This window comes from Plantibacter sp. (assembly GCF_059073635.1).
Genome location: NZ_JCACOF010000009.1, coordinates 228,344 through 286,014 on the forward strand (window position 1 = coordinate 228,344; position 57,671 = coordinate 286,014).

Genomic DNA, 57,671 nt, shown 5'->3' on the forward strand with positions numbered 1-57,671 from the left:
ACCGGCATGGTGGCGACGGATCGCTGCACCGTGAACTCGGTGAACTCGATGCCCATCTTGGCGGCGAGTGCGCCACTGCCCCTCGTCCGCAGGAACTCGAGTGCGTCGTCGGTCTCGTTCGTCATGTCCACCTTCGGATCGGGCCTGAGCCGTGTCGGCACCGGCTTGTAGGCTGGGCGCGTGTCGGAATCAGAAAAGCCTACCCTCCTCGTCGTCGACGGCCACTCGCTCGCATTCCGGGCGTTCTACGCCCTGCCGGTCGACAGCTTCCAAACCCGCGACGGTCAGCACACGAACGCCATCCACGGCTTCATCTCCATGCTGATCAGCCTGCTCAAGAACGAGAATCCGAGCCACATCGCCGTGGCGTTCGACATCTCGCGCCGTTCCTTCCGCACCCGCGAGTACCCCGAGTACAAGGGCACACGCGGCGAGACCCCGCCGGAGTTCAAGGGGCAGGTGCCGCTGCTCGAAGAGGCGCTCAAGGCGATGAACATCACGACGATCAGCAAAGAGGACTACGAGGCCGACGACATCCTCGCCACCCTCGCCAAGCAGGGCGCTGAGGACGGCTTCCGCGTGCTCGTCGTCTCCGGCGACCGCGACACCATCCAGCTCGTCACCGACGACGTCACCCTGCTGTACCCGTCGAGCCAGGGCGTCTCCGCGCTCACCCGGTACGACGGCGCCAAGGTCTTCGAGCGCTACGGCATCCGGCCGGAGCAGTACCCGGAGATCGCGGCGCTCGTCGGCGAGACGAGCGACAACCTCCCGGGCATCCCGAAGGTCGGCGAGAAGACCGCCGTGAAGTGGCTCAACCAGTTCGGCTCCCTCGAGCAGATCCTCGAGCGCGCCGACGAGATCACCGGCAAGGTGGGGGAGAGCCTCCGCGAGCACAAGGAGAACGCGGTCCGCAACCGCCGCCTCAACCGGCTCCTCACCGACGTCGAACTGCCTGTCGGACCGAAGGACCTCGAACGCCGACCGATCGACGCGGACGCGGTGGCGGCCGTCTTCGGGCGGCTCGAGTTCCGCACGCTGCTCGATCGGGTCCTCAAACTCGACGGACTCGAGGCCAACACGGATGTGTCCGCACCGCAGGCGGGCGGCGTGGTCATGCCACCGCAGAAGGAGCTGCTCGACGAAGAGCTCGAGGCGTGGATCACCCGTGCCGTCGCCGCACATCCCGCCGGGATCGGTCTCCACCTCGACCTCGACGGAGGCCTGCCGGTCGCAGCCGGCCTCGCGACGCCCACGGAGATCGTCTCGCTCGCCTGGCGTCCCGGTGAAGCCGACTACGCCCCGCTCGAGGCGTGGTTGGCGAGCGACGCCCCGAAGATCATGCACGACGCCAAGCCGCAGCTCCAGGCGGTCACGCGCGCCGGCCTGACGGTCGGCGGACTCGGCTACGACACCGCGGTCGCCGGTTGGCTCCTGCGTCCGAGCGGCGGCGACAAGACCATCGCCGACCTCATCACGCGCTATCTCGACGAGACGATGCCCGTCGCCGACCCGAACCAGCTCGTCCCCGAGACCGACCCCGTGGGTGCCGGCGGCACCGCCTGGTACGCCCTCCGCGTCGCCGAGGCGACCCGCACGGCGCTCGACGCCGGGTCACTCGGCGTCCTGCTCGACATGGAGCTGCCGGTCCTCCAGGTGCTGGCCCACATGGAGCTGACCGGCGTGACGGTCGACCACGACATCCTGAGCGGCCTGTCCGAGCAGCTCGGCAACCGGGCCGCGGAGCTCGCGAGCAACGCGTATGCGGAGATCGGCCGCGAGGTCAACCTCGGATCACCGAAGCAGCTGCAGGAGGTCCTCTTCGACCAGCTCGCCATGCCGAAGACACGCGCCAACAAGACGGGCTTCTCGACGGACGCCGGCGCCCTGGCCGATCTCCAGGAGAAGAGCCCGCACCCGTTCCTCGGGCTCCTCCTCGAGCACCGCGATGCGACGAAGCTCCGCCAGATCGTGGAGACGCTCGACAAGGCGATCACGCCCGACGGCCGCATCCACACGACGTACGTGCAGATCGGGACCAGCACCGGTCGGATCTCCTCGACCGACCCGAACCTGCAGAACATCCCCGTGCGCACCGAGGAGGGACGCCGCATCCGTGCCGCCTTCCAAGCCGGCTCCGGGTACGAGACCCTGCTGACCGCCGACTACTCGCAGATCGAGATGCGGATCATGGCGCACCTCTCCGGCGACGCCGGCCTCATCGAGGCGTTCAAATCCGGCGAGGACCTCCACCGCTTCGTCGGCGCGCGCATCTTCGGCGTCGCCGCCGAGGACGTGACCCCCGCGATGCGCAACAAGGTGAAGGCGATGTCGTACGGACTCGCCTACGGTCTGAGCGCGTTCGGGCTCTCGAAGCAGCTGCGGATCTCGAGCGCTGAGGCGAAGCAGCTCATGGTCGACTACTTCGAGCGCTTCGGTGCGGTCCGCGACTACCTGCGCAACGTCGTCGAGCAGGCGAAGCTCGACGGCTACACCGAGACGATCTTCGGTCGTCGGAGGCTCTTCCCCGAGCTCTCGAGCCCCAACCGACTGGTCAGGGAGAACGCCGAACGCCAGGCGCTGAACGCCCCGATCCAGGGTTCGGCCGCCGACATCATGAAGCGCGCCATGATCGGCATCGAGTCCGAGCTGCGCTCCGAATCCCTCAGCTCGCAGATGATGCTGCAGGTGCACGACGAACTGATCTTCGAGGTCGCCGAGGGGGAGTGGGACGCCCTGGAGCGCATCGTCCGAGCACAGATGGCGGGTGCCGCCGAGCTGTCGGTGCCGCTGGAGGTCCAGATCGGCCGCGGGCACGATTGGGACGCCGCAGCCCACTGAGCGCCCCGCAGGTCCGCACCCGGGCGCCGGACGGGTGCGGACTAGGCTCGACGTCATGTCCCACGAAGAACCTCGTCAGAGCACACCGATCGACGCCATCGCCGAGAGCTGGGTGGAGACCCTCGTCCAGCTGAAGCCGGAGGTCGGTACCTACATCGGCCGCACGGACGTCGGCGGACGGTACGGCGACTACTCGCCGGCCGGGCACGAGGCGTACATCGAAGCCGCGTCGCGCACGCTTCGCGAGCTGCGGTCGGCCGCACCGGTCGACGCCGTCGACCGCGTCACCCAGACCGACCTCTCGGCGGAGCTGGAGCTCGACCTCGCCTCGTCGGAGGCCGGTCTCCAGTACCGCGACCTCAACGTGATCGCGTCGCCGTCGCAGGAGCTGCGCGACGTCTTCGACCTGATGCCGACCGCGACGGTCGAGGACTGGAGCACCATCCGGACCCGCCTCGGCGCGTTGCCGGACGCGGTCGACGGGTACATCGAGACCCTGCGCGAGGGCATCGCCCGGGGGATCACCCCGGCACGCCGCCAGGTGGCCGAGGTGTACGAGCAGGTCCTCCGCACCGGCGCCGACGACGGGTTCTTCATCGGCTTCGCCGCCAACGCCGGTCCGGCGGACGGCCAGCTCCCGGCGTCCCTCGCCGCCGAACTCTCGACGGGTGCCGGTGCCGCAGCCGTCGCCTACAACCGTCTGGCGGACTTCCTCGCGCACGAACTGCTGCCTGCTGCAACCCAGGAGGACGCCATCGGCCGCGAGCTCTACGCGCTGCAGTCCCGCCGTTTCCTCGGCGCGACGGTCGACCTCGACGAGAGCTACGAGTGGGGCATCGAGGAACTGGCGCGCATGGTGTCGGAGCAGGAGGCGATCGCGAACGAGATCCTCCCCGGCGCGTCCGTCGAGGAGGCGGTCGCCTTCCTCGAACAGGATCCGGCGCGCAAGCTGCACGGCACCGACGCGCTCCAGCGGTGGATGCAGGAGACGAGTGACCGTGCGGTCGAGGAGCTGGGGCGGACGCACTTCGACATCCCGCAGGAGATCCGCGCGCTCGAGTGCATGATCGCGCCGACGCAGGAGGGTGGGATCTACTACACCGGCCCGACGGACGACTTCTCTCGCCCTGGCCGCATGTGGTGGTCCGTCCCCGCCGGCGTCACCGAGTTCGACACGTGGCGCGAGCTCACGACCGTCTACCACGAGGGTGTGCCAGGACATCACCTGCAGATCGGGCAGGCCGTCGTCAACCGGAAGACGCTCAACCTCTGGCGTCGACAGCTCGCCGGCACCTCCGGCCACGCCGAGGGCTGGGCGCTCTACGCCGAGCGCCTGATGGAGCAGCTCGGATACCTCGACGACCCGGCGGACCGCCTGGGCATGCTCGACGGTCAGCGGATGCGCGCGGCCCGCGTCGTCCTCGACATCGGCGTGCACCTCGGCAAGCCGCTCCCGGACGGCAGCGGGACCTGGACCGCCGAGTACGCCTTCGACTTCATGGGTCGCAACGTCAACATGTCGCCGGAGTTCGTCCGGTTCGAGGTCAACCGGTACCTCGGTTGGCCCGGCCAGGCGCCGTCGTACAAGATCGGCCAGCGCATCTGGGAACAGCTCCGCGACGACGCGGCCCGCCGCGCCGGGGACGCCTTCGACATCAAGGACTTCCACCGTCGGGCACTGGACCTCGGTGGCGTCGGGCTCGACACGCTGCGGTCGGCGATGCTCGGATGACGACCGAACGGATCGTCGTCGCCGGCGCGTCCGGGTTCATCGGGCGTCGTCTGGTCGAGTCGTTCCGGGCCGACGGCGCCACCGTCTCCGTCATCGGGCGCGGTGCCGCCGACGCGCGGTGGGGTGACCACACGGGCATCGCCCGGCTGGTCGACGGCGCGGACCTCCTGGTCAACCTCGCCGGGAAGAGCGTGAACTGTCGCTACACCCCGTCGAACCGCGCCGAGATCCTCCGGTCCCGCGTGGACACGACGACGGAGCTGGCGCGGGCGGTGCGTGCAGCCGCCTCGCCTCCGCCGCTCTGGATCAACTCGTCGACCGCCACGATCTACCGCCATGCCGACGACCGCCCGATGACGGAGGCCGACGGCGAGATCGGTTCCGGGTTCTCCGTCGACGTCGCGACCGCCTGGGAGCAGGCGTTCTTCGCGGACGAGCTGCCCGGGACACGACGGGTCGCCCTCCGCATCGCGATCGTCCTGGGCGACGGCGGAGCGCTCACCCCGCTCCGGTGGTTGGCGCGTCTCGGCCTCGGCGGACCCCAACTGGACGGTCACTGGCCCAGTTCCCGATCGCGTCGTGCCGCCGGGACGGATCACCGGTTCGGGACGCCGGGCGGGCGGCAGCGGTTCAGCTGGATCCATCTGGACGACGTCGTCGGCATCGTCCGGTTCCTCCGTGGCCGTCCCGAACTCGACGGCGTCGTCAACGTGACGTCCCCGAACCCCACCGACAACCGCGGATTCATGCGGACCGTGCGGTACGCGCTCGGGATGCCGGTCGGCCTCCCCGCACCCCGCTGGTTGCTGGAGATCGGGATGTCCGTCCTGCGGACCGAGAGCGAGCTGGTCCTGAAGAGTCGCTGGGCGATGCCGGAGCGGTTGCTGCAGGCGGGCTACCGGTTCGAGCACCCGACGCTCGATCCAGCGCTGCGGGACATCCTCTCCGACCGCGGCTTGCCTGCACACCCGGAAAATCGCTAGACTGGACTGTCACAATTGTGACGTCCTATCCGCCTGCCCGTCTCGCAGAGCGACACCGATCCCCGGATCGGTTCACACAACAGCATCGCTTCGATCAACGTCCGTGGTCATCCACGGGTCCGGAGCCGTGCGCGAGGCCGGCCTGAATCATTGTCCACCTGGAGCAATTACTACATGACAAGCGCAACGACCGCCCCCAAGCAGGTCGCAATCAACGACATCGGATCTGCTGAGGACTTCCTCGCAGCGGTCGAAAAGACTCTGAAGTTCTTCAACGACGGCGACCTCATCGAGGGCACCGTCGTGAAGATCGACCGCGACGAGGTCCTCCTCGACGTCGGCTACAAGACCGAGGGTGTCATCCCCTCGCGTGAACTCTCCATCAAGCACGACGTCGACCCCTCCGAGGTCGTCAACGTCGGCGACACGATCGAGGCTCTCGTTCTCCAGAAGGAGGACAAGGAAGGCCGTCTGATCCTGTCGAAGAAGCGCGCACAGTACGAGCGTGCTTGGGGCGACGTGGAGAAGATCAAGGAATCCGACGGCGTCGTCACCGGTTCGGTCATCGAGGTCGTCAAGGGCGGCCTCATCGTCGACATCGGCCTCCGTGGCTTCCTCCCGGCCTCGCTCATCGAGCTGCGCCGCGTCCGCGACCTCACGCCGTACCTCGGCCAGGAGATCGAGGCGAAGATCCTCGAGCTCGACAAGAACCGCAACAACGTGGTCCTGTCGCGCCGTGCGCTCCTCGAGCAGACGCAGTCCGAGAGCCGCACCACCTTCCTCAACAACCTCCAGAAGGGACAGGTCCGCAAGGGCGTCGTCTCCTCGATCGTCAACTTCGGCGCGTTCGTCGACCTCGGCGGCGTCGACGGTCTCGTCCACGTCTCCGAGCTCAGCTGGAAGCACATCGAGCACGCCAGCGAGGTCGTCGAGGTCGGTCAGGAAGTCACCGTCGAGATCCTCGAGGTCGACCTGGACCGCGAGCGCGTCTCGCTGTCGCTCAAGGCGACCCAGGAGGACCCGTGGCAGGTCTTCGCCCGCACCCACGCCATCGGCCAGGTTGCACCGGGTAAGGTCACCAAGCTCGTCCCGTTCGGTGCGTTCGTCCGCGTCGCAGACGGCATCGAGGGCCTCGTGCACATCTCGGAGCTCTCCGGCAAGCACGTCGAGCTCGCCGAGCAGGTCGTTTCGGTCGGCGAAGAGGTCTTCGTCAAGGTCATCGACATCGACCTCGAGCGTCGCCGCATCTCGCTGAGCCTCAAGCAGGCCAACGAGGGTGTCGACCCCGAGGGCACCGAGTTCGACCCGGCCCTCTACGGCATGCTCACGGAGTACGACGAGCTCGGGAACTACAAGTACCCCGAGGGCTTCGACGCCGAGACGCAGGAGTGGAAGGAAGGCTTCGACGCCGAGCGCGAGAAGTGGGAGCAGGACTACGCTGCCGCCCAGGCTCGTTGGGAAGCGCACAAGAAGCAGGTCGCTGCCGCAGCCGTCGAAGAGGCCAACCAGGCTTCCTCGTCGACCGCGTCCTCGTCGGCCGGTTCCTCGTTCTCGAGCGACTCCGCCGGCGGCGGCACGCTCGCTGACGACGAGTCCCTCGCGGCCCTCCGCGAGAAGCTCTCGAGCAACTAGTCCCACCAGCACCGACCAGCGTCGGTGTCCAGCAGGGGGTCGCCTTCGGGCGGCCCCCTGCTGCGTTGTGCGAGGGGCGCTCGTCGAAGGCGCTGCACGCTCCGCGGGTACGCTGGCTGACATGTACCTCATCGGCCTCACCGGCGGGATCGCCTCCGGCAAATCGACCATCGCGGCCCGGCTCGCTGAACACGGCGCCGTCGTCATCGACGCGGACGTCCTCTCACGAGAGGCCGTCGAGCCGGGGACCCCGGGACTGGCCGCCATCGCGGAGCGCTTCGGTGCCGACGTGATCGGGCCCGACGGAGCACTCGACCGCGCTGCGCTCGGCTCCATCGTCTTCGCCGACGACCAGGCGCGGGCCGACCTCAACGCCATCGTGCACCCGGAGGTCAAGCGGCGTTCACAGGCCCGGATCGCCGAAGCCTCGAGCGACCCCGGTGCCGTCGTCGTCTACGACGTCCCGCTGCTCGTCGAGACCGGCCGCGCCGACGAGTTCGACCTCGTGGTCGTCGCCGCGGCTCCGGAGGGGGAGCGCGCCCGTCGGCTCGTCGACCTCCGCGGGCTCGACCGGGTCGAGGCGGAACGACGGATCGCGGCCCAGGCGACCGAGGAGCAGCGCACCGCCGTCGCCGACGTGGTGATCGACACCGCCGGCTCGCTCGAGCACACCCTCAGCCAGGTCGACGCGGTCTGGCACCGCGCCGCCGCGGCCGCTGTACGGGCGCCCGACCGTCAGGACGGCGTCTGAGCGCGTCGCCCGCTCCGCTGTGGGCGAAGCGGGGCAGTGGTGTCGGTGGTCCTCCGTAGACTCGGAGCATGGAACCAACACGCGCCGTCCGCCCCTTCGAGGTGATCAGCGAGTACGAGCCGAGCGGCGATCAGCCCGCCGCCATCGAGCAGCTGTCCGGGCGCATCAACGCCGGCGAGACCGACGTCGTCCTGTTGGGCGCCACGGGTACCGGCAAGTCCGCGACGACCGCCTGGCTCATCGAAGCCGTCCAGCGCCCGACGCTCGTCCTGGCGCACAACAAGACGCTCGCGGCCCAGCTGGCGAACGAGTTCCGCGAGCTCATGCCGAACAACGCGGTCGAGTACTTCGTCTCCTACTACGACTACTACCAGCCCGAGGCCTACGTCCCACAGACCGACACCTTCATCGAGAAGGACTCGTCGATCAACGCCGAGGTCGAGCGGCTGCGGCACTCGACCACCAACTCGCTGCTGAGCCGTCGCGACGTCATCGTCGTGTCGACCGTGTCGTGCATCTACGGCCTCGGTGCGGCGGAGGAGTACCTGGAGGCGATGGCGGCGCTGCAGGTCGGGCAGAACATCGGGCGCGACCGACTCATCCGCAAGTTCGTCGGTATGCAGTACAACCGCAACGACGTCGACTTCTCGCGCGGCAACTTCCGTGTGCGCGGCGACACCATCGAGATCATCCCGGTCTACGAGGAGCTCGCGATCCGCATCGAGTTCTTCGGCGACGAGATCGAGGCCCTCTACGCCCTGCACCCGCTCACCGGCGACGTCGTGAAGAAGCTCGACGCGGTGTCGGTGTTCCCGGCCTCCCACTACGCCGCCAGCCCGCAGACGATCCAGCGCGCCATCGGCACCATCCAGGAGGAGCTGGCGGAGCGGCTCCAGTCGCTCGAACGCGAGGGCAAGCTCCTCGAGGCCCAGCGGCTCCGCATGCGCACCACCTTCGACCTCGAGATGATGCAGCAGATCGGCTTCTGCTCCGGCATCGAGAACTACTCGCGCCACATCGACGGCCGCTCGGCCGGCGAGGCACCGAACTGCCTCCTCGACTACTTCCCCGACGACTTCCTCACCGTCATCGACGAGTCGCATGTCACCGTCCCGCAGATCGGCGCGATGTTCGAGGGCGACGCCTCCCGCAAGCGCACCCTCGTCGAGCACGGGTTCCGACTCCCGAGTGCGATGGACAACCGCCCGCTCCGGTGGGACGAGTTCAAGAACCGCGTCGGCCAGACGGTGTACCTCTCGGCGACGCCGGGCAAGTACGAGATGGGCATCGCGGACGGCATCGTCGAGCAGATCATCCGCCCGACCGGCCTCGTCGACCCGGCGATCATCGTGAAGCCCTCCAACGGCCAGATCGACGACCTCCTCGAGGAGATCCGGGTCCGCGCCGAGCGCGACGAACGCGTCCTCGTCACCACCCTCACCAAGAAGATGGCGGAGGAGCTCACCGACTTCCTGACCGAGGCCGGCGTGCGCGTCCGCTACCTGCACTCCGACGTCGACACCCTGCGGCGGGTCGAGCTGTTGAGCGAACTCCGGCAGGGCGTCTACGACGTCCTCATCGGCATCAACCTGCTGCGCGAGGGGCTCGACCTCCCGGAGGTCTCGCTCGTGGCGATCCTCGACGCCGACAAGGAGGGCTTCCTCCGCTCGTCGACCTCGCTCATCCAGACCATCGGTCGTGCCGCCCGCAACGTGTCCGGCGAGGTCCACATGTACGCCGACGTCCTGACCGACTCGATGAAGCGCGCGATCGAGGAGACGGACCGTCGCCGCGAGAAGCAGGTCGCCTACAACGAGGAGCGCGGGATCGATCCGCAGCCGCTGCGCAAGCGGATCGCAGACATCACCGAGGCGCTCGCCCGGGAAGGCGCGGACACCGCGGCACTGCTCGCCGGACGCGACAACGGCAAGAAGAAGAGCCCGACGCCGAACCTGCGGCGGGAGGGCATCGCCGCCGAGGGCGCGAACGACCTCGAGTCGATCATCGCGGACCTCAACGCGCAGATGCTGGCCGCCGCGGCGGAGCTCAAGTTCGAACTCGCCGGCCGTCTCCGCGACGAGGTCTCCGAACTCAAGCAGGAACTTCGACAGATGGCCAAGGCCGGGCACATCTAGTCCGCCGCTTCGCTGAGAGCGCAGTACCACAGACACCGCTCGGGAGTCCGGTGTCGGTGGTGCTGCGTAGACTCGAAGGGTGTCAATTGCCAAGGTAGATCACCACTCCACGCTCAGCGTCCGCGGTGCCCGCGTCCACAATCTTCAGAACGTCGACCTCGAGATCCCTCGCGACTCGCTCGTCGTCTTCACGGGTCTCTCGGGCTCGGGGAAGTCCTCACTCGCCTTCGACACGATCTTCGCCGAGGGCCAGCGACGCTACGTCGAGTCGCTCTCGGCGTACGCCCGCCAGTTCCTCGGTCAGGTGGACCGCCCGGACGTCGACTTCATCGAGGGCCTGAGCCCCGCGGTCTCGATCGACCAGAAGTCCACGAACCGCAACCCCCGGTCGACCGTCGGGACGATCACCGAGGTCTACGACTACATGCGGCTGCTCTGGGCGCGCATCGGCGTCCCGCACTGCCCGGTCTGCGGCGAGGTCATCCAGCGTCAGACGGTGCAGCAGATCGCCGACCAGCTGATGGAGCTCGAGGAGCGACGCCGCTACCAGATCGTCGCCCCCGTCGTGAGCCAGAAGAAGGGCGAGTTCGTCGACCTCTTCAAGGAGCTCTCGGCCAAGGGCTTCGCGCGCGCCATCGTCGACGGCGAGGCGATCCAGCTCGCGGAACCGCCGACCCTCAAGAAGCAGGTCAAGCACGACATCGCGGTCGTCGTCGACCGCCTCGTCGCCGGGCCCGAGATCCTCGGTCGCCTGACCGACTCCCTCGAGACGGCACTGCAGCTCACCGACGGCCTCGTGACGATCAACTTCGTCGACGAGGAGGGCGACGACGCCTGGCGCACCTTCTCCGAGAAGCTCTCCTGCCCGAACAACCACCCGTTGCAGCTGACCGAGATCGAGCCGCGGACGTTCTCGTTCAACGCCCCGTTCGGCGCCTGCCCGGAGTGCTCGGGCCTCGGCACGCGCATGTCGGTCGACGCGGAGCTGCTCCTCGGCGACGAGGAGCTCAGCATCAACGAGGGCGTCATCGTCCCGTGGACCACCCAGGGCAAGGGGCTCTACCAGTACTACGAGAAGCTGCTCGACGGGCTGGCCCGCGACCTCGACTTCTCGCTCGACACCCCCTGGCGCGACCTGCCGGCGTCGGTCCAGGAGGCGGTGCTCCGCGGCGACAACTTCAAGGTCAAGGTCAAGTGGAAGAACCGCTTCGGCCGCGAGATGAGCTACTCCTCGGGCTTCGAGGGCGTCATCCCGTACATCGAGCGTCAGTACCTCCAGGCCGACACCGACAGCCAGCGCGTGCGCTGGTCCGAGTACCTGCGCGAAGTCCCGTGCCAGGTCTGCGGCGGTCGTCGCCTCAAGCCCGAGGTCCTCTCCGTCCTGATCCACGAGCACAACATCGCCGAGGTCGCCGAACTGAGCCTCTCCGACGCCCGCGCGTTCATGGACCGCCTCGAGCTGAGCGACCGCGAGGCCCACATCGCCGCGCAGGTGTTGCGCGAGATCAAGGTCCGACTCGACTTCCTGATCCAGGTCGGACTCAACTACCTCGACCTGGCCCGGACCGCCGGCTCCCTCTCGGGCGGTGAGGCGCAGCGCATCCGCCTCGCGACGCAGATCGGCTCGGGACTCACCGGCGTGCTCTACGTCCTCGACGAACCGAGCATCGGCCTGCACCAGCGCGACAACCGCCGTCTCATCGAGACCCTCGTGGCCCTGCGCGACCTCGGCAACACGCTGATCGTCGTCGAACACGACGAGGACACCATCCGCACCGCCGACTGGATCGTCGACATCGGTCCCGGCGCGGGCGTCAACGGCGGCCGTGTCGTGCACTCCGGGTCGTACGAGGCGCTCGAGGCCAACACCGAGTCCCTCACCGGTGACTACCTCTCCGGCCGCAAGGCCATCGAGATCCCGGCGAAGCGTCGTCCGATCGACACGAAGCGTCAGATCCAGGTGATCGGAGCGCAGGCCAACAACCTGAAGAAGGTCAGCGCGGACTTCCCGCTCGGGGTCCTCACCGCCGTCACCGGCGTGAGCGGCTCCGGGAAGTCCTCGCTCGTCAACGACGTCCTGTACCGGGTCCTGGCGAACAAGCTGAACGGCGCGCGCAAGCTGCCCGGCAAGCACACCAGGGTCACGGGTCTGGAGCACCTCGACAAGGTCGTCCACGTCGACCAGGCGCCCATCGGCCGCACCCCGCGCTCGAACCCCGCCACGTACACGGGCGTCTTCGACAAGATCCGCAACCTCTTCGCGGAGACGCAGGAGGCCAAGGTCCGCGGCTACCTCGCCGGCAGGTTCAGCTTCAACGTCAAGGGCGGCCGCTGTGAGGCCTGCTCGGGCGACGGCACGATCAAGATCGAGATGAACTTCCTGCCCGACGTCTACGTCGCCTGCGAGGTGTGCGGGGGAGCGCGGTACAACCGCGACACCCTGACCATCCACTACAAGGGCAAGAACATCGCCGAGGTCCTCGACATGCCGATCGCCGAGGCTGCCGACTTCTTCGAGCCGATCTCCTCGATCCACCGGTTCCTGAAGACGCTCGTCGAGGTCGGCCTGGGCTACGTCCGTCTCGGCCAGAGCGCCACGACGCTGTCCGGCGGCGAGGCCCAGCGCGTGAAGCTCGCGACGGAGCTGCAGCGGCGGAGCAACGGACGCAGTGTCTACGTCCTCGACGAGCCGACCACGGGTCTGCACTTCGAAGACGTCCGGAAACTGCTGCTCGTCCTCGGCGGGCTCGTCGACAAGGGCAACACGGTCATCGTGATCGAGCACAACCTCGACGTCATCAAGTCCGCAGACTGGCTCATCGACATGGGCCCCGAGGGTGGAGCCGGTGGTGGGACGGTCCTCGCCACCGGGACACCGGAGCACCTCGCGACGGTCCCCGGCAGCCACACGGGCTTCTTCCTGAACGAACTGTTCGAGGCAGAGGCCGGCGGCAGCCGCAAGGCGGGCTGACGTGGCGGCCGTCCGCGGCGGAAGTGGTCTGGCGTACCGGCCGAAGGCGGGGGAGATCCCCACCATGCCCGGCGTGTACCGCTTCAGCGACGACTCGGGCCGGGTGCTCTACGTCGGCAAGGCGATGAACCTCCGGGCGAGGCTCAGCAACTACTTCGCGCCCCTGCACACCCTCCACGAGCGCACGCGCCGCATGGTGACGACCGCGACCGGGGTCACCTGGACGACGGTCGGCAGCGACGTCGAGGCGCTGCAGCTCGAGTACACGTGGATCAAGGAGTACGACCCGCCGTTCAACGTCAAGTTCCGCGACGACAAGTCGTACCCGTACCTCGCGGTCACCCTCGGTGACGAGGCGCCGCGCGTCATGGTCACCCGGAACACCCGGATCCCGGGGGCCAAGTACTTCGGTCCGTACCCGAAGATCTGGGCCGTCCACGACACGGTCGACCTCATGATCAAGGTCTTCCCGATCCGCACCTGCTCCGACTCGGCGTACAAGCGGGCCATGGCCTCGGGGAAGCCCTGCTTCCCCGGGCAGATCGGGCGATGCGGCGGCCCGTGCTCCGGCAAGGTCACCATCGAGGAACACCGCGCGATCGTCGACGACTTCGTCTCGTTCATGGTCGGCAACGACCGCCGGTTCACGACGCGCATCACCGCCGACATGAAGGCCGCAGCGGCCCGCCAGGACTACGAGTCCGCGGCCGTCTACCGGGATCAGCTCCAAGCGCTCGACCAGGTGCTCGCGAAGAGCGCGGTCGTCCTGCGCGACGCAGTGGACGCCGACCTGTTCGGCATCGACCACGACGAGCTCGCCGCGTCGGTGCAGCAGTTCATCGTCCGTGGCGGCCGCATCCGCGGAGTGCGGTCGTGGACCGTCGACAAGGAGCTCGACATGTCGACCGCCGAGCTCGTCGACAGCGTCGTCCAACGGGTGTACGCCGCCGCGAGCGGGACCGAGGTCCCGCGAGAGGTGCTCGTCCCGGAACTGCCGGACGACGCCGAGAGCCTCGAGGACTGGCTGGCCGAACGCCGCGGCTCGAAGGTCGCCCTCCGCGTCGCCCAACGCGGCGAGAAGGCGACGCTCATGGAGACCGCGGTCGTCAACGCCAAGCAGGCCCTCATGCTCTACAAGACCCGGCGCAGCTCCGACTTCGTCGCCCGGACACAGGCACTCGAGGACATCCGCGATGCGCTCGGGATGCCCGAGGCGCCCCTGCGGATCGAGTGCTTCGACGTGTCGCACCTGAGCGGTACCAACATCGTGGCGTCGATGGTGGTCTTCGAGGACGGGCTGTCCCGCAAGGACGAGTACCGCCGCTTCGGCGTCGCCGAGTCCACCGACGACACCGACTCGATCTACCAGGTCGTCTCCCGGCGACTCGCGCACCTGACGTCGTCCGAGCCCGTCGAGACGGTCGACGAGACCACGGGGGAGCGCAAGCGCCGGAAGTTCACCTATCCGCCGCAGCTCCTCATCGTCGACGGCGGGCAACCACAGGTCGCCGCCGCCGCACGTGCGCTGGAGGAGTCCGGCCTGACCGGGATCACCCTGTGCGGACTGGCGAAGCGACTGGAGGAGATCTGGTTGCCCGACGACCCGTATCCGGTGATCCTGCCGCGGGGGAGCGAAGCGCTGTTCCTCCTCCAGCGGGTCCGCGACGAGGCGCACCGGTTCGCCATCAGTTTCCAGCGACAGAAGCGGAAGCGCGACATCTCGACCGTCCTCGGCGAGATCCCGGGGCTCGGTCCGGCGAAGGTCCGCGAGCTGCTCAAGCACTTCGGATCCGTCGCCCGCCTGAAGACCGCGACGCCGGCCGAGATCACCGAGGTCAAGGGCATCGGCGACAAACTGGCGGCCACGGTGCACGAGGCGTTGACCTCCGGCTCCGCACAGCCCTCGCAGGCCTCGCGGAATGGGTAGGCTGGGACTTCAGACCTTCGAGGAAAGCGTGTCGATGACCCCGGGCCAGCCGCAGCACCAGCAGGAAGTCCTCATCGTCACGGGGATGTCCGGCGCCGGACGCTCCACCGTCGCGAACGCGCTCGAGGATCTCGGCTGGTACGTCGTCGACAACCTGCCCCCGCAGATGCTCCGTCCCCTCGTCGACCTCGCCGAGCGCGCCGGATCACGTCTGCCGCGGATCGCCGCGGTGGTCGACGTCCGCGGCCGCGACTTCTTCAGCGAGCTGCAGGAGATCGTGCCGGCGCTCCGGGGCGGGACGCACCTCCGCATGATCTTCCTGGAGGCGACCGACGCGGCGCTCGTCCGCCGGTTCGAAGCCGTCCGCAGGCCGCACCCGCTGCAGGGCGAGGGCACGATCCTCGACGGCATCGTGGCGGAGCGTCACCGACTGAGCGAGATCCGTGAGTCGAGCGACGTCATCATCGACACGAGCGACCTCAACATCCACCAGCTCGCCACGACCACGCGTGAGCTCTTCGCCGGCGCGGAGACACCGGGTGTCCAGGTCACCGTGCTGAGCTTCGGGTTCAAGTACGGCCTGCCGCCTGATGCGGACCTCGTCGCCGACATGCGGTTCCTCCCGAACCCGTTCTGGGTTCCGGAGCTGCGTGCGTTGAGCGGTCAGGACCCCGAGGTCAGTGAGTACGTGCTCTCGCAGACCGGAGCCGCCGAGTTCCTCGAGAGCTACGCCCACGCCCTCGAACCCGTCCTCGCCGGGTACCAGCGCGAGAACAAGCGTCACGTCACCATCGCCGTCGGCTGCACGGGGGGCAAGCACCGCTCGGTCGCGGTCGCCCTCGAACTCGCCGACCGGCTGCGGAACCAGTCCGGCGTCGCCGTGCACGTCCGGCACCGAGACCTCGGGCGCGAATGACGCCCACGGGCCCGACGCAGCCGCGGCGGAGCCCGAACGGTCCGAGGCACCACGCCTCCGGATCGCGAACATGCAGGATCGACGCCGCACTCCGACGGCGCGATCACGACAGATAGGAACCACCGTGGCCCTCACCGCCGACGTCAAGAACGAACTGGCGCTCGTCCGCGAGACCCGCAACTCGGTCCGAGCGGCCGAACTCGCGTCCCTGCTCCGCTTCTCCGGCGGACTCCACACGATCTCCGGGCGCGTGGCGATCGAAGCCGAACTCGACAGTCCGACCCTCGCGCAGCGGGTGCGTCGTGACATCGGCGAGCTCTACGGGATCCGCAGCGAGATCCTCGTGCAGAACCCCGGCAGCTCGGGCAAACCGAGCCTGTTCGTGGTGCGCGTCATCGAGGGCGGCGAGACCCTCGCCCGGCAGACCGGACTCCTCGACGCCCGACGGCGTGCGGTCCGCGGGCTGCCGAACCGGCTGACCACCGGGTCGCGCGACGAACTCGCCGCCGTCTGGCGGGGGGCGTTCCTCGCCACCGGGTCCCTCACCGACCCCGGCCGATCGGCGTCGCTCGACGTCGTGTGCCCCGGCAACGAGTCCGCGATGGCGCTCGTCGGTGCCGCCGGCCGCATCGGTGTCTCCGCGAAGGCGCGTGAGGTCCGCGGCATCCACCGTGTCGTCATCCGCGAGGGTGACGCGATCAGCGGCATGCTGTCGCTCATGGGTGCCACCGGCACCGTCACCTCCTGGGAGGAGATGCGGCAGCGCAAGGAGGTCCGGGCGACCGCGAACCGCCTCGTCAACTTCGACGACGCCAACCTGCGCCGCTCCGCCCAGGCGGCCGTGGCGGCCTGCGCGCGCGTCGAGCGCGCCCTCGAGATCCTGGGCGACGAGGTCCCCGACCACCTGCAGTACGCCGGTGCCCTGCGCCTCGACCACCGTGAGGCCAGCCTCGACGAACTGGGCCACTTCGCCGACCCTCCGATGACGAAGGACGCCATCGCCGGCCGCATCCGGCGCCTGCTCGCCATGGCGGACAAGCACGCGAGCGATCTCGGCATCCCGGGCACGGACGCCAACCTCCCGGCGGATTACGAGGACTGAAACAGCTCGTGAATCCTCGCCGACCCGCCATCGTCGCGGTTCGTCATGCTGGGAACAAGCCCCGACTCCCGACGGTTGCCGCTCACTAGACTGGGTGATGACGCTCAGAGCCGTGTGCAGACAGCGCACGGGACAACACGAGGAGATCACGAAGAATGGCTGTTTACTCACTGCCCGAATTGCCGTACGACTACAGTGCGCTCGAGCCGCACATCAGTGCGACCATCACCGAGCTCCACCACGACAAGCACCACGCCACCTACGTGGCCGGTGCGAACACGGCCCTCGAGAAGCTCGCTGAGGCCCGCGACGCCAACGACTTCACGAACGTCAACAAGCTCGAGAAGGACCTCGCGTTCAACCTCGGCGGTCACGTCAACCACACCATCTGGTGGAACAACCTCTCCCCGGACGGCGGCGACAAGCCGACCGGCGAGCTCGAGTCGGCCGTCGACGAGTACTTCGGCAGCTTCGACAAGTTCCAGGCGCACTTCACCGCCGCGGCGCTCGGCGTGCAGGGTTCCGGATGGGCCGCGCTCACCTGGGACACCCTCGGTCAGCGCATCAACATCCAGCAGTTCTTCGACCAGCAGGGCAACTTCCCGGCCGGCACCGTCCCGCTGCTGCTGCTCGACGTCTGGGAGCACGCCTACTACCTCGACTACAAGAACGTCCGCGCCGACTACGTCAAGGCGTTCTGGAACATCGTCAACTGGGCCGACGTCCAGGCACGCTTCGAGGTCGCGCGCAAGCAGACCAACGGCCTGCTGGTACTGTCGTAGTTGACCGGTCCGTCCCGGTCCCACGGGCCGGGACGGACCACCTTCCTCCTCACTCGGGGAGGGCGCTCACTCCGAGCAGACCGTACAATCGCGCCGTCTGGCGCCTCAGTATCAGGAGTCATCTGTGTCCGTCAAGATCGGCATCAACGGCTTCGGCCGCATCGGCCGCAACTTCTTCCGCGCCGCCCTCGCCAAGGGCAGCGACCTCGAGATCGTCGCTGTCAACGACCTCACCGACAACAAGGCGCTCGCCCACCTCCTGAAGTACGACTCCATCACGGGTCGTCTGGACGCGACGGTCGAGCTCGACGGCGACAAGATCATCGTCAACGGCAAGCCCATCATCGTGCTCGCGGAGCGCGACCCCGCCGACCTCCCCTGGGGCGAGCTCGGCGTCGACATCGTCATCGAGTCGACCGGTCGCTTCACGAAGTCCGACGACGCCCGCAAGCACATCACCGCCGGCGCCAAGAAGGTCCTCGTCTCGGCTCCCGCCACGGGCAGCGACGTCGCCACGATCGTCCTCGGCGTCAACGAGGGCACCTACGACGCCGCGACGCACGACATCATCTCGAACGCGTCCTGCACGACGAACTGCCTCGCGCCGCTCGCCAAGGTCCTGCTCGACAACTTCGGCATCGAGCGTGGCCTCATGACCACGGTCCACGCCTACACCGCCGACCAGAACCTGCAGGACGGCCCGCACAGCGACCTCCGTCGTGCGCGCGCCGCCGCCGTCAACATCATCCCGACCTCCACCGGTGCAGCCAAGGCACTCGGCCTGGTCATCCCGGAGCTCGTCGGCAAGCTCGACGGCTACGCCCTGCGCGTCCCGGTCCCGACCGGTTCGATCACCGACCTCACGGTCGAGCTGACCAACCCGGCCACGGTCGAGGAGATCAACGCCGCGTACAAGGCTGCCGCCGAGGGCCCCCTCAAGGGCATCCTGAAGTACACCGAGGACCCGATCGTCTCGAGCGACATCGTGACCGACCCGCACTCCTCGATCTTCGACGCCGGCCTCACCAAGGTCATCGGCTCGCAGGTCAAGGTCGCCTCGTGGTACGACAACGAGTGGGGCTACTCGAACCGCCTCGTCGACCTCACCGAGTACGTCGCGGACCGCCTCTAACCAACCGGCTGTCTGCCGCACTCCTCACCCGAGCAGCCAGACACCGCATGGTCCGAACGGGCGTCCTGAATCATCTTCAGGGCGCCCGTTCGGCTTCGTCGGTGGTCGTGGCTCAGCGCAGAGAAAGACCCTCCTCATGACCCTCCGCACCCTCGACTCGCTGGGCGACCTCAGCGGTCGCCGAGCCGTCGTCCGCCTCGACCTCAACGTTCCGCTCAAGGACGGCGTCATCACCGACGACGGCCGCATCCGCGCGGCACTCCCCACCCTCAACGCGCTCATCAACCAGGGTGCGCGTGTCGTCATCGTCTCGCACCTCGGCCGCCCCGACGGCACACCCGACGCGAAGTACAGCCTTGCGCCCGTCGCGCAGCGACTGTCCGAACTCCTCGGCAAGCCCGTGACCTTCGCCGCCGACACCGTCGGCAGTGCCGCGACCGACGCCGTCGCCGCGCAGACCGACGGCGACGTCGTCCTGCTCGAGAACCTGCGCTTCAACTCCGCCGAGACCAGCAAGGACGCCGGCGAACGTGAGGCGTTCGCCGCCAAGCTCGCCGCCTTCGGCGACGTCGTCGTCTCCGACGGCTTCGGTGTCGTCCACCGGAAGCAGGCGAGCGTGTACGAGCTCGCCAAGCTGCTCCCGAGCGCTGCCGGGCTGCTCATCGCCGCCGAGCTCGAGGTCCTCGACCGTCTCACCGAGACCCCGGAGCGCCCCTACACGGTCGTCCTCGGCGGCTCGAAGGTCTCCGACAAGCTGGGCGTCATCGGCCACCTGCTGCCGCGCGTCGACTCGCTGCTCATCGGCGGTGGCATGCTGTTCACCTTCCTCGCCGCCCAGGGGCACGCCGTCGGTTCGAGCCTGCTCGAAGCGGACCAGATCGAGACCGTCCGCGGGTACCTCGCGAAGGCCGACGAGCTCGGCGTGACGATCGTCCTGCCGACCGACGTCGTCGTCGCCTCGGCGTTCGGTGCCGACGCCGAGCACGTCGTTCGCCCGGCCGACGCCATCGAGGACACCCCGTTCGGTGCCTCAGGACTCGGACTCGACATCGGACCGGACACGGCTGCAGCGTTCGCCGAGATCGTCGCCGCGTCCAAGACGGTGTTCTGGAACGGCCCGATGGGTGTGTTCGAACTCGCGCCCTTCGCCGCCGGTACGCGCGCGGTCGCTGAAGCACTCACCCGCACGGACGGCCTGAGCGTCGTCGGTGGCGGTGACTCGGCCGCAGCGGTTCGTGCGCTCGGCTTCGATGATGACCAGTTCGGTCACATCTCAACTGGTGGCGGCGCCAGCCTCGAGTTCCTCGAGGGCAAGCGTCTGCCTGGACTGGAGGTCCTCGGATGGCAGCAGTAACCCCCGGGCGCACGCGTGTGCCCCTGATCGCCGGCAACTGGAAGCTCAACCTGGACCACCTCCAGGCGATCGCCCTCGTCCAGAAGCTCGATTGGACGCTCAAGGACGGCAAGCACGACTACGCCGACGCCGAGGTGGCCATCTTCCCGCCGTTCACGGACCTCCGCTCGGTCCAGACGATCGTCGCCGCCGACAAGCTCAAGCTGGCCTACGGCGCGCAGGACCTGTCGCAGCACGACTCCGGCGCCTACACCGGTGAGATCTCCGGGGCGTTCCTCGCGAAGCTCGACTGCCGCTACGTACTCGTCGGACACTCCGAGCGCCGCACCCTGCACAACGAGACCGACGAGGTCGTCCAGGCGAAGACGGCCGCAGCCGTGCGACACGACCTCGTCCCCGTCATCTGCATCGGTGAGACCGCCGAAGACCTCGAGGAACACGGCCCGTCGGCCGTCCCCGTGGCGCAGCTCAAGGCGGCCATCGACGGACTCGCACCGGACGCGGACATCGTCGTGGCCTACGAGCCGGTGTGGGCCATCGGTTCCGGTCAGGCGGCGACGCCCGACCAGGCGCAGCAGGTCGCAGCCGCTCTCCGCAGCACGCTCGCCGAGGTCCTCGGCGACGAGGCGGCGCAGCGCACGCGGATCCTCTACGGCGGTTCGGTGAAGGCCTCGAACATCGCCGGCTTCATGCGCGAACCCGACGTCGACGGCGCCCTCGTCGGTGGTGCGAGCCTGCTCGCCGACGAGTTCGCCGGGATCGCCCGCTTCTCGCAGCACGTCGGACTCTGACCGACCTGCTGCACCAGCAGCACCGACACGGCTCGGCCCGCGGCACCAGCCGCGGGCCGAGCCGTGTCCGCTGAACCGTCGAGGTATACTGGACGGCGGTTCAGCCCCTCTGAACGCGAATGCGAAAGGTCTCACGTGGAGATTCTCCAGGTCATCCTGCAGGTGCTGCTCGGCATCACCAGCCTCCTGCTCACCTTCCTGATCCTGCTGCACAAGGGCCGCGGCGGCGGTCTGTCCGACATGTTCGGCGGCGGCTCCTCCAGCAACCTCGGTTCGTCAGGGGTCGCCGAGCGCAACCTCAACCGCTTCACCGTCATCCTCGGCCTGACCTGGGGTGCCTGCATCGTCGTGATCGGGCTCCTGACGAAGTTCGCCGCCGCCTAGACCGGCCGCGAAGCCCCGATCCCGGGGACGCAACTCGACGCACCACACCCGAACCACTCTCGACAGTACGAGAAAGAGGAAACACCATGGCATCAGGCGGAAGCGCTATCAGGGGATCACGCGTCGGCGCCGGTCCCATGGGCGAGCAGGACCACGGCTACCACGCGGACCGCATCGCCATCTCCTACTGGGACGCCCTCGGCAACGAGACGGTCCGCCACTTCGCGGCGAACGTCCCCGACGAGGAGATCCCGGAGACGATCGACTGCCCGACGTCCGGTCTGCCGGCCGGTCGCGACAAGGCGAACCCGCCGGAGGTCGCGAAGCTCGAGCCGTACAAGACCCACCTCGCCTACGTGAAGGAACGACGCACGGAGGAAGAGGCCGAGCAACTGCTCGAAGAGGCACTCCAGCAGCTCCGTGCACGCCGCGGTACGGCAGCGAAGTAACCGCACAGCACCACATGCAGAAAGGCCGTTCCCCGAGGGGAACGGCCTTTCTGCATGCTGGCACCGGATCGGCGACCGGTCTCCCGCTAGTACTCCGGGAGGATCAACGAATCCGGGACCTCTGCGGCCGCATCCTGGTCGACGAAGAACACCGTCCGTTTGCGTCCCTTGGCCCCGGCGGCGGGGACCTCGTTGTAGCTGGCACCCGCGAGGGCGAGGCCGAGTGCCGACGCCTTGTCGGTGCCGGCGAGGACGAGCCAGACCCGCACGGAGGAGTTGATGGCCGGCCGAGTCAGGCTGAGTCGTTCCGACGGCGGCTTGGGGGAGTTCCGCACCGGGACCACCGAGGTGTCGGTGACCGAGACCTCGGCCCGCTCGGGGAAGAGCGATGCGACGTGACCGTCGGGACCGACACCAAGGAACGTGATGTCGAACCGCGGGTGGTCCTCGCCGGGCCGCGCGAACCGACGGAGCTCGTCCGCGTAGCGCACCGCAGCGGCGTCGAGGTCGATGCCGTCCTCCGGCGCCGGGTATCCGTGCACGTGTTCGGCGACGAGGCCACGCTCCGGAAGCGCCAGCAGGGTCTCCAGCAAGGCCTCGCGTGCCTGCAACTCGTTCCGATCGGCGTCGTCCCGAGCGACCCAGCGCTCGTCCCCCCACCAGAGGTGCACCCGGGACCAGTCCACCCGGTCGCGGTCCTTCGACGCGGCCACGGCGGCGAGCGTCCCCGTGCCGACCGTACCGCCGGTCAGGACGACGTGGACCATCTCCTGCGACTCGAGCAGTTCACGGGTTCGGGAGAGGAACCGCTTGGCGACCGAGGTCGTCAGCTGGTCGCGGTCCTGGTAGACGAGGACGCGTCGCTCGGTCGGCATCAGCTGGTCCGAGCGCGGAGCGTGACCGGCTCGCCGAGGCCGGGGAGGCCCACGGTGATGACCTGTCCGTACAGGACGTCCGGGTCGAGCGTGCGCAGCTCCTCGGCGAGGCAGTCGCGCAGACTGCGACGGGGGAGCGAGAGGTCGTGCGTCGGCTGTCCGGGCTGGATCAGCGTCGCGATGTCGGGAACGGGTCGCTCGAGGACGACGTTGCCGGACGCCCGCGTGAGGCGGACACCGTGGATGCCGCTCGACCCGTGCGCCATGCTGAGTTCGTGGGTCACGTCGACCTGCAACTGCAGCTGGAGCCAGGCGGCGAGCAGCTCGGTCGACGGGGAGTCCGATGCTCCGGACACCTCGATCGCCGTGACGGGCTCGTACGGCGGCTGGTCGAGCACCGCCGCGAGCTGTGCACGCCAGAGCGTGAGCCTGGTCCACGCGAAGTCCGTGTCTCCGGGGGCGTAGTTCGCCGCGCGACCGCGGAGGGCGGCGTGGGTGTCCGCCGCCGCGGACGCGTCGGTGATGCGACGCTGGGCGATGCGGCCGATCGGTGACGTCGAGACGCGTTCCGGTGCCTCTCCCGGCCACCAGGCGACCACGGGCGCGTCGGGCAGGAGCAGACCGGTCACGAGGCTCTCCTCGTTCTCGGCGACCGCACCGTAGGCGCGCAGGATGACCACCTCGCTCGCTCCGGCGTCGCCGCCGACGCGGATCTGGGCATCGAGCCGGTCTCCGATGGAGGAGTGCTGGTCGTCGTGCTCGGTGGAGAGGACGATGACCCGCATGGGGTGCTCGCGGGAGGCCTCGTTGGCGGCCTCGATGGCCTCCTCCTCGGCTCCGAGCCGCGTCGAGATCACCAAGGTGAGCACGCGACCCAGGGCGACGGCGCCGCCGTCCTCGCGGATGGTCACGAGCGCCTTCGAGAGCTTGCTCGTGGTCGTGTCTGGCAGGTCTACGATCATGGTCGTCTCCAGGTGCGTCCGTCGCGGTTCATGAGGTCGTCGGCCGAGGACGGGCCCCAGGTGCCGGGAGCGTACTGCTCGAGCGGCGTGTCCTGAGCGGCCCAGTACTCCTCGATCGGGTCGAGGATCTTCCAGGAGAGCTCGACCTCCTCGTGACGGGGGAAGAGGGGCGGGTCGCCCAGCAGGACGTCGAGGATGAGACGTTCGTACGCCTCGGGGCTCGCCTCGGTGAAGGCGTGGCCGTAGCCGAAGTCCATCGTGACGTCGCGGACCTGGGTGCCGGCACCCGGGACCTTCGAACCGAAGCGGATGGTGACACCCTCGTCGGGCTGGACCCGGATGACCAAGGCGTTCTGGCCGAGCGCCGAGGTCTGGCTCTCCGCGAACAGGTACTGCGGAGCACGCTTGAAGACGACCGCGATCTCGGTGACGCGGCGTCCGAGGCGCTTCCCGGCACGCAGGTAGAACGGCACGCCGGCCCACCGACGCGTGTTGATGTCGAGCCGCATGGCCGCGTAGGTCTCGGTCGTCGACTCCGGGTTCATCCCGTCCTCGTCGAGGAAGCCCAGCACGTGCTCGCCGCCCTGCCAACCACCGGCGTACTGCCCACGGGCCGTCGCGGCCCCGAGGTCGTCGGGGAGGCGGACGGCCGCGAGGACCTTCTCCTTCTCCGCGCGCAGGTCTGCGGCGTTGAAGGAGATCGGCTCCTCCATCGCCGTGAGGGCGAGGAGCTGCAGCAAGTGGTTCTGGATGACGTCGCGCGCTGCTCCGATGCCGTCGTAGTACCCGGCGCGACCGCCGACGCCGATGTCCTCGGCCATGGTGATCTGCACGTGGTCGACGTAATTGGCGTTCCAGATGGGCTCGTACAGCTGGTTCGCGAACCGGAGCGCCAGGATGTTCTGGACGGTCTCCTTGCCGAGGTAGTGGTCGATCCGGAAGATCGAGTCCGACGGGAAGACCGACTGCACGATGTCGTTCAGCTCACGAGCCGTCTTGAGGTCGCTGCCGAACGGCTTCTCGATGACCACCCGGCGCCACTGACCGTCAGCGGGTTCCGCGAGTCCCGAGCGACGGAGCTGCTCGGTGACCTGCGGGAACGCCTTCGGTGGGATCGAGAGGTAGAACGCGTGGTTGCCCATCGTCCCGCGATCCGCATCGAGCTCCTCGATGGTCTCTTTCAGCTTCTCGAACGCCGCGTCGTCACCGAATTCACCGGGGACGAACCGGATGCCCTGGGCGAGCTGGTTCCAGACGTCCTCGCGGAACTCGGTCCGGGCGTACTGCTTGACGGATTCGTGGACGACCTCCATGAAGTCCTGGTCCTCCCAGTCCCGTCGGGCGAACCCGACGAGTGAGAAGCCAGGGGGCAGGAGGCCCCGGTTCGCCAGGTCGTACACGGCCGGCATCAGCTTCTTGCGGGACAGGTCACCTGTCACGCCGAAGATGATGAGGCCGCTCGGACCGGCGATCCGATTGAGGCGTCGGTCGGTGTCCACCCGCAGCGGGTTGGACTCCGGGGTGATTTCCACCGGGGACATGAAGCTCCTTGTGCAGTGACGCGCTAGTCGTTGACGGCGTCGAAGAGGGTGACGATGTTCTGGTCCGGCGACGTGAGGGTCAGCGTGAGGACCGGACGACCGTGCTCGGCGAGGACGCGGGCGTCGCCGCCTGCCTGGGCCTCGATGAGCTGGCCGAAGGTGAACGGGCGCTCGGGGATCTCCAGGTCGACGGGGGCCGTCTCGGTGATCTGCAGGAACACGCCGTTCGCGGGGCCGCCCTTGTGGTACTGACCCGTCGAGTGCAGGAAGCGCGGACCCCACCCGAAGGTCGTGGGTCGTGCCGCCTTCGCCGCGACGAGGTCGCGGATGCTCTCGAGCTGCGGGGAGGCAAGGCGGTCGACGTAGCCCTGGATCGCGACGTAGCCGTCGGAGGGGAGCTGCGCGAGCAGTGCCTCGACGGCGCCGGACAGGGTGGTCACGCCGTCGAGCAGACCGGCCGAGCCGCGGACCTCGACACCGTCGGCGACGAAGGCGGGTGCCTCAGGCTCCGGACGGTTGTCGAGCAGACCACGGGTGGCGACCTTCGCGGACTCGACGTCCGGCTGGTCGAACGGGTCGATGCCGATGAGGCGCCCGGCGACGACGGTCGCGTACTCCCACACCAGCATCATCGCGCCGAGGCTGCCGCTGACGAGGATCTCGCCCTCGTGGCGGTCGTGGCGCAGCAGGTGGAACTCGTGGGCGTCGTCGACGATGCGGACGATCTGGAGGTCGGCCGGCTTCGACTCGAGCTCGGGAGCGAGCGGGTTGAGCACGACGGGCAGCAGGCCGCGACCGGACTTGCCGGTCGATTCGGCGATGAGCTGTTCGGCCCAGTCGGGGAATCCGACGATGTGCGTCCCGTCGGTGATGAGACCGACCTTGTCGCGCAGCGGAACGGTGCCGCCGATCGCCGCACCCAGGATGAGTCCCGGGTTCGACGCGTCGTCGATCGCGAGTTCGCCGAGCACCGCGTCGGCCTCGTCGAGCAGTGCGCCGATGTCGACACCGGCGAGACCGGACGGCACGAGACCGAAGGCGGTGAGCGCACTGTAGCGACCGCCGACGTTGGGGTCGGCGTTGAAGACCCGGTAGCCGGCCTCGTTCGCCGCCGCCTCGAGCGGGGAGCCCGGGTCGGTGACGATGACGATGCGGCCCGCGGGGTCGATCCCCGCAGCCGTGAACGCGGCCTCGTAGGCACGGCGCTGGCTGTCGGTCTCGACGGTGGAGCCGGACTTCGAGGAGACGACGAGCACCGAGGTCTCGAGGCGGTCCGCCAGGGCCGCGAGGACCTGACCGGGAGCGGTCGAGTCGAGGACGGTGAGGTTGCCACCCAGCGTGTTCGTGATGACCTCGGGTGCGAGCGAGGAACCGCCCATGCCCGCGAGCACGATGTGGTCGATGCCCTCGTCGTTGAACTGCTCACGGAGCGCGAGGATCGGCTCGACCAGCGGGCGGGAGATGGAGACCGCCTGGACCCAGCCGAGGCGCTTGGACGCCTCGGCCTCGGCCGCAGGACCCCACAGCGTGGGGTCCTGGTCCGTGATGCGCGACGCGACGAGGTCGCTGACGAGCGTCGGGACCACCGATGCGACAGCGGCTTCCGCCGCGCCGCTCACGCGGATCTTGAAGCTCACTTGGAGGCCTCCAGAGCCGTCTTCACGGTCTCGAGCAGCTCGTCCCAGGACACGATGAACTTCTCGACGCCCTCACGCTCGAGCAGCGCCGTCACCTCGTCGTAGGACACGCCGAGTGCGGCGATGGCGTCGAGGACCTCGTTCGCAGCCGCGTAGGAGCCGGTGACGGTGTCGCCGGTGATGACGCCGTGGTCGAAGGTCGCCTCGAGGGTCTTCTCCGGCATGGTGTTGACGACGCCGTCGGCGACGAGCTCGGTCACGTAGAGCGTGTCGGGGAGGTCGGCGGACTTGACGCCCGTCGAGGCCCAGAGCGGACGCTGCTTGTTGGCGCCGGCCTCGAGGAGCGCGGTGGCACGCTCGCTCGCGAACTCCTGCTCGAAGACCTGGTAGGCGAGCTGGGCGTTCGCGACGCCGGCCTTGCTCTTCAGCGCGATCGCCTCGGGGCTGCCGATCGCGTCGAGGCGCTTGTCGATCTCGGTGTCGACCCGCGACACGAAGAACGAGGCGACCGAGTGGATCGTCGAGAGGTCGTGGCCCGCGGCCTTGGCCTGCTCGAGACCGGTGAGGAACGCGTTGATGACCTCGCGGTAGCGGGTGAGGCTGAAGATCAACGTGACGTTGACGCTGATACCGGCGCCGATGACCGCGGTGATGGCCTCGAGGCCCTCGACCGTCGCGGGGATCTTGATCATCGCGTTGGGCTGGTTGACCTTGGCCCAGAGCTGCTTGGCCTGGTCGATCGTCGAGGCTGCGTCGTGCGCGAAGCCCGGCTCGACCTCGATCGACACGCGGCCGTCGTACCCGTTGGAGGAGTCGTAGACCCCACGGAAGATCTTCGATGCCGCGGCCACGTCGTCGGTGGTGATCTCGAAGACCGCCTCGGTGACGTCCTTGCCGTCGGCGGCGAGCTGGGCGACCTGCTCGGCGTAGACGTCGCCGTTGCTGAGCGCGGACGCGAAGATCGTCGGGTTCGTCGTGACACCGACGACGTTGCGGTCGGCGATGAGCTGCTCCAGCCCACCGGACTGGATGCGTCCGCGGGAGAGGTCGTCGAGCCAGATGCTGACGCCGGCGGCGGACAGCTGGGCGGTTGGGGTTTCAGTCATGTTCTTCTGTCTCCTTCGCCCGGGCTACTTGCCGAGCGTCTCGTGTGCTGCGGAGACGACTGCCTCCGTGGTGATGCCGAACTCACGGAACAGCGTCTTGTAGTCGGCGGACGCACCGAAGTGCTCGATCGACACGGTCCGGCCGGCGTCGCCGACGATGCTCTTCCAGGTCAGGCCGAGACCCGCCTCGACGGAGACGCGTGCGGTGACGGCCTTCGGGAGGACGGACTCGCGGTACTCGGCGGACTGCTCCTCGAACCACTCGAGTGCGGGCACCGAGACGACGCGGGCGTTGACGCCCTCGCCGCGCAGGACCTCGCGGGCCTCGACGGCGAGCTGGAGCTCGGAGCCCGTCGCGATGAGGATGACGTCCGGCGTGCCGCCGGGCGCCTCGGCGAGGATGTACGCACCCTTGGCGACGTTCGACGCTGCAGCGAAGGTCTCGCCGGTGGCGTCGCCCGTGCCGCGCTCGAACACCGGGATGTTCTGACGGGTCAGCGCGATGCCGGTCGGGCCGCCGCGACGCTTGAGGATCTCGAGCCAGGCGTAGGCCACCTCGTTCGCGTCACCCGGTCGCACGACGGCGAGGTTCGGGATGGCACGGAGCGAGGCGAGCTGCTCGATCGGCTGGTGCGTGGGGCCGTCCTCACCGAGGGCGACGGAGTCGTGGGTCCACACGAAGATGGACGGCACGTTCATGAGCGCGGCGAGACGGACGGCCGGACGCATGTAGTCGCTGAAGATGAGGAAGGTGCCACCGAACGCGCGGGTCGGGCCGTGCAGGACGATGCCGTTGAGGATCGCGGCCATGGCGTGCTCGCGGATGCCGAAGTGCAGGACGCGACCGTAGGGGTTACCGGTCCACTCGTGGGTGGAGTGCTCGCTCGGGATGAACGACGCACCGCCCTCGATCGTCGTGTTGTTCGACTCGGCGAGGTCGGCCGAACCGCCCCAGAGCTCCGGGATGACCGGGCCGAGGGCGTTGAGCACCTTGCCGGATGCGGCGCGGGTCGAGACGTCCTTGCCGGCCTCGAACACGGGCAGCGCCGACTCGACACCCTCGGGGAGTTCGCCGGCCTCGAGACGCTCGAGCAGCGCAGCGCGCTCCGGGTTGGCCGCGGCCCAGGCGTCGAACGTCTGCTGCCACTCGGCGCGTGCCTCGGCACCGCGGTCGATCGCCTTGCGGGTGTGCTCGATGACCTCGTCGGCGACGAAGAAGTTCTGCTCGGGGTCGAAGCCGAGCACCTCCTTGACGGCCGCGAGCTCCTCGGCGCCCAGCGCCGAACCGTGGATCTTGCCGGAGTTCTGCTTCTTGGGAGCCGGCCAACCGATGATGGTCTTGAGGATGATGAGCGACGGCTTGTCGGTCTCGGCCTTCGCGGCCTCGATCGCGTCGTTGAGCGCGTGGACGTCCTCGACGTACTCGCCCGTCTTCTTCCAGTCGACGACCTGGACGTGCCAGTGGTAGGCCTCGTAGCGGGCCTTGACGTCCTCGGTGAAGGCGATGTTGGTGTCGTCCTCGATCGAGATCTGGTTGGAGTCGTAGATCGCGATGAGGTTGCCGAGCTGCTGGTGACCGGCGAGCGAGGAGGCCTCGCTCGTGACGCCTTCCTGCAGGTCGCCGTCGCCGGCGATGACGTAGACGAAGTGGTCGAACGGGCTCGTGCCGGCCTCGGCCTCGGGGTCGAACAGGCCACGCTCGAAGCGGGACGCGTACGCGAAGCCCACGGCGGAGGCGAGCCCCTGGCCGAGGGGACCGGTGGTGATCTCGACGCCGTCGGTGTGGCCGTACTCCGGGTGACCCGGCGTGAGCGAGCCCCAGGTGCGGAGCGCCTCGAGGTCGGAGAGTTCCAGACCGTAGCCGCCCAGGTAGAGCTGGACGTACTGGGTCAGCGAGCTGTGCCCGACCGACAGGACGAAGCGGTCGCGTCCGAGCCAGTCCTGGTCCTTCGGATCGCGTCGCATGACCTTCTGGAACAGCAGGTAGGCGGCGGGGGCGAGACTCATCGCCGTTCCCGGGTGGCCGTTGCCGACCTTCTCCACCGCGTCGGCGGCGAGGATGCGCGCCGTGTCGACTGCTTTGCTGTCAATGCTTTCCCACTGCAGATCTGCCACTGAATACTGACCCTTCTCATCGGAACAGGAGGCCGACGAGCGGTCGAGCCTTCTTCTGTGCGTTCGCGGCCCACGTCGTCTTCGGCGTCCGAGCACACGACACCGCTCTTCGAACTGGGTGAAGGGGGGCGCACGCGTGCACAGTGGCTGGCGAGCACTTCCCAGCATAGCGAACCCCTGCAGCCGAGGGTCGATGTTCGACGAGCGCGAACACGCGACGTCACGGATCGTCGCAGAGCTTGCAGGACAGGCGTGACCCGGTGAGGGACCGCGCGTCTGCGCACCGTGAGTAGGGAGCCGTCCGCGCGTGTCGTAGAATCGTCTGCGGACCGCGCACCGGGCGAGCAGTGCGTGGTGAACCGAACGTTAGAGGAGCAATGGACGTCGCTGTAGCAGAACGTGTGTCGAGCCCCAAGCTCGGTTTCCGACGCAAGGCGAAGGCGTACATCGCCCTCACCAAGCCGCGGGTCATGGAACTGCTGCTCGTGACGACGATCCCCGTCATGATCCTCGCGAAGGGCGGTCTGCCCGACTGGTGGCTCGTGATCGCGACCGTCATCGGCGGGTCGTTGAGCGCCGGCTCCGCGGCGGCGTTCAACTGCTACATCGACCGCGACATCGACGCGGTCATGGACCGCACGAAGAAGCGCCCTCTCGTGACCGGCGAGCTCACACCGCGTGAGGCACTCGTGTTCGCGTGGACGCTCGGCGTCGTCTCGACGGTCTGGCTCCTCGCCACCACCAACTGGCTCGCGGCCGCACTGTCCGTCGGCGCGATCCTCTTCTACGTCTTCGTGTACACGCTGTGGCTGAAGCGACGCACCCAGCAGAACATCATCTGGGGTGGCATCGCGGGCTGCTTCCCCGTCGTCATCGGCTGGGCCGCCGTCACCGGTTCGCTCTCGTGGGCACCGATCATCCTCTTCGCGGTCGTGTTCCTCTGGACGCCGCCCCACTACTGGCCGCTGTCCATGAAGTACCGCAGTGACTACCAGGCCGTCGGCGTGCCGATGCTCGCCGTCGTCCGCGGTCGCGCGCAGGTCGGCCTCCAGGTCATCCTGTACGCGTGGGCGACGGTCGTCTGCTCGCTCCTGCTCATCCCGGTGGCCGACATGGGGCTGCTGTACAGCGCCGTCGCCCTCCTGTCCGGCGGCTGGTTCGTCTACGAGACCCACCGCCTCTACAACCTCGCGATCCGCCACGAGCACGTCTCGCCGATGCGCGTCTTCCACGGGTCGATCACCTACCTGACCCTCCTGTTCCTCGCCGTCGGCATCGACCCGCTGCTCCCGTTCTGACCCGGTGGCTGACGCAGCGGAACGCGGCCGGCTGATCGCTGCGACGGGGGAGAGCCCCGACATCGTCTTCGACCGGTTCGTCTCCTGGGCCGAGGCCGGCGGACTCAGCCTGTACCCGGCGCAGGAGGAGGCGCTCATCGGCATCGTCGACGGCGCCAACGTCATCCTCTCCACCCCGACGGGCACCGGCAAGAGCCTCGTCGCCGCCGGCGCACACTTCGCGGCGCTGAGCTCCGGTCGCCGCAGCTACTACACGGCCCCGATCAAGGCGCTCGTCAGCGAGAAGTTCTTCGCACTCGTCGAGATGTTCGGCGCGGAGAACGTCGGGATGGTCACCGGGGACTCCTCGGTGAACGCCGACGCGCCGATCGTCTGCTGCACCGCGGAGATCGTCGCCAACCTGGCGCTCCGGCACGGCGAGGACGCCGGCATCGACCAGGTCGTGATGGACGAGTTCCACTTCTACGCCGACCCCGACCGCGGGTGGGCGTGGCAGGTGCCGCTGCTCACCCTCCCGGACACGCAGTTCATCCTCATGTCCGCGACCCTCGGCGACGTCGGCGACCTCGCGCGCGACCTCGAGCGCCGGACCGGCCGTGAGACCGCCATCGTGACCGGCGTCGAACGACCGGTGCCGCTCCACTTCTCCTACGCGACCACACCGATCCACGAGACCGTGGAAGACCTCCTCCACACGGGACAGGCTCCGATCTACATCGTCCACTTCGCGCAGGCGGCGGCGCTCGAGCGGGCCCAGGCGTTGACCAGCCTCAAGGTCGTCACCCGCGAGCAACGCGACGAGATCGCCGACGCCATCGGCGACTTCCGGTTCAGCACCGCGTTCGGCACGACGCTGTCCCGGCTCGTCCGCAGCGGGATCGGCGTGCACCACGCCGGCATGCTGCCGAAGTACCGACGCCTCGTGGAGCAGCTGGCCCAACGTGGTCTCCTCCGCGTCATCTGCGGGACGGACACCCTCGGCGTCGGGATCAACGTCCCGATCCGCACGGTCCTGTTCACGGCGCTCACGAAGTACGACGGCACGAAGATGCGCCAGGTGAACGCCCGGGAGTTCCACCAGATCGCCGGTCGTGCGGGTCGGGCCGGCTACGACACCGCGGGCACCGTCGTCGTCCAGGCCCCCGAGCACGAGACCGAGAACCTCAAGCTCATCGAGAAGGCCGGCGACGACCCGAAGAAGCGCCGGAAGATCATCCGGAAGAAGGCGCCGGAGGGGTTCGTGTCCTGGGGGGAGCCGAGCTTCCAGCGTCTCGTCGCGGCCGAGCCTGAGACGCTGACCAGCCACATGCAGCTCACCCACGCGATGATGCTCAGCGTCATCGCACGCGGCGGCGACAGCTTCGGCACCATCCGCTCCCTCGTCTTCGACAACCACGAGCCTCGGGCGAGACGCTTCGCCCTGGCCAGGCGCGCGCTCGAGATCTACCGCACCCTCCGCACGGCAGGCGTCATCACCCAGACGATCGACCCCGAGACGGGTGAGGTCGTCATCGGCCTCACGGTCGAACTGCAGCCGAACTTCGCGCTCAACGCTCCGCTGTCGCCGTTCGCCCTCGCCGCGTTCGAGCTGTTGGACCCCGCGGAGCCCGGCTTCGCCCTCGACGTCATCTCGGTCGTCGAGTCGACGCTCGACGATCCGCGCCAGATCGTCATGGCCCAGCAGCACCTCGCCAGGGGCGAGGCCGTGCAGGCGATGAAGGCCGAGGGGATCGAGTACGACCAGCGCATGGAGCTCCTCGAGGCGGTCACCCATCCGAGACCGCTGGCGGAACTCCTCGAGGCGGCGTTCACGAGCTACACCGCCGCGCAGCCGTGGGCACTCGACCTCGAGCTGCGCCCGAAGGCGGTCGTCCGCGACTTCATCGAGCGCGCACTGAACTTCAGCGAGTTCGTCTCGTTCTACAGTCTCTCGAGGTCCGAGGGACTCGTTCTGAGGTACCTCTCCGACGCCTTCCGGGCGATCCGGCAGAGCGTGCCGGACGAGTTCAAGGACGAGGAGCTCCAGGACCTCATCGAGTGGCTCGGAGAACTCGTCCGACAGGTCGACTCGAGTCTGCTCGACGAGTGGGAGGAACTGTCCCACCCGGACCCCGAACGCCATGCGGAGGCGAGTCGGTCACTCCCACCCACGCCACGGAGCGTCCTCGCCAACCGCCGGGCGTTCACCGTCCTCGTCCGGAACGAACTCTTCCGCCGGGTCCAGCTCGCGTCGCTGGAGCACTACGACGCGCTCGGCGAGCTCGACGCGTCGGCTGGATTCGACGCCGACACCTGGGCGGACGCCATGGATCCGTACTTCGAGGAGCACGGTGAACTCCCGACGGGTGCTGCAGCACGGAGCCCGGCGCTGCTGGTCGTCGACGACGAGGACGAGCGCCCCGTCGGCGACACGGGCGGTGTCTGGCGGGTGCGTCAGGTGTTCGCCGATCCGGCCGGCGACCATGACTGGGGGATCAGCGCGGTCATCGATCTCGACGCCTCCGACGAGACCGGGACCGCGGTCGTCCGCGTGACCGCGGTCGGGATGCTCTGAGTCGTCAGCAGGCGCAGTGAGCCGTCAGCAGGCCGCTGAGCCGTCAGCGGAAGCGCCGTCAGCGGGAGACGCTGAGGGATGCCGACTCCTCGACGCGTGACGCGGTCCGGACCGGGATCCGCTGCTGCAGCACGACCCAGGTCATCGCGGCGACGAGCAGTCCGGCGAGCACCATGTGCAGCCCGACGAGCACCTCGGGGAGTCCGAGGCGGGCCTGGGTGAGCCCCACGATGATCTGCACCACTTCGACCGCGAGCAGCGTGGAGACCGCGGTGCGCACCCCGCGCGACCCGCGGCGGGCACCGAGCGCGATCGCGCCGACGAGCAGCACGATGGTGCCGGCGAGCGTCGCGTAGGCGGGCCAGCTGTGGAGGTGCTGGAGGAACTCGGGGTCGAACCCGTTGCGCGGCGCCGGCACCTCCTTCGAGTTGTCGCCGGCGTGCGGGCCCGAGCCCGTCGTCAGGATGCCGAACACGACGGTGACGGCGACGAAGAGGCTCGTCAGGTGGACGACGCCGAGGTACCAGCCGGGCATGACCTTCACCGCACCGCGGGGGCCGCGGTAGACCCGATGGACGAGCATCGTCGCGAGGGCGACGAGGACGATCGAGATGACGAAGTGCAGCCCGACCACGTACGGGTTCAGCCCGGTGAGGACGGTGATGCCGCCGAGGACCGCCTGCGCGGGGATCGACAGGCCCTGGAGCAGGGTCAGTCGGAAGAGGTCGGGGCGCTGCCGACGCATGCGGATCACCGCGAGGAACGCGGCGATGACGATGGCCGCGAGGACGAAGGTCAGGAGTCGGTTGCCGAACTCGATGAACCCGTGGATGCCCATCTCCGGCGTGTTGACGAAGGAGTCGTCCGTGCAGCGCGGCCACGTCGGGCACCCGAGCCCGGAGGCCGTCAGACGCACGGCGCCCCCGGTCCCGATGAGGACGAGCTGGAAGGCGAACGAGAGCCAGGCGACGACCCGCACGCGCTTGTCGATCGTCGTCGGCAACCACTGCCAGAACCGGGTGGCCCGCACCCGGTCGGGAAGGGACGGTGCCGGCGTCGGTCGACCGGCGGTCTTGGAGTGGTGTGACACGGGGTCGATCCTTCGGTTCGCGGTGGCCACGGCTGCCGTATCCACCGTCCTCACCCACAACCCACAGGAAGCTGTAGGATTATGAGGTTCACGGTGCGCGCGAGAAGCGCCATGGTTCATGAACATTGTAGGTTCGCGAAGAAGCCGCCCGCACATCCCCTCCCCAATCCGCTCCGATCAGGCGCGTGCCATGGGAGGGAATGACGACCTCCAGCCGGTGGTTGTCTCCAGGGAGGAAAGAGGGACACATGTCAGACATCCTGATCGATCGCCCGGAGCTCGCCGGACTCGGCCAATACGAGTTCGGATGGCACGACGGCGACGTCGCCGGCGCTTCAGCGCGCCGCGGCATCTCCACCGAGGTCGTGGCCGACATCTCCGCACTGAAGAACGAACCGGACTGGATGCTGCAGCGCCGTCTCAAGGCCCTGCAGCTGTTCGAGCGCAAGCCCATGCCGACATGGGGTGCCGACCTCTCCGAGATCGACTTCGAGAACATCAAGTACTTCGTCCGGTCCACCGAGAAGCAGGCTCAGACCTGGGAGGACCTGCCGGACGACATCAAGAACACCTACGAGAAGCTCGGCATCCCCGAGGCGGAGCGCCAGCGCCTCGTCTCCGGCGTCGCCGCGCAGTACGAGTCCGAGGTGGTCTACCACCAGATCAACGAGGAGCTCGAGGCGCAGGGTGTCATCTTCATGGACACCGACACGGCGTTGCGCGAGCACCCCGAGTTCTTCGAGGAGTACTTCGGCACGGTCATCCCGTCCGGCGACAACAAGTTCGCCGCGCTGAACACCGCCGTGTGGTCGGGTGGCTCCTTCGTCTACGTGCCGCCCGGCGTGCACGTCGAGATCCCGCTGCAGGCCTACTTCCGGATCAACACCGAGAACATGGGCCAGTTCGAGCGCACGCTGATCATCGCCGACGAGGGCAGCTACGTGCACTACATCGAGGGTTGCACCGCGCCGATCTACAAGTCGGACTCGCTGCACTCCGCGGTCGTCGAGATCATCGTCAAGAAGAACGCCCGCGTCCGCTACACGACGATCCAGAACTGGTCGAACAACGTCTACAACCTGGTCACGAAGCGCGCTACGGCCGCCGAAGGCGCGACCATGGAGTGGATCGACGGCAACATCGGATCCAAGGTCACGATGAAGTACCCGTCCATCTACCTCATGGGCGAGCACGCCAAGGGCGAGACCCTGTCCGTCGCGTTCGCCGGTCCCGGCCAGCACCAGGACGCCGGCGCGAAGATGATCCACATGGCTCCGTACACGCAGTCGTCCATCGTCTCCAAGTCGATCGCCCGAGGCGGCGGACGCGCGGGATACCGCGGCGAGGTCCGGGTGGACGCCAACGCCCATCACTCGGCCAACACCGTGCGCTGCGACGCGCTCCTGGTCGACACCATCTCCCGCAGCGACACGTACCCGGCGATCGACATCCGGGTGGACGACGTCCAGCTCGGACACGAGGCGACGGTGTCCAAGGTCAGCGAGGAGCAGCTCTTCTACCTCATGAGCCGCGGCATGCCGGAAGACGAGGCCATGGCGATGATCGTCCGCGGCTTCATCGAGCCGATCGCCCGCGAACTGCCCATGGAGTACGCACTCGAACTCAACAAGCTCATCGAGATGGGCATGGAAGGATCCGTCGGTTAATGACGACTGCAGCACCGACTCAGACCGAAGGACAGCACGGCATCACGGCACACAGCGACGGCGCAGGACGCGTCATCCCGGTGCAGACCCGATCGGAGCGCTTCAGCTCCTATGATGTCGCCGACTTCCCAGCGGTGACGGGACGCGAGGCGGTCTGGAAGCTCAGCCCGGTCGCGCAGTTCACCGACCTCACCGCGGGGGAGCTCGACGGCTCACCCACCCCGATCACGCACGACGACGTCGACGGTTTCAGCGTCGAGTGGATCAGTCGCGACGACGCCCGCGTCGGCTCCGCCGGCGTGCCGGAGGAGCGCGCCTCCGCGAACGCCTGGTCGAGCTTCGACCAGGCACTGGCGATCTCGGTCACGGGCGAGGAGCCCAAGACCCTGCGCCTCGAGCGGAGCGGGCTCGGCGACGGCGCCCGCGCTGCGCACACCGTCATCACCGCCGCGCCGTTCAGCCGTGGCCTCATCATCATCGAGAACGCGGGCGACGCCCGCCTCACCGAGAACGTCGAGATCGTCGTCGGCGAACAGGCCGACGTGACCGTCGTGACCGTGCAGTGGTGGGACGACGCCGCCGTGCACCTCGCCAGCCACTTCGCGTCCATCGGTCGCGACGCCCACCTCAAGCACGTCGTGGTGTCGCTCGGCGGCAAGGTCGTCCGGGTGAACCCGACCCTGCACCTCGCCGGTCAGGGCTCGGACCTCGACTCGCTCGGCGTGTACTTCTCCGACGCGGGTCAGCACCTCGAGCAGCAGGTCTACATGCACCACGACGCACCGAACACCCGCGGGCGCGTGACCTACAAGGGCGCACTGCAGGGCGAGGGTGCGCGGTCCGTGTGGATCGGCGACGTCCTCATCAGCAACCGTGCCGTCGGCACCGACAGCTACGAGCAGAACCGCAACCTGGTCCTCTCCGACGGCACCCGTGCCGACTCCGTGCCGAACCTCGAGATCGAGACCGGCGACATCGCCGGTGCCGGTCACGCGAGCGCGACCGGACGCTTCGACGACGAGCAGCTCTTCTACCTGCAGGCTCGAGGCATCCCTGAGGACGAGGCACGACGACTCGTCGTCCGCGGCTTCCTCGTGGAGATCATCCAGCAGATCGGTGACACCGAGCTGCAGGAGCGCCTCTCGGCGGCCATCGAGGCCGAACTGCTCGGCGCCGACGGACAGGGCACCGGCGGAGCGCAGCACTGATGGCGACGAAGGTGTGCTCGTTCGACGAGCTCGCCGTCAACCAGGCCAAGCGGGTCGTGGTGGACGGCGTGCCGATCGCCCTCGTGCGCGACGCGTCGGACGAACTGTTCGCGATCGGCGACGTCTGCACCCACGGCGACATCTCGCTGTCCGAAGGCTTCGTCGAGGACGGCAACCTCGAATGCTGGGCACACGGCTCGCAGTTCTCGCTCACGACGGGCAAGCCGCTCACCCTTCCGGCCTACGAGCCGGTCCCCGTCTACACCGTCGAGCTCATCGACGGCGACATCTACATCGACCCGACCGCAACGAAAGAGATCTAGCACCATGTCAGTCCTCGAAATCCGCGACCTGCACGTCAGCGTCGAAACCGAGCAGGGCACCAAGCCGATCCTGCGTGGCGTCGACCTCACCATCCGCACGGGCGAAACGCACGCGATCATGGGTCCGAACGGTTCGGGCAAGTCCACGCTCGCGTACACGATCGCCGGCCACCCGAAGTACACCGTCGACAGCGGATCCATCACGCTGGACGGCGAGGACGTCCTCGCGATGAGCGTCGACGAGCGCGCCCGTGCCGGACTCTTCCTCGCGATGCAGTACCCGGTCGAGATCCCCGGCGTCACGGTCACGAACTTCCTCCGCACGGCGAAGACCGCCGTCGACGGCGAGGCGCCCGCGATCCGCGGCTGGATCAAGGACGTCCGCGAGTCGATGAAGAACCTGCGCATGGAGCCTGCCTTCGCCGAGCGCAACGTCAACGAGGGCTTCTCCGGTGGCGAGAAGAAGCGTCACGAGATCCTCCAGCTCGAGCTGCTGAAGCCGCAGTTCGCAGTCCTCGACGAGACCGACTCCGGCCTCGACGTCGACGCCCTCAAGATCGTGTCCGAGGGCGTCAACCGCGCCAAGGAGAACACGGGCCTCGGCGTCCTGCTGATCACGCACTACACGCGGATCCTCCGCTACATCAAGCCGGACTTCGTGCACGTCTTCGTCGCCGGCAAGATCGCCGAGCAGGGCGGTCCCGAGCTCGCCGACCGACTCGAGAACGAAGGCTACGACCGTTTCCTCGTCGACGCCGTCGTCGCCCCGGAAGGTGCCTGAAGCCGCGCGAGCGGTCTAAGATAACGACATGGTAACAACGCTCAGTCCGCAACGATTCGACGAGGTCGAAGAGGCGCTCAAGGACGTCATGGACCCCGAGCTCGGGGTGAACGTGGTCGACCTCGGTCTCATCTACGACCTGGGTTGGGATGACGAGAACGACGCGCTCATCATCCACATGACCCTGACCTCCGCCGGATGTCCGCTCACGGACGTCCTCGAGGAGCAGACGGGTCAAGCGCTCGACGGCATCGTCGACGCCTTCCGCATCAACTGGGTGTGGATGCCGCCGTGGGGCCCGGAGCGCATCACGGACGACGGGCGCGACATGATGCGTGCCCTCGGCTTCTCGATCTGATCGAACCTCCCCGACGACGGACGGCTGCATTGCAGCCGTCCGTCGTCCTGTTCCCGGCAGCGTCGTCCGGCTGATCCCGGATAGGGTCGAGGCATGACCGAGATCGTGTCCGCAGACCCCCTCGACGTCCTGCGCAGCCGGACGAGCGAGAAGTGGTCCGAGTACCCCGACGACGTCCTGCCCATGTTCGTCGCCGAGATGGACGTCCCCCTGGCACCCGTGGTCCGCGATGCCCTGCACGCGGCGATCGACCGCGGTGACGCCGGGTATGTCGCGAGCCGCACACGGCTCCCACAGGCGTTCGCCGACTTCGCAGCGCGACGCTGGGGATGGGACGTGGATCCCGGCTCCGTGTTCACCACCGCCGACGTCAGCATGGGCATCGTCGAGATCCTGCGTCGCGTCATCTCGCCCGGCGAGGGCGTCGTGATCACCTCGCCGGTCTACCCGCCGTTCTTCGACCTCGTCACCGAGGCCGGGGGAGTCGTGGTGGACGTCCCCTTGCTCGGGTCCAGCCGCGCCGACGATCCCGCCGGAGGCTGGCGGCTCGACCTGGACGGTCTCGAAGCCGCCTTCCGCAACGGCGCGAAGGCGTTCCTCCTCTGCAACCCGCACAACCCGATCGGTCGGCCGCACACGGTCGACGAACTCCGCTCGGTCGCCGCGCTGGCCGCGCGGTACGGGGTCACGGTCGTGAGCGATGAGATCCACGCTCCGCTCACCCAGCCGGGCGAGCGGTTCGTCCCCTATCTCAGCGTGTCCGACGAGGCCGCCGAACACGGGTACGCCGTCCTGTCGGCGAGCAAGGCCTGGAACCTCGCCGGCCTGAAGTGCGCGGTGATGGTCACCGCCGGCCCCGGGCCGCGGAGCGTGGTCGCCGGGATGCCGGTCGAGGTGTTCTGGCGGACGGGCCAGTTCGGTGTGCTGGCTTCGGTCGCCGCCTTCGAGGCCGGAGAGCCCTGGCTGGACGGGCTCCTCGGGTTGCTCGACGGCAACCGGCGGCTGCTCGGTGAGCTGCTGGGCACCGAGTTGCCCGAGGTCGGCTACCGTCCGCCTGCCGCCGGGTACCTCGCCTGGCTGGACTGCACCACGCTCGGTTGGACCGAGCCCCCGGCGCGGCGCATCCTGCGCGAGGCGCGCGTGGCCCTGCAGGAGGGAGCCCCGTTCGGGCCCGGCGGCGTCGGCCATGCACGACTCAACCTGGCCTGCTCACCCGAGCTCCTCACCGAGGCGGTCGGACGGATCTCCGCCCTGCGTTGACGGCCGTCCGGCCGCGCCGGACCCTGCCGGAACGGCCGCGGTGCTGAGCATCGGATTCACGATTTATACTGGGAGGCTGACCCCCACCCTCCGCGTTGTCGAAACGCACCCGAAGAAATGGACTATGCCTGTGCTGAGTGTGCACGACCTCGAGATCCGCGTGGGGGCACGCGTGCTCATGGAGCACGTGAACTTCCGCGTGTCCGCCGGCGACAAGATCGGCCTCGTCGGCCGCAACGGTGCCGGGAAGACGACCCTGACCAAGACGCTGGCGGGGGAGACCCTCCCGACGAACGGCAAGATCGATCGCGGTGGCGAGATCGGGTACCTGCCGCAGGACCCGCGCTCCGGCAACCCGGAGGACCTCGCCCGCACCCGCATCCTCGATGCGCGTGGTCTCGGCCAGCTCGCGCTCGGCATGCACGAGTCGAGCATGGCCATGGCGAGCGACGACCCGAAGGTGGCGGAAGCCGCCATGAAGAAGTACGGCAACCTCACCGACCGGTTCAACGCGCTCGGCGGGTACGCCGCAGAGGCCGAGGCGGCCTCGATCGCGTCGAACCTGAACCTGCCCGACCGCATCCTCGATCAGCAGCTGAAGACGCTCTCGGGTGGACAGCGCCGCCGCATCGAACTCGCGCGCATCCTCTTCTCCGACGCCGAGACGCTCATCCTCGACGAGCCGACCAACCACCTCGACGCCGACTCCGTCGTCTGGCTGCGTGAGTTCCTCAAGCAGTACAAGGGCGGGTTCATCGTGATCTCGCACGACATCGAGCTCGTCGGCGAGACCGTCAACCGGGTCTTCTACCTCGATGCGAACCGCACCGTCATCGACATCTACAACATGAACTGGAAGAACTACCAGCGTCAGCGCGAGGCCGACGAGGAGCGCCGGAAGAAGGAGCGCACCAACGTCGAGAAGAAGGCGACGGCGCTCCAGCTCCAGGCGGCCAAGTTCGGTGCGAAGGCCAGCAAGGCGGCCGCAGCCCACCAGATGGTGGCTCGCGCCGAACGGATGCTCTCCGGGCTCGAGGAGGTCCGCGCGCAAGACCGCGTGGCCAAGCTGCGGTTCCCGACCCCGGCGCCCTGTGGCCGGACGCCGCTCATGGCGAGCAACCTGTCGAAGAGCTACGGCTCGCTCGAGATCTTCACGGCCGTCGACCTCGCGATCGACCGTGGCTCGAAGGTCGTCATCCTCGGATTCAACGGTGCGGGCAAGACGACCCTGCTGCGGATCCTCGCCGGAGTGGACCAGCCCGACACCGGGCAGCTCGAGCCCGGGCACGGCCTGCGGATCGGCTACTACGCGCAGGAGCACGAGACGATCGACGTGAAGCGCAGCGTGCTCGAGAACATGGTCTCCTCGTCGCCGAACATCACCGAGATGGAAGCGCGCAAGGTCCTCGGCTCGTTCCTGTTCACCGGCGACGACTCCAACAAGCTCGCGGGCGTGCTGTCCGGTGGCGAGAAGACGAGACTCGCTCTCGCGATGATCGTCGTCTCGGGCGCGAACATGCTCCTCCTCGACGAACCGACCAACAACCTCGACCCGGCCAGCCGTCTGGAGATCCTCGACGCGCTCGCCCACTACGAGGGTGCCGTCGTGCTCGTGAGTCACGATGAGGGCGCCGTCGAGGCGCTCAACCCCGAGCGGGTGCTCATCCTGCCCGACGGCGTCGAGGACCACTGGAACAAGGACTACCAGGACCTCGTCAGCCTGGCCTAGCGCCAGCGGGCCAGCGCGCCCGGCCCGTGAGCATCACGGGCCGGGTGCGCCCCGTCCGTCGACGGCTCGGGGCGGTCGGGTCAGCGACTCGCTTCGAGGATCTCATCCTCGATGTCGGCGTCGGACCGTGCCTTCGCGGCGAGCCGTTCGGCGCGCGCAGCCGCACGCCGCTGCTCCTTCGGGTCGTCGGAGTTCAGGATGCGGTACTCCTGACGGATGGCATAGGCGAGGAAGATGAAGCCCATCAGCGCGAAGACCACCCATTGCAGCGCGTACGAGAGGTGCATCCCCTCGTTCGGCTCGGGCTTGATCGGACCGAGCGGTGCCGCCTCGGCAGGCGCCGGGCTCTCCGAGAGGAGCATGCCGTACGCACCGGAGTAGAGCGTCTCGCCGCGGAGTTCGGCGATCTGCGGGAGGTTGATCGTGGCCACCTGGCCGTCGGCGGCCCCGCGGCCCGGGAGCGTCGGTTCGCCGGGTCGGATGCGGACGACGACCGAGACCTCACCGCTCGGAGGGGCCGGGACCGACTCGGGTGCTTCGAGTGAATCGTTCGCAGCGACCCAGCCACGGTCGACGATGAACACGTCTCCGTTGGCAAGTCGGAGCGGCGTGAGGACGTTGAAGCCCGCCTGGTTGTTCCGGGGACGGTTCCGGACCAGCAGCTGTTCGTCAGGCAGGTAGGTGCCACTCATCGACACCGGGTGCCATTCGTCGGCCACGCTGAAGGAGTCCAGCGACGGCAGCGCTTCGTCGAGCGGGATCGGGGTCGCGTCCCAATTGGTCTCGATGCGCTGGACCTCCTCCTCCTTCTCGCTCGCGCGGGCGAGCTGCCAGTTGGAGAGGAGGACGCACACGATCGCGAACACGATCGCGACGCCGAGGTAGCCGAGCCAACGGCGGCTGAAGGCGAACCGCCAACCCGCGCTCATGAGCCGACCGCCGACGCCAGCGGACGCCGCTCGAGCGGGAAGGAGCGGGCTTCGAGGAAGGCTTCCAAGAAGTCGACGTGTTCGTCGCAGGCGGTCCAGACCTTCACGCGGTCCTCCGCGTGGATCTTCGGATTGCGCCACTCGATCCGCCAGCTCGCCGCCGCGCGGCAGCCGGCCCGGGAGCAGATCACGCCGTCGGGCTCGGCACCGAACCCGATCATGCCTGGTCGGCCGGACGAGGCGGAACCGAGTCGTCGACGATGATCGGCCGCTGGGACACGACGACACCGGTGGGGCGCTCGATGGCCCCCTGCGACGGCAGCGACCCGGCGTTCGCGATGATGACGGCGACGTACGGCAGGAAGATGGCACCGGCTGCGACCGCGAACATCCAACCGCCCTGGACGAACGGGAGCGCAGCGAGGCAAAGCAACCGGACACCCATGGTGATCGAGTACTTGATGAGCCGCTGCCGGCGCTCTTGTTCGGGAGCCGGTGGGAGGGAGGTGATGCTCTGCTGCTTCATGCCATGACCAGCCTACGCGCTCGGCGGGTGGGCGAAGCCCCCAAATCACCGGGAGAACCGGAGGACCCCCATATGCTGGTACGGGTCCGCGGCCGGAACGCCGCGCGCCCCGACGGCCGCCGCACGAGTCGGCCGGTATCGCCGCAGGAGAGGAATCGACCATGACCGCACCACGCACCGTACTCGTCACCGGAGGCAACCGGGGGATCGGCTTCGCCATCGCCGAGGAGTTCGTCGCGCAGGGTCACCGCGTCGCCGTCACCGCACGATCCGGCGAGGGCCCCGCGGGCACGTTGACGGTCCGCGCGGACGTCACCGACGCAGCCTCCGTCGACGCGGCGTTCACCGAGATCGAGTCGGAGCTCGGGCCGGTCGAGGTGCTCGTCGCGAACGCGGGCATCACGAAGGACACCCTGCTCATGCGGATGAGCGAAGACGACTTCGACCAGGTGGTCGACACGAACCTCGGCGGCTCCTTCCGCGTCGTCAAGCGCGCGTCCAAGGGCATGCTCAAGGCACGCTTCGGGCGCATCGTGCTCATCTCCAGCGTCGTGGGCCTCTACGGGTCCGCCGGACAGGTCAACTACGCGGCCTCGAAGAGCGGCCTCATCGGCATGGCGCGATCCATCACCCGCGAGCTCGGTGCACGTGGGATCACGGCGAACGTGATCGCCCCGGGGTTCATCGAGACCGACATGACCGCCGAACTGCCCGCCGAGACCCAGGCCGAGTACAAGAAGAGCATCCCGGCAGCGCGTTTCGCGAGTGCGAACGAGGTCGCGAAGGTCGTCACGTGGATCGCCGGTGACGACGCGGGCTACATCTCCGGCGCCGTGATCCCGGTCGACGGCGGCCTCGGCATGGGTCACTGACCCGGGCAGCACCGCACCGAGCAGAACCCGACCTCGGGCGCTGACCCCGACGCGCGGATCAGAGCCCGAGGAGCGGGAGGACGCCGGCGAGGTCGACCCGCCCGGCGACGACGTCGGCATGGCGGCGGACGATCGGCTTCGCGTTGAACGCGACCGAGAGCCCGGCGACGGCCATCATCTCGAGGTCGTTGGCTCCGTCGCCGATCGCGATCGTCCGTCCCAACGGCACGCCGTCCTCGTCGGCCCACTCCTGCAGTGCGGCCGCCTTCGCCGCCGCGTCGATGATGGGACCGCTGAGGCCTCCCGTCAACCGACCGTCGGCGGTCTCGAGGCGGTTCGCCCGCACATGGTCGAGGCCGAGTACCTCGGCGAGCGGGTCGAGCAGTTCATGGAACCCGCCGGACACGACACCGATCCGTGACCCGTGCGCATGCAGCCGGCCGATCAGCGTCTCCAGGCCGGCCGTCGTCCGGATCCGTTCGGCGATCACCGGGATCCGGTCGACGGGCAGGCCCGCGAGCGTCGCGACCCGGGCCCGGAGGCTGTCGGCGAAGTCGAGGTCACCGCGCATGGCGCGCTCGGTGATGGCGGCGACCTCAGGAAGGCTGCCGACCTCCTCGGCGAGCAGCTCGATCACCTCGTTCTGGATGAGCGTCGAGTCGGCGTCGAGGACCGCGAGGAACCGGACGCCTCGTCCGGCCTGTGGGGGGAGTGCTGCCTCGGGATCCGCCACTGCCGAACGCTCGGTACTCATGGAACGACGCGTACTCCCTTGCCAACCACGGTGAGACCGGATTCGGTGACGGTGAAACCGCGAGCGCGGTCACGGTCGTGGTCGACACCGACGCTCGCGCCGGAGGTGACCACCACATCCTTGTCCAGGATAGCCCGCTTGACGACGGCGTCCGGTTCGATGTGGACCTTGTCGAACACGACCGAGTCGGAGACGTGGGCGCCGGATTCCACGAGCGCCCATGGCCCGAGGACACTGCGCTCGATGTGGGCACCGGACAGCAGCGAACCGAGGGAGACGATCGAGTCGATGGTCTGGCCGAGGTTGCCCTTCGCGTCCCGCACGAACTTCGCCGGCGGCGAGTTCAGCTGCGAACTGAAGATCGGCCAGTCGCGGTTGTACAGGTTGAAGATCGGGAGCGTCGAGATGAGGTCCTGGTGGGCCTCGTAGAACGACTCGATCGTCCCCACGTCGCGCCAGTAGTAGCGATCGCGATCCGTCGAGCCGGGCACGTCGTTCCGCTGGAGGTCGTAGACGCCGGCCTCACCGCGGTCGACGAAGTACGGGACGATGTCGCCACCCATGTCGTGGTTCGAGCTCGTCACCTCGCCGTCGTCGATGACCGCCTGCATGAGTGCGTCGGCGTCGAAGACGTAGTTGCCCATCGAGGCGAGCACCTCGCCGGGGGAGTCGGGCAGGCCCGGCGCGTCGAGCGGCTTCTCGAGGAAGCGGGCGATGGTCGTCGGGTCGTCCGCGTCGACGTCGATGACGCCGAACTGGTCGGCGAGGGAGATGGGCTGACGGATCGCGGCGACCGTCGCCTTCTTGCCCGAGGCGATGTGCGCCTCGATCATCTGCGCGAAGTCCATGCGGTAGACGTGGTCGGCGCCGACGACCACGACGATGTCGGGCTTCTCGTCGCGGATCAGGTTGAGGCTCTGCAGGATCGCGTCGGCGGATCCGCTGAACCAGCGCTTCCCGAGACGCTGCTGCGCCGGCACGGACGCGACATAGGAGTCGAGCAGGCCGGACAACCGCCAGGTCTGCGAGACGTGGCGGTCGAGGCTGTGGGACTTGTACTGGGTGAGGACGACGATCTGGGTGAGTCCGGAGTTGATGAGGTTCGACAGCGCGAAATCGATCAGGCGGTACTGCCCGCCGAACGGTACGGCCGGTTTCGCGCGGTCTGCGGTCAGCGGCATCAACCGCTTCCCTTCCCCACCAGCGAGGACGATTCCGAAGATCTTCTTTGAGGCGGCCATGGCTTCACAATAGATGCCGGACGAGACCTGTACTAGCGTCTAGACATGCGAGTTGATCTTGTGACAAAGGAGTACCCGCCGGAGATCTACGGCGGCGCAGGCGTCCACGTGTCGGAGCTGGTGAAATCCCTCCGTAGCGACATCGACGTGACCGTGCGCTGCTTCGGCGCTCCACGCGACGAGGCCGACACCGTCGCGTACGGTGTCCCGGCCGAGCTCCAGGGGGCGAACGGCGCCCTCACGACCCTCGGGACGGACCTCCTGATCGCCCAGGACGTCGCCGGGGCCGACCTCGTGCACTCGCACACCTGGTACGCGAACGGCGCCGGTCACCTCGCGTCGCTGCTGCACGGCATCCCGCACGTCGTGACCGCGCACAGTCTGGAGCCGCTCCGCCCGTGGAAGGCCGAGCAGCTCGGCGGCGGGTACCGCGTGTCCAGCTGGATCGAGCAGTCCGCCTACGAAGGCGCCGCGGCCGTCGTGGCGGTCAGCGACGGCATGCGTCGCGACATCCTGCGGTCGTACCCGAGCCTCGACCCGGCCAAGGTGCAGGTCATCTACAACGGCATCGACCTGACCGACTGGCAGCCACGCGTGGACGACGAGCTGCTGCGGTCCCTCGGCATCGACCCGTCCCGTCCCTCCGTCGTCTTCGTCGGTCGGATCACCCGTCAGAAGGGGCTGCCGTACCTGCTCCGCGCGGCCCGACTGCTGCCGCCCGACGTGCAGCTCATCCTGTGCGCCGGCGCTCCCGACACCCCCGAGATCCTCGCCGAGGTCAAGGGGCTCGTCGAGGAGCTGCAGCGCGAGCGCACCGGGGTCGTGTGGATCGAACGACTGCTCCCGCGTCACGAGCTGTGCACCGTCCTCACCGCCGCCACGACCTTCGTGTGCCCGTCGATCTACGAGCCGCTCGGCATCGTCAACCTCGAGGCGATGGCCTGCGGTGCCGCCGTGGTCGGGACGGGGACCGGCGGCATCCCGGAGGTCGTGCAGGACGGTGTGACCGGCAGGATCGTCCCGCTCGCGCAGGCCTCCGACGGCACCGGCACCCCGCTCGACCCGGAGCGCTTCGTCGCCGACCTCGCCGCCACCCTCACCGAGGTCGTCCAGGATCCCGCCCAGGCGAGGGCCTACGGGGCCGCTGGTCGCCGACGCGCGGAGTCCGACTTCAGCTGGTCGCGCATCGCCACCCAGACGGCGGAGCTGTACCGCAGCCTGGTCTGAACCACCTGCGGACACCTCGGAGGACGGCGACGCGCGACGAGTCTTGGCGGATAGGCTAGGACCATGCCGAGCGTGTTGCAGTTCTCCGATGTGTCCGTCGTCCGTAATCTCAACCCCATCCTCGATGGCGTCGACTGGACGGTGACGGGCGACCAGCGATGGATCGTCCTCGGCCCGAACGGCGCCGGCAAGACGACGCTCCTGCAGCTCGCGGCGACGCTCATCCACCCCTCGAAGGGCACGGTCTCCGTGCTCGACGAGACGCTCGGCCGGGTCGACGTCTTCGAACTGCGCCCGCGCATCGGCTTCGCGTCCTCCGCCCTCGCGAAGCGGGTGCCGCCGGAGGAGACCGTCCTGGACGTCGTGCTCACGGCGGCCTACTCGGTCACCGGGCGCTGGGTCGAGCAGTACGAGGACATCGACGTGAAGCGCGCGTCGCGGGTCCTCGCGGAGTGGAAGCTCGACCACCTCGCCGACCGCCGCTTCGGCACGCTGAGCGACGGCGAGCAGAAGCGCGTGCAGATCGCGCGGGCCATCATGACCGACCCCGAACTCCTCCTGCTCGACGAGCCGGCCGCGAGCCTCGACCTCGGCACGCGCGAGGAGCTCGTCGAGCTGCTCGGCGGCTACGCGAGCGCCGACGACTCACCGGCGATCATCATGGTGACCCACCACGTCGAAGAGATCCCCGTCGGGTTCACCCACGTCCTGCTCGTTCGCGACGGCGGCATCGTCGCCGCCGGCCCGATCGCCGAGACACTCACGGCCGAGCACCTCAGCGAGACCTTCGACCTCCCGATCGAGCTGAGCGAGGAGGACGGCCGGTTCCACGCCCGCTCCGTCCGCGCCGGACGCTCGGCCGTCGCCCCCTCCTGACCGCCACGCCTCGGCGAGTCGTCCTCGGCTGGCGAGCAGATGCGCGCCGAGTCTGGTAAAGTCGACCTTTGGCTCGCGGAGCCAAGAGCTTTCTGCCTCGTGCCTGGAGTTCCGAGCGCGGGTACTACCCACACCATCCACTCAACAAGGACTGCTGATGAAATCTGACATCCACCCCACGTACGAAGCCGTCGTCTTCCGCGACCTCGCCTCCGGCGCGACGTTCCTCACGCGCTCGACGGTCTCGTCGGGCAAGACGATCGACCTCGACGGCGTCACCTACCCGGTGATCGACGTGGAGATCTCGTCCGAGTCGCACCCGTTCTACACGGGTAAGCAGCGCATCATGGACTCCGCCGGTCGCGTCGAGAAGTTCAACCAGCGCTTCAAGGGCTTCGGCAAGTAGTCCTTCCGCTGGAATACACGAACGCCCCGATCCTCGGATCGGGGCGTTCGTCGTCGTGGCGAGCCGTACGGCTCAGATGCCGATGGGCAGCTGGTCCGCTGGGACGATGATCGGTGCCTCGGGTCGGGCGGCAGGGCGTCCGGTGCGGATGGGCCAAGCACCGTCGGCGATGAACTCGGGATCGCGCACGCGGCGCATGTAGGACTGGAAGCTCTCCGCCTGCTCGAGCGACCAGGTCCGCTGGGCCTCGTGCAACTCGTCGACGCTCGTCGGCAGGGCGTCGGCATGAAGCCGACCGATGGCCTGAGCGACGCGTCCGGCGGCGACGGCGTCCACCCCCGCGTCGTGCGCACCCTCGAGCGGAACGCCGTGTAGGGCGGCGACGACCTCGAGCGTCCGCTTGCCGCGCCGGAAGGTGTCGAGCCGCCGGTCGAGGATCAGCGGGTCGACGACGGGGGACGGGTCGGTGATCGAGGTCACCCCGTGTCGCTCCGCCTCGAAGTGCAGGAGGGAGAAGTCGTAGGGCGCGTTGTAGGCGACCACCGGGGTCCGTGCGGCGAACAGCTCGGTGAGGACGGCGACGATCTCGCCGACGACGGCCGGTGCCGGACGCCCCTCCGCCCGGGCCCGCTCCGTCGTGACGCCGTGGATCTCGGCGGCGCGAGCGGGGATCTCGACCCCGGGGTCGGCCATCCACGACCACGAGCGTTCGACCGAACCGTCCGCGGTGATGACACCGACGAAGGCGGTCACGATGCGACTCGTCTCCACCTCGATGCCCGTCGTCTCGAGATCGAAGACCGCCAGGCGGTCCGTCCAGTGGGGATTCGCGTCGACCGTGTTCACGCCTTCACCCTATGACGCACCTCCGACAGGGGCCTGTGCCACGCCGGGGCGGCACGGTCCGCGTCATCGGGTGAACGCGGAGCCGGACTGCCTAGACTGAGTGGATGCCCGTCGAATCACCGTACGCCGACCAGCTCGACCGCATCCCCGTCCGGGAGCGCTCGCTCATCGTGGACGGAGCCGAGACCCGGTTCTGGGACTACGGCGACCACGAGGCGTCGACGACGATCGTCATGGTGCACGGGTTCCGCGGCGACCACCACGGCCTCGAACCGGTCGTCGCGCAGCTCTCCGGGTTCCGGATCATCGCTCCGGACCTCCCCGGCTTCGGCAGCTCGGCACCCTTCCCCGAGGCCACCCACTCCGTGGAGGGGTACGCCGCCTGGCTGGGACGGTTCATCGAGGAGCTGCACCTGACCGGCCGTGTCGTCCTGCTCGGGCACTCGTTCGGCTCGATCGTGTCGAGCGCCGCCGTCGCCGGGGGACTCCGACCGGACGACCTCGTCCTCGTGAACCCGATCGCCGCCCCGGCGCTCCAGGGCCCTCGAGGTGTCCTGACGAGGCTCGCGGTCTTCTACTACTGGTCGTCCGCGAAGCTCCCGAAACGCCTGGGATTCGCCTTCCTCCGGAACAAGGGCGTCGTGCGCATCATGAGCGTCGCGATGTCGAAGACCAAGGACCCGACGCTCCGTCGGTGGATCCACGCCCAGCACGACCAGTACTTCAGCGCCTTCGCCGACCGGGAGGTCGTCCTCGAGTCGTTCACCGCCTCGGTCAGCCACGACGTCAGCGAGTACGCCGACCGGATCCCCAGCCGCACGCTGCTCATCGCCGCCGAGCGTGACGACATCACGCCCGTGGCCGCGCAGTACGCGCTCGCGAAGCGGTTCGCCGACGCGCAGCTGCACGTCATCCCGGGCGTCGGACACCTCATCCACTACGAGGAGCCGCACGACGCGGCGCAGCGCCTCACCGCGTTCCTCGCGGACGACCGCACCGACGCCTGAGGCGTCAGGCGTCGGTCGCCTCCTGCGAGACGACGCTCGTGAATGCGGACGGGACCAGGCGGGCGGCGATCCCGGTGAGCGTCTCACTGGCACCAGCGTCGAGCTTCACGTCCGCGCGGCCGTCCGCCTTCGTGACGCCGCGGTTGATGACGACGATCGGCAACCGCTTCCGGCGGGCGAGTTCGAGGAGCCGGATCCCCGAGTTGACCACGAGCGACGACCCGGCGATCACGAGTGCGTCGGCGCCGCGCACGAGTGCTGCCGCCTCGGCGTACTTCTCCGTCGGGATGAACTCGCCGAAGAAGACCACGTCCGGCTTCAACATGCCACCGCAGACCGTGCACACGGGGACGACGATCTCGTCCACGCGCCCGACCTCGGCATCGCCGTCCGGGTTGATCGTCACGTCCGTCTCGGTGTCGAGCCACGGGTTCAGGGCCGTCATGCGCTCCGCGATGCTCGACCTGGCGTAACTCTGCCCGCAGGAGAGACAGCTGACGCGGTCCATCGACCCGTGCAGGTCGACGACGCGGCGCGAGCCGGCCCTGACGTGGAGGCCGTCGACGTTCTGCGTGATGACGCCGTCGGCGATGCCGGCCTCCTCGAGGAGCGCGATCGCCCGGTGGCCGGCGTTCGGGCGAGCGCCGTCGAACCGCTTCCACCCGAGGTGGCTGCCGGCCCAGTAGCGTTTGCGCGCGGCGTCGTCGTTGGACAGGAACTGGTCGACCGTCATGGGGGTCCGCACCGGAGCGCCCTGGCCCCGGTAGTCGGGGATGCCGGAGTCCGTGCTCACGCCGGCCCCGGTGAGGAAGGCGACACGGCGGTCCGCGAGCAGCTCGATCGCCCGTTCGAGCCCGGCCTCGGCCGTCTCGTCAGCGGGATCCCCTGCTGCGATCAGCGTGCTCATGCCTGCTCCGTCCATCCGTCCGCGATGATCGGAGTGCTCCGGGCCATCGCTTCCCCTGAGTCTAAACGGCCTCGTTTTCGATCGTGTTCCCACTCTGGCAAGGTGGAGGTCGAACATCGCGTCGAGAGGACGTCTCCCATGCAGGTCATCCGGATCACCGATCTCGACGACGGACGACTCGACGACTACGCGCGACTGACGGACGTCGCCCTCCGCCGGGTGTCCGAACCCGCGGGTGGCCTGTACATCGCCGAGTCGACGAAGGTCATGGAACGTGCGCTGCGCGCCGGGCACCGACCGCGATCGGTCCTGCTGCAGGAGAAGTGGCTCGAGGACGTCTCGCCACTCCTCGAGGACCACGACGTCCCGGTCTTCGTCGGCGAGCCCGCACTCCTCGAGCAGCTGACGGGCTTCCACCTGCACCGGGGAGCGCTCGCGGCGATGCACCGCCCACCGCTCGCCGACCCCGCCGAACTCCTCGCCGACGCCCGCCGGGTGGTCATCCTCGAGGACATCGTCGACCACACCAACGTCGGCGCCATCTTCCGCTCCGTCGCCGGCCTCGGTGCCGACGCGGTCCTGATCACCCCGCGCTGCGCCGACCCGCTGTACCGTCGAAGCGTCCGCGTCAGCATGGGCACGGTCCTGCAGGTGCCGTGGACCCGCCTGCCGGAATGGGACGTCGCTTCCGGCGTCCTGCGGGATGCCGGCTTCGAGACGGCCGCCCTCGCCTTGGCCGACGACGCCGTGGACCTCGACACCTATGCTCGGACCGCGCCGGAACGGCTCGCCATCGTGCTCGGCGCCGAGGGCGACGGTCTGAGCGCCTCGGCCCTCGCCGCCGCCGACACGATCGTGACCATCCCGATGCTCCACGGCGTCGACTCGCTGAACGTCGCGTCGGCCAGTGCCGTCGCCCTCTGGGAGCTCCGGGTCCGCTGACCACGGTCCCACGCTGCTCGAGGACGCCCGGTCGGCGGCACGTCGCGACAGGGTACGCGCAGGAGCGCCGGGTAGCATGACCGGGTGCCACTCACGAGACGACAGATCTACCGCCGCCGCCGTCTCGCCGTCTTCGGCGTCCTCGCCCTCCTCATCGGGCTGTTCGGCTACAGCGCTGGCGCGCTGCTCCGTCCGGTGCCGGCCGCGGCTGCGATGCTCGAATCCAGCGACGCCCTCACCACCTCGCTCGTCCAGCAGACCACACCGGTCGCCTGGCCAGGGTTCGGTCGGGGCGCCATCGGTGCCGTCGGGTTCGACGGCGTCCTGAGTTCGAGTGGCGAGCAGACGCCGTTCCCCATCGCGAGCATCACGAAGACGATCACCTCCCTCGTCGTGCTGGAGGCCAAGCCGCTCGCCGCGGGGGATCAGGGCCCGTCCATCACGCTGACCGACGCCGACGTCGGGTTCTACTACGACACCATCGCGGAGAACGGTTCAGCGGCACCCGTCGTCGCCGGGTCGGTGTTCACCCAGCGGCAGATGCTCGAAGCACTGCTCCTCCCGTCGGCGAACAACTACAGCATCTCCCTCGCCGTCTGGGCCTTCGGTTCGGTCGACGCGTACCTCGACGCGGCGCGCGCCTGGCTCGATGCACGTGGGCTGACGGGCACGACCGTCACGAACACGAGCGGCCTGGGCGAGACGAACGTCAGCACCCCGAGCGACCTCGTGACCATCGGCAAGCTCGTGCTCGCCGACCCGGTGCTCTCGTCGATCGTCAAGGAGCCCACGGCGGTGCTGCCCGCCATCGGCGAGGTCGAGAACACGAACGCCCTCCTCGGCCAGTACGGGGTGACCGGCATGAAGACGGGGACCGACGACGCCTCCGGCGCCTGCCTGCTGTTCTCCGCCGACCTCCAGGTGGAGGGGCGGACGGTGACCGTCGTCGGCGTCATCCTCGGTGCCGACGACCACACCGTGCTCAACGAGGCCGTGGTCTCCCTGTTGCAGAGCGTGCCGGCCGGATTCCACCAGGTCCAGCTCGCCACCGCCGGGCAATCGGTCGGCTCGTACTCGACCGCATGGGATCAGGCCGCGAAGGTCGTCGTGGCGTCCGACGCCTCCGTGCTCGTCTGGCAGGACACCCCGATCACGGTCGAGAGCCGCGCCAGAGCCATCGACGCCGGTGCCGCCGGTTCGACGGTCGGGAAGCTCAGCTACACCGTGGGAGCGGGCGCGGAGGGTGGTGCGGCGACGATCGACGTCCCGCTGGCCCTCGACGCGGACGTCGCCCCGGTCACGCCCTGGTGGCGCCTGACCAACCCGTGACCGCAGCAGACGCCGGAGCCCGGGTGATCGGCCGGACGGTCAGACGTCGAGTTCCTGGTCCTGCGCTGCGACCGTGAGGAACGGGCCGGCGAGCGGTCGCTTGGCGGTGATGTGGTCGCCGGACGACTGGTGCCGCACCCGACGGAGCACCCACGGCACGAGGTACTCACGCGCCCAGGCGAAGTCCTCGGTCCGGGCCTGACGCCAACGCCTGACGGGGAGCGGCTCCGGCTGCAGCGGCTTGAGGTCGTTCTCCACGTTCAGCGCGTGCAGGACGAGGCGGGCGACCTCATGGTGGCCGAGCGCGTTCAGGTGCAGGCGGTCCGGCGCCCACATCCGCGGATCCTGGATGGCCTGGAGTGCCCACTGGTCGGCGATGATGCAGTCGTGTCGGGCGGCGATGGCCCGCAGGTTCTCGTTGTAGATCGCGACCTTGCCGCGGATGCTGCGGAAGACGGGAGAGAAGCCGACGTCCACGCCGGTGAACAGCACGACCGTCGCTCCGTCGCTCCGGAGGCGGATGATCGCCTGCTCGAGTCGTCTGGCGATGTCGTCGGGGTCGGTGCCGGGCCGGATCACGTCGTTGCCGCCCGCCGAGATCGTGATGAGGTCCGGGTGCAGCTCCAGGGCGGGCTCCACCTGGTCGTCGAGGATCTGCTGCGCGAGCTTGCCGCGCACGGCGAGGTTGGCGTAGGCGAAGTCCGAGTTCTGCGCGGCCAGCACCTCGGCGACCCGATCGGCCCACCCACGGTGCCCGCCCGGCGCGCCCGGCTCGGGATCACCGATCCCCTCGGTGAACGAGTCGCCGATGGCGACGTACCGCGACCAGGGATGGTGCTGTTCGGTCATGGGTGGTTCCTCCTGCTGTGCATCCGGAACCTCCAGCGTACGCCCGCCCCTCGGCTGGCGGATCAGTCGCGAGTCGGACATCGGGATGGGTGTCGAGGCCGCACACGATGGTCGGCGGTGTCGGTGCGGCCGGGTACAGTGGTCTCCAGTGAACGCGGAAATCTCTTCGACCCAGCACCTGGGCGGGTCCGCAGCCGAACACCTCTCACCGGCCTTCCCGGAACGCGCAGCGTGGGGCACGGCGAGCAAGCTTCGAGCCTGGCAGGCCGAGGCGCTCGAGCAGTACTTCACGACCGAACCCCGTGACTTCCTCGCGGCGGCGACACCGGGCGCAGGCAAGACGACGTTCGCGCTACGGCTCGCCTCCGAACTCCTCCATCGCGGCACGATCGACCGCATCACGGTCGTCGCCCCGACCGATCATCTGAAGCGCCAGTGGGCCGAGGCCGCGAGCCGGGTCGGCATCCGCCTCGACCCGAACTTCGCGAACCGCGACCAGGTCTTCGGCCGCCACTACCACGGTGTCGCCGTCACCTACGCCCAGGTCGCGGCGAACCCGCCCGTGCATCAGCGCACGACCGACTCGGGTCGCACCCTCGTCATCCTCGACGAGGTCCACCACGGCGGCGACGCCCTGAGCTGGGGCGACGGCATCCACGAGGCCTTCTCGCGGGCGACCCGTCGCCTGTCGCTGACCGGGACCCCGTTCCGGTCCGACACGGCACCGATCCCGTTCGTGGTCTACCAGCCGGACCACCAGGGCATCCGGACCTCCGTCACCGACTACAACTACGGGTACGGTCGCGCGCTCCAGGACGGGGTCGTCCGTCCGGTGCTCTTCATGGTCTACGCCGGTCACATGCGCTGGCGGACCAAGGCCGGCGACGAGATGGAGGCCCGTCTCGGCGAGGGCAACACGAAGGACATCACCTCCGCGGCCTGGCGCACCGCCCTCGACCCGCAGGGTGACTGGATCCCGGCGGTCCTGAAGTCCGCCGACCTCCGGCTGTCCGAGGTCCGTCAAGCGGTCCCGGACGCCGGCGGACTCGTGATCGCCACCGATCAGACGACCGCGCGAGCCTACGCGGCCATCTTGCACGAGCTGACGGGGGAGCAGCCCACGGTCGTCCTCTCCGATGAGAAGGAGGCCAGCGATCGGATCGCCGACTTCTCGGGGAACACCAAGCGCTGGATGGTCGCGGTCCGCATGGTGTCGGAAGGCGTGGACGTCCCACGACTCGCCGTCGGCGTCTACGCGACGTCGTCCGCCACGCCGCTGTTCTTCGCGCAGGCGATCGGGCGATTCGTCCGGGCACGTCGACGCGGCGAGATCGCGAGCATCTTCCTCCCGAACGTGCCGAACCTGATGGCCCTCGCTGAGAAACTCGAGCTCGAACGCGACCACGCACTCGACCGCCCGAGCGACCCGGACGCGGAGGGCGACCTCTTCAACCCGGAGGACGCGATGATGGCGGCCGCGGAGCGCGAGGACAAGGCTTCCGACTCACTCCTCGAGGAGTTCACCTGGCAGGCCGTCTCCTCGGACGCGCACTTCGACCGGGTGGTGTTCGACGGCGACGAGTTCGGCGAGCTCGCCCAGCCGGGCACCGAGGAGGAGTTCGACTTCATCGGGTTCCCCGGGCTCCTCGAGCCTGAACAGGTGCACGAACTGCTCGTGCAGCGCCAGAGCCGCCAGGCCAAGCGCGGGGCGTTCGTCGACAAGAACGCCGCCTCGCCGAGTCCGCAGGCGGACATCCCCGCTCCGCTCTACCGCACCCTCAAGGAGCAGCGCCAGGTGCTCAACACCCTGGTGGGCCTTTACGCCAAGCACACGAAGGAGCCGCACGGACTCGTGCACGCGGAACTGCGACGCGTCTGCGGCGGGCCCGCCGTGGCACAGGCGAGCGTGACGCAGCTGCAGTCACGCATCGACCTGCTCCGGCGTCGCCTGGGTCACGGGCACTGAGGACAGCGCTTCTCCGCACGCGTGCTCCTGCTTCGCGGTCGGCCCGCCGGAGCTGCCCTTCGACAGGCTCAGGGACCGGCGGTGCAGGCTCAGGGACCGGGGGAGGTGCGCCGGTTCTCGCTCTGGCCGAAGACGATCTCGGGTGTCCGCGTCTCGTGGAGTCCGGCGGGAAAACAAGAACGGCCGGAGCTTTCGCTCCGGCCGTTCGCCGTCTCAACACGGTGTGCGCGAAGGGGGACTTGAACCCCCACGCCCGTAAGGGCACTAGCACCTCAAGCTAGCGCGTCTGCCATTTCCGCCACCCGCGCGTGTTGTGATCGTGTCCGGCTTTCGCTGGGCACGAGAAGAAACTCTAGCACGGATTTCGACAGCCGTTCACCACCTCGTACCGCCAGACGAAGTTCCCGACGCCCTCCGGCCGTGCGCCGACCGAGCAGAACGGGGGAGAGGTGCAGCGGTCAGGGCCGACGGGTAGCGTGGAACCATGACCTCCGGCTCAGACGCATCCGACCTCACGCTCGACGAGACCACGCGGATCGCGCGGGACCTCATCCGCATGGACACGACGAATTACGGCGAGGGCCGCTCCAACGGCGAGACGGAGGCGG

General features: G+C 68.7%; 50 protein-coding genes and 1 tRNA gene (2 of these 51 running past the window's edge). 34 read left to right on the forward strand and 17 right to left on the reverse strand.

Going from position 1 to position 57,671, the window contains the following annotated elements; genetic code table 11:
* Positions 1 to 125 carry the start of a hotdog fold thioesterase gene (locus tag AC5JOC_RS11085; RefSeq protein ID WP_079705949.1) on the reverse strand. The gene continues 298 nt to the left of window position 1, outside the view, so the window shows 125 of its 423 coding nt (coding positions 1-125); its start codon is at positions 123 to 125; the stop codon falls past the left edge of the window.
* A 55-nt stretch (positions 126 to 180) separates the two neighbouring features.
* On the opposite strand from AC5JOC_RS11085, the gene polA reads away from it, so the two are divergent.
* From polA to AC5JOC_RS11165, 16 genes are all read left to right on the forward strand, one after another.
* The gene (gene polA / locus AC5JOC_RS11090; RefSeq protein ID WP_430890932.1) at positions 181 to 2,841 is read left to right on the forward strand and encodes a DNA polymerase I; all 2,661 of its coding nucleotides are present in this window, start codon (positions 181 to 183) and stop codon (positions 2,839 to 2,841) included.
* Positions 2,842 to 2,896: 55 nt separating this feature from the next.
* Positions 2,897 to 4,573: a DUF885 domain-containing protein gene (locus AC5JOC_RS11095; RefSeq protein ID WP_086473273.1), complete on the forward strand. Its 1,677-nt coding sequence runs from the start codon at positions 2,897 to 2,899 to the stop codon at positions 4,571 to 4,573.
* Complete coding sequence (locus tag AC5JOC_RS11100; protein ID WP_494246442.1) at positions 4,570 to 5,556, forward strand: epimerase; 987 nt, start codon at positions 4,570 to 4,572, stop codon at positions 5,554 to 5,556. The genes AC5JOC_RS11095 and AC5JOC_RS11100 overlap by 4 nt, the downstream gene beginning before the upstream one ends.
* A 174-nt stretch (positions 5,557 to 5,730) precedes the next feature.
* Positions 5,731 to 7,188, forward strand: a complete 1,458-nt coding sequence (gene rpsA / locus AC5JOC_RS11105; protein WP_056005690.1) for a 30S ribosomal protein S1 — start codon at positions 5,731 to 5,733, stop codon at positions 7,186 to 7,188.
* Between the two features lie 121 nt (positions 7,189 to 7,309).
* A complete protein-coding gene (gene coaE, locus AC5JOC_RS11110; RefSeq protein ID WP_494246443.1) occupies positions 7,310 to 7,939 on the forward strand; it encodes a dephospho-CoA kinase in 630 nt (209 codons plus the stop codon).
* 68 nt (positions 7,940 to 8,007) lie between these two features.
* A complete protein-coding gene (gene uvrB / locus AC5JOC_RS11115; protein ID WP_056777426.1) occupies positions 8,008 to 10,074 on the forward strand; it encodes an excinuclease ABC subunit UvrB in 2,067 nt (688 codons plus the stop codon).
* A gap of 79 nt (positions 10,075 to 10,153) precedes the next feature.
* Positions 10,154 to 13,045 carry an excinuclease ABC subunit UvrA gene (uvrA, locus tag AC5JOC_RS11120; protein ID WP_159878819.1) on the forward strand — a complete coding sequence of 964 codons (2,892 nt, stop codon included), beginning with the start codon at positions 10,154 to 10,156 and terminating at the stop codon, positions 13,043 to 13,045.
* A gap of 1 nt (position 13,046) precedes the next feature.
* Positions 13,047 to 14,972 (forward strand): excinuclease ABC subunit UvrC, encoded by a 1,926-nt coding sequence (uvrC, locus tag AC5JOC_RS11125; RefSeq protein WP_079705955.1) that lies wholly within the window; start codon positions 13,047 to 13,049, stop codon positions 14,970 to 14,972.
* A gap of 34 nt (positions 14,973 to 15,006) precedes the next feature.
* Positions 15,007 to 15,888: an RNase adapter RapZ gene (rapZ, locus tag AC5JOC_RS11130; protein ID WP_064296920.1), complete on the forward strand. Its 882-nt coding sequence runs from the start codon at positions 15,007 to 15,009 to the stop codon at positions 15,886 to 15,888.
* 124 nt (positions 15,889 to 16,012) lie between these two features.
* Complete coding sequence (whiA, locus tag AC5JOC_RS11135; protein WP_064296921.1) at positions 16,013 to 16,990, forward strand: DNA-binding protein WhiA; 978 nt, start codon at positions 16,013 to 16,015, stop codon at positions 16,988 to 16,990.
* A 155-nt stretch (positions 16,991 to 17,145) separates the two neighbouring features.
* Positions 17,146 to 17,772 (forward strand): superoxide dismutase, encoded by a 627-nt coding sequence (locus tag AC5JOC_RS11140; protein WP_064296922.1) that lies wholly within the window; start codon positions 17,146 to 17,148, stop codon positions 17,770 to 17,772.
* 124 nt (positions 17,773 to 17,896) lie between these two features.
* Positions 17,897 to 18,904 carry a type I glyceraldehyde-3-phosphate dehydrogenase gene (gene gap / locus AC5JOC_RS11145; protein WP_064296923.1) on the forward strand — a complete coding sequence of 336 codons (1,008 nt, stop codon included), beginning with the start codon at positions 17,897 to 17,899 and terminating at the stop codon, positions 18,902 to 18,904.
* Between the two features lie 136 nt (positions 18,905 to 19,040).
* Entirely contained in the window at positions 19,041 to 20,258 is a 1,218-nt protein-coding gene (locus AC5JOC_RS11150; protein ID WP_079705956.1) for a phosphoglycerate kinase, read from the forward strand.
* On the forward strand, positions 20,246 to 21,049 hold the full coding sequence (tpiA, locus tag AC5JOC_RS11155; protein ID WP_079705957.1) for a triose-phosphate isomerase: 804 nt from the start codon (positions 20,246 to 20,248) through the stop codon (positions 21,047 to 21,049). The genes AC5JOC_RS11150 and tpiA overlap by 13 nt, the downstream gene beginning before the upstream one ends.
* Before the next feature lie 135 nt (positions 21,050 to 21,184).
* Positions 21,185 to 21,433, forward strand: coding sequence for a preprotein translocase subunit SecG (secG, locus tag AC5JOC_RS11160; protein ID WP_056005661.1), 249 nt, complete (start codon positions 21,185 to 21,187; stop codon positions 21,431 to 21,433).
* A gap of 86 nt (positions 21,434 to 21,519) precedes the next feature.
* Positions 21,520 to 21,882, forward strand: coding sequence for an RNA polymerase-binding protein RbpA (locus AC5JOC_RS11165; protein ID WP_064296926.1), 363 nt, complete (start codon positions 21,520 to 21,522; stop codon positions 21,880 to 21,882).
* 86 nt (positions 21,883 to 21,968) lie between these two features.
* Here AC5JOC_RS11165 and pgl read toward each other — a convergent pair whose 3' ends face one another.
* The 6 genes from pgl to tkt are packed head-to-tail and all read right to left on the reverse strand — an operon-like array spanning position 21,969 to position 30,118.
* Positions 21,969 to 22,757 (reverse strand): 6-phosphogluconolactonase, encoded by a 789-nt coding sequence (gene pgl / locus AC5JOC_RS11170; RefSeq protein ID WP_229938891.1) that lies wholly within the window; start codon positions 22,755 to 22,757, stop codon positions 21,969 to 21,971.
* Positions 22,757 to 23,719, reverse strand: a complete 963-nt coding sequence (locus AC5JOC_RS11175) for a glucose-6-phosphate dehydrogenase assembly protein OpcA (RefSeq protein ID WP_079705959.1) — start codon at positions 23,717 to 23,719, stop codon at positions 22,757 to 22,759. The genes pgl and AC5JOC_RS11175 overlap by 1 nt, the downstream gene beginning before the upstream one ends.
* Positions 23,716 to 25,260, reverse strand: coding sequence for a glucose-6-phosphate dehydrogenase (gene zwf / locus AC5JOC_RS11180; protein ID WP_064296929.1), 1,545 nt, complete (start codon positions 25,258 to 25,260; stop codon positions 23,716 to 23,718). Before zwf ends, AC5JOC_RS11175 begins: the two co-directional genes overlap by 4 nt.
* A gap of 23 nt (positions 25,261 to 25,283) precedes the next feature.
* On the reverse strand, positions 25,284 to 26,897 hold the full coding sequence (locus AC5JOC_RS11185) for a phosphoglucose isomerase-related protein (RefSeq protein ID WP_064296930.1): 1,614 nt from the start codon (positions 26,895 to 26,897) through the stop codon (positions 25,284 to 25,286).
* A complete protein-coding gene (gene tal / locus AC5JOC_RS11190; protein ID WP_229938894.1) occupies positions 26,894 to 28,003 on the reverse strand; it encodes a transaldolase in 1,110 nt (369 codons plus the stop codon). The genes AC5JOC_RS11185 and tal overlap by 4 nt, the downstream gene beginning before the upstream one ends.
* Positions 28,004 to 28,027: 24 nt before the next feature.
* Entirely contained in the window at positions 28,028 to 30,118 is a 2,091-nt protein-coding gene (gene tkt / locus AC5JOC_RS11195; protein WP_064296932.1) for a transketolase, read from the reverse strand.
* Positions 30,119 to 30,495: 377 nt separating this feature from the next.
* Between tkt and AC5JOC_RS11200 the strand changes: the two genes are divergently transcribed.
* Together AC5JOC_RS11200 and AC5JOC_RS11205 are read left to right on the forward strand one after the other, a co-directional pair.
* Complete coding sequence (locus AC5JOC_RS11200; protein WP_064296933.1) at positions 30,496 to 31,416, forward strand: heme o synthase; 921 nt, start codon at positions 30,496 to 30,498, stop codon at positions 31,414 to 31,416.
* A gap of 4 nt (positions 31,417 to 31,420) precedes the next feature.
* Complete coding sequence (locus tag AC5JOC_RS11205; protein ID WP_137241659.1) at positions 31,421 to 33,970, forward strand: DEAD/DEAH box helicase; 2,550 nt, start codon at positions 31,421 to 31,423, stop codon at positions 33,968 to 33,970.
* Positions 33,971 to 34,028: 58 nt separating this feature from the next.
* Here AC5JOC_RS11205 and AC5JOC_RS11210 read toward each other — a convergent pair whose 3' ends face one another.
* The gene (locus AC5JOC_RS11210; RefSeq protein WP_137243062.1) at positions 34,029 to 35,000 is read right to left on the reverse strand and encodes a COX15/CtaA family protein; all 972 of its coding nucleotides are present in this window, start codon (positions 34,998 to 35,000) and stop codon (positions 34,029 to 34,031) included.
* 308 nt (positions 35,001 to 35,308) lie between these two features.
* Here AC5JOC_RS11210 and sufB point away from each other — a divergent pair, with 308 nt between their 5' ends.
* From sufB to abc-f, 7 genes are all read left to right on the forward strand, one after another.
* Positions 35,309 to 36,727, forward strand: coding sequence for a Fe-S cluster assembly protein SufB (sufB, locus tag AC5JOC_RS11215; RefSeq protein WP_079705963.1), 1,419 nt, complete (start codon positions 35,309 to 35,311; stop codon positions 36,725 to 36,727).
* A complete protein-coding gene (gene sufD, locus AC5JOC_RS11220) occupies positions 36,727 to 37,935 on the forward strand; it encodes a Fe-S cluster assembly protein SufD (protein ID WP_411558398.1) in 1,209 nt (402 codons plus the stop codon). Before sufB ends, sufD begins: the two co-directional genes overlap by 1 nt.
* Positions 37,935 to 38,258, forward strand: coding sequence for a non-heme iron oxygenase ferredoxin subunit (locus AC5JOC_RS11225; RefSeq protein ID WP_064296937.1), 324 nt, complete (start codon positions 37,935 to 37,937; stop codon positions 38,256 to 38,258). Before sufD ends, AC5JOC_RS11225 begins: the two co-directional genes overlap by 1 nt.
* Before the next feature lie 4 nt (positions 38,259 to 38,262).
* Positions 38,263 to 39,039, forward strand: a complete 777-nt coding sequence (gene sufC / locus AC5JOC_RS11230; RefSeq protein ID WP_064296938.1) for a Fe-S cluster assembly ATPase SufC — start codon at positions 38,263 to 38,265, stop codon at positions 39,037 to 39,039.
* Positions 39,040 to 39,067: 28 nt separating this feature from the next.
* Positions 39,068 to 39,397 carry a metal-sulfur cluster assembly factor gene (locus AC5JOC_RS11235; protein ID WP_056005622.1) on the forward strand — a complete coding sequence of 110 codons (330 nt, stop codon included), beginning with the start codon at positions 39,068 to 39,070 and terminating at the stop codon, positions 39,395 to 39,397.
* Positions 39,398 to 39,490: 93 nt separating this feature from the next.
* Complete coding sequence (locus AC5JOC_RS11240) at positions 39,491 to 40,657, forward strand: MalY/PatB family protein (RefSeq protein ID WP_494246444.1); 1,167 nt, start codon at positions 39,491 to 39,493, stop codon at positions 40,655 to 40,657.
* Between the two features lie 130 nt (positions 40,658 to 40,787).
* Complete coding sequence (gene abc-f, locus AC5JOC_RS11245; protein ID WP_056005615.1) at positions 40,788 to 42,386, forward strand: ribosomal protection-like ABC-F family protein; 1,599 nt, start codon at positions 40,788 to 40,790, stop codon at positions 42,384 to 42,386.
* Positions 42,387 to 42,466: 80 nt separating this feature from the next.
* Here abc-f and AC5JOC_RS11250 read toward each other — a convergent pair whose 3' ends face one another.
* From AC5JOC_RS11250 to AC5JOC_RS11260, 3 genes are read right to left on the reverse strand one after another with little or no spacing between them, the layout of a single operon-like run.
* The gene (locus AC5JOC_RS11250; RefSeq protein ID WP_085510918.1) at positions 42,467 to 43,315 is read right to left on the reverse strand and encodes an SURF1 family cytochrome oxidase biogenesis protein; all 849 of its coding nucleotides are present in this window, start codon (positions 43,313 to 43,315) and stop codon (positions 42,467 to 42,469) included.
* A complete protein-coding gene (locus AC5JOC_RS11255) occupies positions 43,312 to 43,536 on the reverse strand; it encodes a hypothetical protein (RefSeq protein WP_079705968.1) in 225 nt (74 codons plus the stop codon). The genes AC5JOC_RS11250 and AC5JOC_RS11255 overlap by 4 nt, the downstream gene beginning before the upstream one ends.
* Positions 43,533 to 43,841, reverse strand: coding sequence for a DUF3099 domain-containing protein (locus AC5JOC_RS11260; RefSeq protein ID WP_086473255.1), 309 nt, complete (start codon positions 43,839 to 43,841; stop codon positions 43,533 to 43,535). The genes AC5JOC_RS11255 and AC5JOC_RS11260 overlap by 4 nt, the downstream gene beginning before the upstream one ends.
* Positions 43,842 to 44,002: 161 nt before the next feature.
* Between AC5JOC_RS11260 and fabG the strand changes: the two genes are divergently transcribed.
* Entirely contained in the window at positions 44,003 to 44,713 is a 711-nt protein-coding gene (gene fabG, locus AC5JOC_RS11265) for a 3-oxoacyl-ACP reductase FabG (protein WP_079705970.1), read from the forward strand.
* A 58-nt stretch (positions 44,714 to 44,771) separates the two neighbouring features.
* On the opposite strand, the gene serB is transcribed toward fabG, so the two are convergent.
* The gene (serB, locus tag AC5JOC_RS11270) at positions 44,772 to 45,467 is read right to left on the reverse strand and encodes a phosphoserine phosphatase SerB (protein WP_124769371.1); all 696 of its coding nucleotides are present in this window, start codon (positions 45,465 to 45,467) and stop codon (positions 44,772 to 44,774) included.
* The gene (locus AC5JOC_RS11275) at positions 45,464 to 46,708 is read right to left on the reverse strand and encodes a glucose-1-phosphate adenylyltransferase (RefSeq protein WP_064296946.1); all 1,245 of its coding nucleotides are present in this window, start codon (positions 46,706 to 46,708) and stop codon (positions 45,464 to 45,466) included. The genes serB and AC5JOC_RS11275 overlap by 4 nt, the downstream gene beginning before the upstream one ends.
* A gap of 45 nt (positions 46,709 to 46,753) precedes the next feature.
* Here AC5JOC_RS11275 and glgA point away from each other — a divergent pair, with 45 nt between their 5' ends.
* The 3 genes from glgA (at position 46,754) to AC5JOC_RS11290 (ending at position 49,217) form a co-directional block, all read left to right on the forward strand.
* Complete coding sequence (glgA, locus tag AC5JOC_RS11280) at positions 46,754 to 47,935, forward strand: glycogen synthase (protein WP_086473253.1); 1,182 nt, start codon at positions 46,754 to 46,756, stop codon at positions 47,933 to 47,935.
* Between the two features lie 63 nt (positions 47,936 to 47,998).
* The gene (locus tag AC5JOC_RS11285; protein WP_085510924.1) at positions 47,999 to 48,811 is read left to right on the forward strand and encodes an ABC transporter ATP-binding protein; all 813 of its coding nucleotides are present in this window, start codon (positions 47,999 to 48,001) and stop codon (positions 48,809 to 48,811) included.
* A 157-nt stretch (positions 48,812 to 48,968) separates the two neighbouring features.
* Complete coding sequence (locus tag AC5JOC_RS11290) at positions 48,969 to 49,217, forward strand: type B 50S ribosomal protein L31 (protein WP_056005588.1); 249 nt, start codon at positions 48,969 to 48,971, stop codon at positions 49,215 to 49,217.
* Between the two features lie 72 nt (positions 49,218 to 49,289).
* Here AC5JOC_RS11290 and AC5JOC_RS11295 read toward each other — a convergent pair whose 3' ends face one another.
* Positions 49,290 to 50,063 carry a 3'-5' exonuclease gene (locus AC5JOC_RS11295; RefSeq protein WP_494246445.1) on the reverse strand — a complete coding sequence of 258 codons (774 nt, stop codon included), beginning with the start codon at positions 50,061 to 50,063 and terminating at the stop codon, positions 49,290 to 49,292.
* A gap of 104 nt (positions 50,064 to 50,167) precedes the next feature.
* Here AC5JOC_RS11295 and AC5JOC_RS11300 point away from each other — a divergent pair, with 104 nt between their 5' ends.
* Complete coding sequence (locus AC5JOC_RS11300; RefSeq protein ID WP_079705975.1) at positions 50,168 to 51,070, forward strand: alpha/beta fold hydrolase; 903 nt, start codon at positions 50,168 to 50,170, stop codon at positions 51,068 to 51,070.
* A 4-nt stretch (positions 51,071 to 51,074) separates the two neighbouring features.
* Here AC5JOC_RS11300 and AC5JOC_RS11305 read toward each other — a convergent pair whose 3' ends face one another.
* On the reverse strand, positions 51,075 to 51,977 hold the full coding sequence (locus AC5JOC_RS11305; RefSeq protein WP_085510927.1) for a Sir2 family NAD-dependent protein deacetylase: 903 nt from the start codon (positions 51,975 to 51,977) through the stop codon (positions 51,075 to 51,077).
* Between the two features lie 138 nt (positions 51,978 to 52,115).
* Here AC5JOC_RS11305 and AC5JOC_RS11310 point away from each other — a divergent pair, with 138 nt between their 5' ends.
* Positions 52,116 to 52,919 carry a TrmH family RNA methyltransferase gene (locus AC5JOC_RS11310; protein WP_138947103.1) on the forward strand — a complete coding sequence of 268 codons (804 nt, stop codon included), beginning with the start codon at positions 52,116 to 52,118 and terminating at the stop codon, positions 52,917 to 52,919.
* An 84-nt stretch (positions 52,920 to 53,003) separates the two neighbouring features.
* The gene (locus AC5JOC_RS11315; protein ID WP_139382456.1) at positions 53,004 to 54,248 is read left to right on the forward strand and encodes a D-alanyl-D-alanine carboxypeptidase family protein; all 1,245 of its coding nucleotides are present in this window, start codon (positions 53,004 to 53,006) and stop codon (positions 54,246 to 54,248) included.
* Positions 54,249 to 54,287: 39 nt separating this feature from the next.
* Here AC5JOC_RS11315 and AC5JOC_RS11320 read toward each other — a convergent pair whose 3' ends face one another.
* A complete protein-coding gene (locus AC5JOC_RS11320) occupies positions 54,288 to 55,097 on the reverse strand; it encodes an SGNH/GDSL hydrolase family protein (protein ID WP_079705978.1) in 810 nt (269 codons plus the stop codon).
* Between the two features lie 148 nt (positions 55,098 to 55,245).
* On the opposite strand from AC5JOC_RS11320, the gene AC5JOC_RS11325 reads away from it, so the two are divergent.
* Positions 55,246 to 57,063 carry a DEAD/DEAH box helicase gene (locus AC5JOC_RS11325; RefSeq protein WP_229938898.1) on the forward strand — a complete coding sequence of 606 codons (1,818 nt, stop codon included), beginning with the start codon at positions 55,246 to 55,248 and terminating at the stop codon, positions 57,061 to 57,063.
* Positions 57,064 to 57,287: 224 nt separating this feature from the next.
* Here the strand turns inward: AC5JOC_RS11325 and AC5JOC_RS11330 are convergent.
* Positions 57,288 to 57,371, reverse strand: a tRNA-Leu gene (locus AC5JOC_RS11330).
* 176 nt (positions 57,372 to 57,547) lie between these two features.
* On the opposite strand from AC5JOC_RS11330, the gene AC5JOC_RS11335 reads away from it, so the two are divergent.
* Positions 57,548 to 57,671, forward strand: the beginning of a protein-coding gene (locus AC5JOC_RS11335) for a M20/M25/M40 family metallo-hydrolase (RefSeq protein WP_085510930.1). The gene runs 1,196 nt beyond the window's last position; 124 of the gene's 1,320 nt are visible here — the first part of the coding sequence; its start codon is at positions 57,548 to 57,550; its stop codon lies beyond the right edge, outside the window.

Bases quoted from the DNA above. Each gene is read 5' to 3' on its own strand.
- sufB (WP_079705963.1), top strand. From the start codon at position 35,309: ATGTCAGACATCCTGATCGATCGCCCGGAGCTCGCCGGACTCGGCCAA.
- AC5JOC_RS11275 (WP_064296946.1), bottom strand. From the start codon at position 46,708: ATGGCCGCCTCAAAGAAGATCTTCGGAATCGTCCTCGCTGGTGGGGAA.
- AC5JOC_RS11100 (WP_494246442.1), top strand. From the start codon at position 4,570: ATGACGACCGAACGGATCGTCGTCGCCGGCGCGTCCGGGTTCATCGGG.
- AC5JOC_RS11285 (WP_085510924.1), top strand. From the start codon at position 47,999: ATGCCGAGCGTGTTGCAGTTCTCCGATGTGTCCGTCGTCCGTAATCTC.
- AC5JOC_RS11240 (WP_494246444.1), top strand. From the start codon at position 39,491: ATGACCGAGATCGTGTCCGCAGACCCCCTCGACGTCCTGCGCAGCCGG.
- AC5JOC_RS11290 (WP_056005588.1), top strand. From the start codon at position 48,969: ATGAAATCTGACATCCACCCCACGTACGAAGCCGTCGTCTTCCGCGAC.
- uvrB (WP_056777426.1), top strand. From the start codon at position 8,008: ATGGAACCAACACGCGCCGTCCGCCCCTTCGAGGTGATCAGCGAGTAC.
- fabG (WP_079705970.1), top strand. From the start codon at position 44,003: ATGACCGCACCACGCACCGTACTCGTCACCGGAGGCAACCGGGGGATC.
- AC5JOC_RS11305 (WP_085510927.1), bottom strand. From the start codon at position 51,977: ATGAGCACGCTGATCGCAGCAGGGGATCCCGCTGACGAGACGGCCGAG.
- AC5JOC_RS11300 (WP_079705975.1), top strand. From the start codon at position 50,168: ATGCCCGTCGAATCACCGTACGCCGACCAGCTCGACCGCATCCCCGTC.
- AC5JOC_RS11175 (WP_079705959.1), bottom strand. From the start codon at position 23,719: ATGATCGTAGACCTGCCAGACACGACCACGAGCAAGCTCTCGAAGGCG.
- AC5JOC_RS11095 (WP_086473273.1), top strand. From the start codon at position 2,897: ATGTCCCACGAAGAACCTCGTCAGAGCACACCGATCGACGCCATCGCC.
- AC5JOC_RS11165 (WP_064296926.1), top strand. From the start codon at position 21,520: ATGGCATCAGGCGGAAGCGCTATCAGGGGATCACGCGTCGGCGCCGGT.
- tal (WP_229938894.1), bottom strand. From the start codon at position 28,003: ATGACTGAAACCCCAACCGCCCAGCTGTCCGCCGCCGGCGTCAGCATC.
- glgA (WP_086473253.1), top strand. From the start codon at position 46,754: ATGCGAGTTGATCTTGTGACAAAGGAGTACCCGCCGGAGATCTACGGC.
- AC5JOC_RS11250 (WP_085510918.1), bottom strand. From the start codon at position 43,315: ATGAGCGCGGGTTGGCGGTTCGCCTTCAGCCGCCGTTGGCTCGGCTAC.
- zwf (WP_064296929.1), bottom strand. From the start codon at position 25,260: ATGTCCCCGGTGGAAATCACCCCGGAGTCCAACCCGCTGCGGGTGGAC.
- AC5JOC_RS11320 (WP_079705978.1), bottom strand. From the start codon at position 55,097: ATGACCGAACAGCACCATCCCTGGTCGCGGTACGTCGCCATCGGCGAC.
- sufC (WP_064296938.1), top strand. From the start codon at position 38,263: ATGTCAGTCCTCGAAATCCGCGACCTGCACGTCAGCGTCGAAACCGAG.
- tpiA (WP_079705957.1), top strand. From the start codon at position 20,246: ATGGCAGCAGTAACCCCCGGGCGCACGCGTGTGCCCCTGATCGCCGGC.
- AC5JOC_RS11255 (WP_079705968.1), bottom strand. From the start codon at position 43,536: ATGATCGGGTTCGGTGCCGAGCCCGACGGCGTGATCTGCTCCCGGGCC.
- AC5JOC_RS11140 (WP_064296922.1), top strand. From the start codon at position 17,146: ATGGCTGTTTACTCACTGCCCGAATTGCCGTACGACTACAGTGCGCTC.
- AC5JOC_RS11310 (WP_138947103.1), top strand. From the start codon at position 52,116: ATGCAGGTCATCCGGATCACCGATCTCGACGACGGACGACTCGACGAC.
- serB (WP_124769371.1), bottom strand. From the start codon at position 45,467: ATGAGTACCGAGCGTTCGGCAGTGGCGGATCCCGAGGCAGCACTCCCC.
- rpsA (WP_056005690.1), top strand. From the start codon at position 5,731: ATGACAAGCGCAACGACCGCCCCCAAGCAGGTCGCAATCAACGACATC.
- AC5JOC_RS11235 (WP_056005622.1), top strand. From the start codon at position 39,068: ATGGTAACAACGCTCAGTCCGCAACGATTCGACGAGGTCGAAGAGGCG.
- coaE (WP_494246443.1), top strand. From the start codon at position 7,310: ATGTACCTCATCGGCCTCACCGGCGGGATCGCCTCCGGCAAATCGACC.
- AC5JOC_RS11150 (WP_079705956.1), top strand. From the start codon at position 19,041: ATGACCCTCCGCACCCTCGACTCGCTGGGCGACCTCAGCGGTCGCCGA.
- rapZ (WP_064296920.1), top strand. From the start codon at position 15,007: ATGACCCCGGGCCAGCCGCAGCACCAGCAGGAAGTCCTCATCGTCACG.
- pgl (WP_229938891.1), bottom strand. From the start codon at position 22,757: ATGCCGACCGAGCGACGCGTCCTCGTCTACCAGGACCGCGACCAGCTG.
- sufD (WP_411558398.1), top strand. From the start codon at position 36,727: ATGACGACTGCAGCACCGACTCAGACCGAAGGACAGCACGGCATCACG.
- AC5JOC_RS11200 (WP_064296933.1), top strand. From the start codon at position 30,496: ATGGACGTCGCTGTAGCAGAACGTGTGTCGAGCCCCAAGCTCGGTTTC.
- AC5JOC_RS11225 (WP_064296937.1), top strand. From the start codon at position 37,935: ATGGCGACGAAGGTGTGCTCGTTCGACGAGCTCGCCGTCAACCAGGCC.
- AC5JOC_RS11260 (WP_086473255.1), bottom strand. From the start codon at position 43,841: ATGAAGCAGCAGAGCATCACCTCCCTCCCACCGGCTCCCGAACAAGAG.